The organism is Pontibacter fetidus, from assembly GCF_010119545.1.
Taxonomy (GTDB): Bacteria; Bacteroidota; Bacteroidia; order Cytophagales; family Hymenobacteraceae; genus Pontibacter; species Pontibacter fetidus.
The window spans coordinates 230,686-284,372 of sequence record NZ_JAAEAA010000001.1 but is presented as its reverse complement, the minus strand read 5'-3'; the positions used below and the strand labels follow the sequence as shown (position 1 = coordinate 284,372).

At 42.1% G+C, this 53,687-nt stretch carries 46 protein-coding genes and 2 tRNA genes (1 of these 48 running past the window's edge); 26 read left to right on the top strand and 22 right to left on the bottom strand.

Annotated elements, in window-relative coordinates; all coding sequences use genetic code 11:
* Nucleotides 1–58: 58 nt before the first annotated feature.
* The 12 genes from GWO68_RS01210 (at nt 59) to GWO68_RS01155 (ending at nt 13,936) form a co-directional block, all read left to right on the top strand.
* Complete coding sequence (locus GWO68_RS01210) at nt 59–1,102, top strand: CgeB family protein (protein ID WP_162344568.1); 1,044 nt, start codon at nt 59–61, stop codon at nt 1,100–1,102.
* Between the two features lie 18 nt (nt 1,103–1,120).
* Nucleotides 1,121–2,155, top strand: a complete 1,035-nt coding sequence (locus GWO68_RS01205) for a glycosyltransferase family 2 protein (RefSeq protein WP_162344567.1) — start codon at nt 1,121–1,123, stop codon at nt 2,153–2,155.
* Nucleotides 2,130–3,275 carry a glycosyltransferase family protein gene (locus GWO68_RS01200; protein ID WP_162344566.1) on the top strand — a complete coding sequence of 382 codons (1,146 nt, stop codon included), beginning with the start codon at nt 2,130–2,132 and terminating at the stop codon, nt 3,273–3,275. Before GWO68_RS01205 ends, GWO68_RS01200 begins: the two co-directional genes overlap by 26 nt.
* A 15-nt stretch (nt 3,276–3,290) precedes the next feature.
* Nucleotides 3,291–4,634 carry a hypothetical protein gene (locus GWO68_RS01195; protein ID WP_162344565.1) on the top strand — a complete coding sequence of 448 codons (1,344 nt, stop codon included), beginning with the start codon at nt 3,291–3,293 and terminating at the stop codon, nt 4,632–4,634.
* A 2-nt stretch (nt 4,635–4,636) separates the two neighbouring features.
* Nucleotides 4,637–5,758, top strand: coding sequence for a glycosyltransferase family 4 protein (locus tag GWO68_RS01190; RefSeq protein ID WP_162344564.1), 1,122 nt, complete (start codon nt 4,637–4,639; stop codon nt 5,756–5,758).
* Nucleotides 5,745–7,625 carry an asparagine synthase (glutamine-hydrolyzing) gene (asnB, locus tag GWO68_RS01185; protein WP_162344563.1) on the top strand — a complete coding sequence of 627 codons (1,881 nt, stop codon included), beginning with the start codon at nt 5,745–5,747 and terminating at the stop codon, nt 7,623–7,625. Before GWO68_RS01190 ends, asnB begins: the two co-directional genes overlap by 14 nt.
* Nucleotides 7,585–8,814 carry a glycosyltransferase family 4 protein gene (locus GWO68_RS01180; protein WP_162344562.1) on the top strand — a complete coding sequence of 410 codons (1,230 nt, stop codon included), beginning with the start codon at nt 7,585–7,587 and terminating at the stop codon, nt 8,812–8,814. The genes asnB and GWO68_RS01180 overlap by 41 nt, the downstream gene beginning before the upstream one ends.
* 76 nt (nt 8,815–8,890) lie before the next feature.
* The gene (locus GWO68_RS01175; RefSeq protein WP_162344561.1) at nt 8,891–10,615 is read left to right on the top strand and encodes a carbamoyltransferase family protein; all 1,725 of its coding nucleotides are present in this window, start codon (nt 8,891–8,893) and stop codon (nt 10,613–10,615) included.
* 18 nt (nt 10,616–10,633) lie between these two features.
* Nucleotides 10,634–11,083, top strand: coding sequence for a hypothetical protein (locus GWO68_RS01170; protein ID WP_162344560.1), 450 nt, complete (start codon nt 10,634–10,636; stop codon nt 11,081–11,083).
* Nucleotides 11,071–11,739 carry a hypothetical protein gene (locus GWO68_RS01165; RefSeq protein WP_162344559.1) on the top strand — a complete coding sequence of 223 codons (669 nt, stop codon included), beginning with the start codon at nt 11,071–11,073 and terminating at the stop codon, nt 11,737–11,739. The genes GWO68_RS01170 and GWO68_RS01165 overlap by 13 nt, the downstream gene beginning before the upstream one ends.
* 101 nt (nt 11,740–11,840) lie before the next feature.
* Nucleotides 11,841–13,190 (top strand): MBOAT family O-acyltransferase, encoded by a 1,350-nt coding sequence (locus GWO68_RS01160; protein WP_202923622.1) that lies wholly within the window; start codon nt 11,841–11,843, stop codon nt 13,188–13,190.
* Between the two features lie 2 nt (nt 13,191–13,192).
* A complete protein-coding gene (locus tag GWO68_RS01155; RefSeq protein ID WP_162344557.1) occupies nt 13,193–13,936 on the top strand; it encodes a glycosyltransferase family 2 protein in 744 nt (247 codons plus the stop codon).
* Nucleotides 13,937–14,048: 112 nt separating this feature from the next.
* On the opposite strand, the gene GWO68_RS01150 is transcribed toward GWO68_RS01155, so the two are convergent.
* Nucleotides 14,049–14,122, bottom strand: a tRNA-Asp gene (locus GWO68_RS01150).
* A 56-nt stretch (nt 14,123–14,178) separates the two neighbouring features.
* A tRNA-Asp gene (locus GWO68_RS01145) sits at nt 14,179–14,252 on the bottom strand.
* A gap of 223 nt (nt 14,253–14,475) precedes the next feature.
* Here GWO68_RS01145 and GWO68_RS01140 point away from each other — a divergent pair.
* The 6 genes from GWO68_RS01140 (at nt 14,476) to GWO68_RS01115 (ending at nt 19,076) form a co-directional block, all read left to right on the top strand.
* Complete coding sequence (locus GWO68_RS01140; RefSeq protein ID WP_162344556.1) at nt 14,476–15,426, top strand: acetyl-CoA carboxylase carboxyltransferase subunit alpha; 951 nt, start codon at nt 14,476–14,478, stop codon at nt 15,424–15,426.
* A 195-nt stretch (nt 15,427–15,621) separates the two neighbouring features.
* Nucleotides 15,622–16,464 (top strand): MBL fold metallo-hydrolase, encoded by an 843-nt coding sequence (locus GWO68_RS01135; RefSeq protein ID WP_162344555.1) that lies wholly within the window; start codon nt 15,622–15,624, stop codon nt 16,462–16,464.
* A 4-nt stretch (nt 16,465–16,468) separates the two neighbouring features.
* Complete coding sequence (locus GWO68_RS01130; RefSeq protein WP_162344554.1) at nt 16,469–17,236, top strand: patatin-like phospholipase family protein; 768 nt, start codon at nt 16,469–16,471, stop codon at nt 17,234–17,236.
* Nucleotides 17,237–17,421: 185 nt separating this feature from the next.
* The gene (locus tag GWO68_RS01125) at nt 17,422–18,048 is read left to right on the top strand and encodes an autotransporter domain-containing protein (RefSeq protein WP_162344553.1); all 627 of its coding nucleotides are present in this window, start codon (nt 17,422–17,424) and stop codon (nt 18,046–18,048) included.
* Nucleotides 18,049–18,141: 93 nt separating this feature from the next.
* Nucleotides 18,142–18,693, top strand: coding sequence for a 1-acyl-sn-glycerol-3-phosphate acyltransferase (locus tag GWO68_RS01120; protein WP_162344552.1), 552 nt, complete (start codon nt 18,142–18,144; stop codon nt 18,691–18,693).
* Between the two features lie 32 nt (nt 18,694–18,725).
* The gene (locus GWO68_RS01115; RefSeq protein ID WP_162344551.1) at nt 18,726–19,076 is read left to right on the top strand and encodes an MmcQ/YjbR family DNA-binding protein; all 351 of its coding nucleotides are present in this window, start codon (nt 18,726–18,728) and stop codon (nt 19,074–19,076) included.
* 76 nt (nt 19,077–19,152) lie between these two features.
* On the opposite strand, the gene smc is transcribed toward GWO68_RS01115, so the two are convergent.
* A complete protein-coding gene (gene smc, locus GWO68_RS01110; protein ID WP_162344550.1) occupies nt 19,153–22,674 on the bottom strand; it encodes a chromosome segregation protein SMC in 3,522 nt (1,173 codons plus the stop codon).
* 82 nt (nt 22,675–22,756) lie between these two features.
* Nucleotides 22,757–24,385 (bottom strand): ArnT family glycosyltransferase, encoded by a 1,629-nt coding sequence (locus GWO68_RS01105; RefSeq protein WP_162344549.1) that lies wholly within the window; start codon nt 24,383–24,385, stop codon nt 22,757–22,759.
* A gap of 59 nt (nt 24,386–24,444) precedes the next feature.
* Between GWO68_RS01105 and GWO68_RS01100 the strand changes: the two genes are divergently transcribed.
* The gene (locus tag GWO68_RS01100; RefSeq protein ID WP_162344548.1) at nt 24,445–24,939 is read left to right on the top strand and encodes a hypothetical protein; all 495 of its coding nucleotides are present in this window, start codon (nt 24,445–24,447) and stop codon (nt 24,937–24,939) included.
* 115 nt (nt 24,940–25,054) lie between these two features.
* On the opposite strand, the gene GWO68_RS01095 is transcribed toward GWO68_RS01100, so the two are convergent.
* The 3 genes from GWO68_RS01095 to pckA all read right to left on the bottom strand — a co-directional run bounded on the left by GWO68_RS01095 (nt 25,055) and on the right by pckA (nt 28,277).
* Nucleotides 25,055–25,726, bottom strand: a complete 672-nt coding sequence (locus GWO68_RS01095; protein WP_162344547.1) for a DUF4159 domain-containing protein — start codon at nt 25,724–25,726, stop codon at nt 25,055–25,057.
* Nucleotides 25,727–25,745: 19 nt separating this feature from the next.
* On the bottom strand, nt 25,746–26,465 hold the full coding sequence (locus GWO68_RS01090; protein ID WP_162344546.1) for a 16S rRNA (uracil(1498)-N(3))-methyltransferase: 720 nt from the start codon (nt 26,463–26,465) through the stop codon (nt 25,746–25,748).
* Nucleotides 26,466–26,660: 195 nt separating this feature from the next.
* Nucleotides 26,661–28,277 (bottom strand): phosphoenolpyruvate carboxykinase (ATP), encoded by a 1,617-nt coding sequence (pckA, locus tag GWO68_RS01085; RefSeq protein WP_162344545.1) that lies wholly within the window; start codon nt 28,275–28,277, stop codon nt 26,661–26,663.
* A 231-nt stretch (nt 28,278–28,508) separates the two neighbouring features.
* On the opposite strand from pckA, the gene GWO68_RS01080 reads away from it, so the two are divergent.
* Nucleotides 28,509–29,921 (top strand): peptide MFS transporter, encoded by a 1,413-nt coding sequence (locus GWO68_RS01080; RefSeq protein WP_162344544.1) that lies wholly within the window; start codon nt 28,509–28,511, stop codon nt 29,919–29,921.
* A gap of 187 nt (nt 29,922–30,108) precedes the next feature.
* Nucleotides 30,109–30,705: a hypothetical protein gene (locus tag GWO68_RS01075; protein ID WP_235941888.1), complete on the top strand. Its 597-nt coding sequence runs from the start codon at nt 30,109–30,111 to the stop codon at nt 30,703–30,705.
* A gap of 299 nt (nt 30,706–31,004) precedes the next feature.
* Here GWO68_RS01075 and groL read toward each other — a convergent pair whose 3' ends face one another.
* The 11 genes from groL to GWO68_RS01020 form a co-directional block, all read right to left on the bottom strand.
* Entirely contained in the window at nt 31,005–32,645 is a 1,641-nt protein-coding gene (gene groL, locus GWO68_RS01070; protein ID WP_162344543.1) for a chaperonin GroEL, read from the bottom strand.
* A gap of 41 nt (nt 32,646–32,686) precedes the next feature.
* Nucleotides 32,687–32,977 carry a co-chaperone GroES gene (gene groES / locus GWO68_RS01065; protein WP_199111582.1) on the bottom strand — a complete coding sequence of 97 codons (291 nt, stop codon included), beginning with the start codon at nt 32,975–32,977 and terminating at the stop codon, nt 32,687–32,689.
* Nucleotides 32,978–33,243: 266 nt separating this feature from the next.
* Nucleotides 33,244–33,636 carry a preprotein translocase subunit SecG gene (gene secG, locus GWO68_RS01060; protein WP_162344542.1) on the bottom strand — a complete coding sequence of 131 codons (393 nt, stop codon included), beginning with the start codon at nt 33,634–33,636 and terminating at the stop codon, nt 33,244–33,246.
* A 1-nt stretch (nt 33,637) separates the two neighbouring features.
* On the bottom strand, nt 33,638–34,945 hold the full coding sequence (locus GWO68_RS01055) for a tetratricopeptide repeat protein (RefSeq protein ID WP_162344541.1): 1,308 nt from the start codon (nt 34,943–34,945) through the stop codon (nt 33,638–33,640).
* 29 nt (nt 34,946–34,974) lie between these two features.
* Complete coding sequence (gene lptE, locus GWO68_RS01050) at nt 34,975–35,505, bottom strand: LPS assembly lipoprotein LptE (RefSeq protein ID WP_162344540.1); 531 nt, start codon at nt 35,503–35,505, stop codon at nt 34,975–34,977.
* On the bottom strand, nt 35,489–36,763 hold the full coding sequence (locus GWO68_RS01045; RefSeq protein ID WP_162344539.1) for a sigma-54 interaction domain-containing protein: 1,275 nt from the start codon (nt 36,761–36,763) through the stop codon (nt 35,489–35,491). The genes lptE and GWO68_RS01045 overlap by 17 nt, the downstream gene beginning before the upstream one ends.
* Before the next feature lie 91 nt (nt 36,764–36,854).
* A complete protein-coding gene (miaB, locus tag GWO68_RS01040) occupies nt 36,855–38,294 on the bottom strand; it encodes a tRNA (N6-isopentenyl adenosine(37)-C2)-methylthiotransferase MiaB (RefSeq protein WP_162344538.1) in 1,440 nt (479 codons plus the stop codon).
* Between the two features lie 175 nt (nt 38,295–38,469).
* The gene (locus GWO68_RS01035) at nt 38,470–39,762 is read right to left on the bottom strand and encodes an anthranilate synthase component I family protein (RefSeq protein ID WP_162344537.1); all 1,293 of its coding nucleotides are present in this window, start codon (nt 39,760–39,762) and stop codon (nt 38,470–38,472) included.
* 9 nt (nt 39,763–39,771) lie between these two features.
* The gene (locus GWO68_RS01030; RefSeq protein WP_162344536.1) at nt 39,772–41,250 is read right to left on the bottom strand and encodes a tetratricopeptide repeat protein; all 1,479 of its coding nucleotides are present in this window, start codon (nt 41,248–41,250) and stop codon (nt 39,772–39,774) included.
* 46 nt (nt 41,251–41,296) lie between these two features.
* Nucleotides 41,297–42,028 (bottom strand): zinc ribbon domain-containing protein, encoded by a 732-nt coding sequence (locus GWO68_RS01025; RefSeq protein WP_162344535.1) that lies wholly within the window; start codon nt 42,026–42,028, stop codon nt 41,297–41,299.
* A 3-nt stretch (nt 42,029–42,031) separates the two neighbouring features.
* Complete coding sequence (locus GWO68_RS01020; RefSeq protein ID WP_162344534.1) at nt 42,032–43,132, bottom strand: Nif3-like dinuclear metal center hexameric protein; 1,101 nt, start codon at nt 43,130–43,132, stop codon at nt 42,032–42,034.
* Nucleotides 43,133–43,209: 77 nt separating this feature from the next.
* On the opposite strand from GWO68_RS01020, the gene lpxK reads away from it, so the two are divergent.
* From lpxK to GWO68_RS01000, 4 genes are all read left to right on the top strand, one after another.
* A complete protein-coding gene (lpxK, locus tag GWO68_RS01015) occupies nt 43,210–44,253 on the top strand; it encodes a tetraacyldisaccharide 4'-kinase (RefSeq protein WP_162344533.1) in 1,044 nt (347 codons plus the stop codon).
* Between the two features lie 55 nt (nt 44,254–44,308).
* Nucleotides 44,309–46,339 carry a putative porin gene (locus GWO68_RS01010; protein ID WP_162344532.1) on the top strand — a complete coding sequence of 677 codons (2,031 nt, stop codon included), beginning with the start codon at nt 44,309–44,311 and terminating at the stop codon, nt 46,337–46,339.
* Nucleotides 46,340–46,457: 118 nt separating this feature from the next.
* Nucleotides 46,458–47,066, top strand: coding sequence for a tRNA-(ms[2]io[6]A)-hydroxylase (miaE, locus tag GWO68_RS01005; protein ID WP_162344531.1), 609 nt, complete (start codon nt 46,458–46,460; stop codon nt 47,064–47,066).
* Between the two features lie 45 nt (nt 47,067–47,111).
* Nucleotides 47,112–47,894 (top strand): 2OG-Fe(II) oxygenase, encoded by a 783-nt coding sequence (locus GWO68_RS01000; protein WP_162344530.1) that lies wholly within the window; start codon nt 47,112–47,114, stop codon nt 47,892–47,894.
* Between the two features lie 53 nt (nt 47,895–47,947).
* Here the strand turns inward: GWO68_RS01000 and GWO68_RS00995 are convergent, their stop codons facing one another.
* Complete coding sequence (locus tag GWO68_RS00995; protein ID WP_162344529.1) at nt 47,948–49,213, bottom strand: asparagine synthetase B; 1,266 nt, start codon at nt 49,211–49,213, stop codon at nt 47,948–47,950.
* Nucleotides 49,214–49,339: 126 nt separating this feature from the next.
* Between GWO68_RS00995 and GWO68_RS00990 the strand changes: the two genes are divergently transcribed.
* Nucleotides 49,340–50,584: an ABC transporter permease gene (locus GWO68_RS00990; RefSeq protein ID WP_162344528.1), complete on the top strand. Its 1,245-nt coding sequence runs from the start codon at nt 49,340–49,342 to the stop codon at nt 50,582–50,584.
* 267 nt (nt 50,585–50,851) lie between these two features.
* Here GWO68_RS00990 and GWO68_RS00985 read toward each other — a convergent pair whose 3' ends face one another.
* The 3 genes from GWO68_RS00985 to GWO68_RS17990 all read right to left on the bottom strand — a co-directional run.
* The gene (locus GWO68_RS00985) at nt 50,852–51,490 is read right to left on the bottom strand and encodes an OmpH family outer membrane protein (protein ID WP_162344527.1); all 639 of its coding nucleotides are present in this window, start codon (nt 51,488–51,490) and stop codon (nt 50,852–50,854) included.
* A 43-nt stretch (nt 51,491–51,533) separates the two neighbouring features.
* Nucleotides 51,534–52,853, bottom strand: coding sequence for a tRNA (N(6)-L-threonylcarbamoyladenosine(37)-C(2))-methylthiotransferase MtaB (gene mtaB, locus GWO68_RS00980; RefSeq protein WP_162344526.1), 1,320 nt, complete (start codon nt 52,851–52,853; stop codon nt 51,534–51,536).
* Between the two features lie 112 nt (nt 52,854–52,965).
* Nucleotides 52,966–53,687: the final stretch of an LTA synthase family protein gene (locus GWO68_RS17990; RefSeq protein WP_162344525.1), read on the bottom strand. The gene runs 1,117 nt beyond the window's last position; 722 of the gene's 1,839 nt are visible here — the last part of the coding sequence; its start codon lies beyond the right edge, outside the window — the gene reads right to left on this strand; its stop codon occupies nt 52,966–52,968.

Sequence of the window (53,687 nt, the reverse complement as noted above, 5' to 3'; positions counted from 1 at the left end):
GTTTATCACCATATACAATATTTTTGTCCACAATATCTATGATTAGCAAATTCACCTAATGAAGATTGATAAAATTCTTATAATTGGTTCTTTTGGACAAGGAGCGCTTGAAAACTTTTATAGCGAATCATTTAAATTATTGAGGATACAAGTTTTCAAATATGATATTCAGACCCCATTTAGAAGATATTTAGGAACTTCTATTTTAAATAAAGTAGCCTACAGGTTAGGATTTTCTAATAAGTTCCTTGATAATATAAATGAGGAGTTAATAGAATTTGCTGCAAAACTAAAACCGAATTTTATACTTGTGTTTAAGGGTATGGAAATTTATCCCGAAACTATAGATGCTCTGAAAACAAATACCAAACTAATCGCAAATTATAATCCAGATCATCCATTTGAATTTTATTCAAGAGGTAGTGGTAATCAAAACATTTTAAATAGTCTACCCAAATATCATATTCATTTTAGCTACTCAAAAAATATAACAGATAAGTTGAAGACTCAGCTAAATACCGATGCTTATACAATTCCATTTGGATATGATTCTTCTAAAAAAGCTAAAAGAGCCGAATCATATTTAAATGATGTTATATTTATAGGAGCTTATGACAATAGCAGGGCTAAAATTTTATCTAATTTTAACGAGATAGGAGTCAAAATATATGGTGATACAAAGTGGCATTCACGTTCTATACTTAATCCTAGAGTAAAAGAAATGTATCAAAACAAGCCCTTGTATGGACAGAGTTATATCGATGTAACCTATAATTCGTTAGCATCTATTAATTTACTTAGAAAACAAAACATTTTGGAAAAAACCCATAACATGAGAACATTTGAAGTTCCTGGTTATGGAGGGATTTTACTAACAAACAGAACAGACGAACATTTAAATTTTTTTGAAGAAAATAAAGAGGCTTTTTATTTTGAGTCTGTTGAGGAATTAAAGGATCAAATAATTTATTTGAAGAAGCTTTCAATTAGTGCAGTTGAAAAAATAAAAGCTGATGCTTACAAAAGATCAGTTAATTCAAATTATAGTTATCATGATAGAGCTAAGTCTTTAATCAGCATTGTTGATCAGTATTTAAGTTAAGTTTTTATTAAATAAACAATGAAAATATCACTTTGTATACCTCAGTATAATAGAATTCAATATCTTTTAAAAAATCTTGAAGTAATAGTACAACAGTCTTATTCTGACATAGAGGTAATTATAAGTGATGACTGTTCAACTGATGATACAGAAGAGCAAATCAAGAAATTACAATTTAATTATAAGTATCCTTTAATTTACAAGAAGAACAAAACCAACTTAGGGTATGATCGCAATTTAAGGCAGAGTCTTGAATTAGCTAGTGGCGATTATCTTTTTATATTAGGGAATGATGATACTTTAACAAAGACTACAGTAATTGAAGAATTAGCTCTCTTTTTAAGAAATTCTAATCATCCAGATGTAGGATTTTGTAATTATTCAGAATTTTCTAATCCAAAAAATATTACACAAAGAGCTTTAAGCACTGGTGTTGTAGGAAATGGTCTACATATAGCCCTTAAATTTTATAAGTCTTTTAGCTTTGTTGCTGGCATAATATTTAAAAGAGAAAAGTTTCTGGAAGTCAATACTGATAAACATGACAAAAGTATTTATGTTCAGATGTATATGGCAAGTTTGATAATAGCAAAGGGAGGGAGCCTTTTTACTATCAAAGAACCTTTAGTAAGTAAAGACATAATAATTGAAAATAAAATTGCTAATTCTTACCGAGATACTTTAGCGAGAAATATATATGAGTTCAAACCTGCTGATGGAGGATTGCCTTCTGTTGCTAACGTAATAGTTTCGTCTTTTGAAGATGCTGGGTTTAACAAAAAAGATGTCGCTTATAAAGTTCTTAAAGGAATTTACACAACAACTTATCCATTCTGGCTAATTGACTACAGAACAAATAATGCTTTAGTATCCTCACTTGGCTTAGCTGTTGGGCTTAGACCAAGCCAGGTTTCTACAGCAAAACTTCTTAAAAAGGATGATCTTTTGAAAATATATTTTCTATATTCAATTTTTACAACAGTTGGTTTGTTTACTCCAACCTTTATTTTTAAGAAGTTCAAATCTTATGTTTACAGAAAAATTAAATCATAAGAACCATCCCATAGCTATAATACATTACTCCCCACTTGAGAAATATCCACCTATTATAAACCTTCTTAATTACATTGAAGAGCGGGAAGAAAAACAGCTTCAATACAGTGTATGGACGACAAAGCAAGATGAAGATACTTTTCACCCCAGTAATATCAAGGTCATAAAATTACCTGGTATTGAACATCAAGATAATAAAATTAAGCGCATACTGAATTATTTGACATTTAACATTAAAGTTTTCTTCCAGTTAATTGGTTATAAGCCACAGAAGATACTTTATTACGAATCCATATCTGCCTTACCTGCTCTGCTTTATAAAACTATATGGAATAGAAATGTTGAGATTTTAGTGCATTATCACGAATACACTTCTCCTGAAGAATATCAGAGCGGAATGGTTATGACCAGGATAATACACAAATTGGAGCAGAAGATTTATAAATCTTATAAGTGGATATCACACACAAATCAAACGAGAGCTGATTTGTTTACAAAAGATAATATAGATAATAACATATCCAATATAAAAATCTTACCCAATTATCCTCCAAGAAGCTGGATAAAAAATAAAACAAACCTTAATGCGAAAGTTTCATCAAAGCCACTTAAACTAGTTTATGTTGGTGCGCTTTGTACTGAAACAATGTATACCAAAGAGTTATGCAATTGGGTTACACAACAATATGGTAATGTAACACTGGATTTCTGGAGTCAGAATATAAGTAATCAAGCTGAAGCATACTTTAAATCAAATACTTCTAACTGGATAAACCTGAGAGGAGGGATAAACTATCATCAGCTCCCTGCTATACTTTCAGATTATGATATTGGTGTTATATTATATAAAGGTCATATACCCAATTATGTGTATAATGCCCCGAATAAACTTTTTGAATATCTTGTATGCGGTCTAGATGTTATATTTCCAGTCGAATTGAAAGGCAGTTACCCATTTATTTGGGAACTCAGTAGACCAAGAGTTTTAAAAATTAATTTTAAAGAATTAAAAGATGTTAATGCAGATTATTTAATTTCTAAACGTTCTATTATTGAAGAAAGGGAAATAAAATTTATTGCAGAGGAAGTTTATAGCCAATTAGTTGATGAATTGAAATAGTTTGCTTCTTAAATAATGAAAAACAGTTATATATTAATTTTAGCTATTATTATCTTGTTTTACAGCTTATTATACGGATTTAATGAGCCTGATAATTTATGCATATTGATATCCATTCTTTCTTTATTAAATTTTTTAACTGAATTAGGTAAAACTATAGCTATACGCTCTTTAACACTTTTAATTGCTACTATCCAGTGGATTTTAGGTCCTTACCTGAGTTATAATTTTTTGGATTCCTTCGACTATTATTTCATGCCAGTACCGCAGAAAGATTATTTTGCGCTTGCTATCCCTGGTATTTTACTTTTTGCAATTGGTTTGTATACTATAAAGGACCATTATTTAAATGAGAATAGAATATTTCTTAATTTAAAGGCTTATCTCAAAGACAAGCACTCCTTAGGGCTTTACCTCATTTTTTTTGGCGTTATCTTAACATATATAGGTCCTTTATTCCCCACTGCTTTAGCTTTCTTTTTTTACCTATTAGCTAACTTGAAGTATATAGGTGCTTTTTACCTCTTATTTTCCGAACGTAGAGATAAATTTATTTATATAGGAGGAGTTCTAATTATTTTAGTTCTGGATGCCTTTGCATTTACTATGTTCCATGACTTATTGCTTTGGTTAGGTTTTCTTTTCCTCCTTTTTGCTTTAAGTTATAGGCCTTCTGTACTAACTAAATTCTTAATTGTGTGTATGGGTGGTTTACTGGCGTTTGGATTACAGGCTATAAAAGGTGATTATAGAAATGCTGTATGGGGTGGATTAGTAACTGAAGATATTACAAAGGTAGACGTATTAGAGTCATCTTTCTCTAAAAGGATTTCTGAACAGGGACTCTTTTCAGAAAGAAATAATAAGCACTTCATTTACAGAATAAATCAAGGGTGGATTGTGGGACATACAATGCTTCATACTCCAAGTAAAGAGCCATTTGCCAATGGTGAAACTATTACGAATGGTTTAGTGGCTACTTTGTTACCCCGATTTATTGCAGCAGATAAAGCTACATCAGGAGGAAGAGAGTATTTTGAAAAGTACACCGGCTTATTACTAGTGAAAGGGACAAGTATGGATTTAAGCCCTCTTGGGGAAGCATATGCAAACTTTGCAACAATTGGAGGTGCAATATTTATGTTTATTTTAGGTTTATTTTATGCTTTAGTACTATCATTAATATCAAAGTGGTCAATTGCGACACCGTCTCTTATACTCTGGATACCTCTAATCTTTCAGCAAGCTATTAAGGCAGAAAGCGATATTACAACAGGCCTGAACCATATTACAAAAGCCTCTTTAGTTGTCTTTCTGGTTTATTGGATTAGTAACAAAATATTTAATACAAAACTCTAATCTTGAAATTACTCTTTACATATCTTACAGCTTTTAAAGGTCATGGCGGCATCGAAAAATTTAATAAAGCACTATTAAAGGCTTTAGACCAAGTTAAACTAGAGTATGAGTATACGGCCATATCTGCCTATGATCAGAACTTTACAGGCGTTTATATTTCAGAAAAAAATATAATCATTTATTCAGGAAATAAACTTAAATACTTAATAGGGACTATACAAAAGGCTGCTACTGTAGATGTTCTACTTATTGGACACATTAATCTGGCTCCCATAGCCCTCCTTTCTAAGCTTATTAATCCTAAACTAAAGATTATACTCATTGCTCATGGCATTGATGTCTGGTATAAGCTACCATGGGTGAAGAGAAAATTATTAAGAATGGTTGACCTGATTCTATCAGTTAGTAGTTTTACAAAAGCTAAACTTGTTGAGGATCAAAAAGTAGATCAAAATAAAATTAAACTCTTTCCGAATACATTAGATCCTTACTTTCAATTTCCTGCAAAATTTGATAAGCCTTCTTATTTAGAACAACGTTATAATTTAGATGAGTCGGATAAAGTAATACTGTCTGTTTGCCGTTTATCTTCACAAGAGGGATATAAAGGCTATGATACAGTTATCAAATCTTTACCACAGGTGTTGAAAAGTGAACCAACTGTTAAATATGTTATTGTAGGCAAGTATGATCAAAAAGAGTATGATCGCATAATTTCATTATCAAAAAAAGCAGGAGTAGAGGATCAGGTTATATTGACAGGGTATATCCTGGAAGAAGAATTAACAGACCATTACTTGCTTGGTGATGTATTTGTAATGCCAAGCCGTGAAGAAGGTTTTGGGATAGTTTATATTGAAGCAATGGCTTGTGGGCTTGCTGTAATTGCGGGAAATGCCGATGGCAGCGTTGACGCTCTTGATCACGGTAACTTAGGAACGCTCGTAGATCCGACGAATACGAATGATATAGCAGTAGCAATAACTAAAGAATTGAAAAGTAACAGAACAACTGAACTAAAGAAAGTTCTGCAGTTTCGTGTAATTGATAAATTTGGCTTTGACTGCTTTAAGACAAGACTTCAGGCAATACTAAAGGAGATAAATCTACATGTGCGGCATTAATGGTATAATTGGAATTGATAACACTTCGGAAGCCAAAAAAGTAATAGAGGTAATGAACAGGGCTATTGCCCATCGTGGCCCAGATGATAGTGGTGTTTATGTCGAGTCCGGAATAGCACTGGGGCAGAATCGCTTATCTATTATAGATCTAACTTCAGCCGGGCATCAACCAATGTATAGTATGGATGGTAACCTGGTACTGGTTTTTAACGGCGAGATATATAATTATAAGGAGCTAAAACAAGAACTAAGAGAATATTCTTTTCAAACTCATACAGACTCTGAGGTTATACTTGCAGCTTACATGCGCTGGGGATATGAATGCGTACACCGCTTCAATGGCATGTTTGCTTTTGCAATCTGGGACATACGAAAGCAAGATCTTTTCATTGGACGCGACCGCTTAGGTGTAAAACCGCTGTACTATTACCGCCACAATGAACTATTTCTTTTCTCATCGGAGGTACGGGCACTGCTTAAAAGCAATTTTGTTCCCAAAAAACTGAACCACGAAGGATTAATAGATTATTTACGCTATCAAACAGTGCATGCTCCAGCTACCATTGTTAAAAATGTGCACATGCTTCTTCCTGGCCATACGATGTTGGTGAAGAGAGGACAGGTAGAAATCACAAGATACTGGAGCCCGGAGGAGAATGCAGTTAATGACGCTGGCAACAAAAGTTATGAAGAAATAAAGCAGGACATATTTAACCTGCTGCAAAAATCGGTGGAGCGCCGGTTGGTGGCTGATGTTCCGTTTGGTGCTTTCCTTTCCGGCGGCATTGACTCCAGTATTATAGTTGGTTTAATGAGCCAGGTTGCTTCGCAGCAGGTAAAAACATTCTCTGTAACATTTGAAGAGGAAGAGTTCAGCGAAGCAAAATATGCTGCCATAATTGCTAAGAAGTTTAAAACTGAACATCATGATATCCGACTAAAGCCTGATGATTTTCTTCAACTTATACCTACAGCATTAAATGCGATGGACCACCCTAGTGGAGATGGTCCTAATACATTTGTAGTGTCTAAAGTAACCAGGGAGGCTGGTATTACAATGGCATTATCCGGGCTGGGTGGTGACGAGGTTTTTGCCGGATACGATGTTTTTAAACGGATGTACGCCCTCCAGCACTATAAATGGCTGGCATCGTTGCCGCTGTTCTTAAGAAAAGCTGTTGGCCAGTCACTTACCAGGTTTAAACCGTCTGTTGCATCAGATAAAATCCAGCAGTTACTTTATCTGCCATCATGGTCGTTGCAGGATACTTATCCCATAACACGGCAGGTATTATCTGAAAGCTATATCAAAGAACTGACAGGCATGAGTATTTTACCCGAGAATCATGTACGTCTTGTAGTTAGAGAGAGCATGTCACAACAGTACAAGGCAGGAGTTAAGCTTCCGTTACTTAGCCAGGTCTCAGCAGCTGAAATGAGAACCTATATGCAAAACACCCTGCTACGCGATACAGACCAGATGAGTATGGCACATGCTCTGGAGGTAAGGGTACCTTTTCTGGATTATGAACTAGTGGAGTATGTGATGGGAGTATCTGATAAGTATAAATATCCGCACACACCCAAAAAGCTTCTGACTGATGCAGTGGGTGATCTGCTTCCTCCTGAGATTATTAACCGCCCCAAGATGGGCTTTACATTACCCTGGAAAGAATGGCTTAAAAACGAGTTATATTCCTTTTGTGAAACGAAATTACATAACATGGCAGCAAGAGATCTATTTGTAAAGGATGAAGTACTAACAATCTGGAGAAATTTCCTGAAGAGAGAACCTCAGGTTACATGGGCTAAAGTATGGTACCTGGTTGTATTGGAAAATTGGCTGGAAGAGAATGGAGTTGCATAAAAAAAAACGTATTCTCATTACAATTGATTGGTTCCTGCCGGGATATAAAGCAGGAGGGCCTATACAATCTTGTGCAAACCTCATAACGCATCTGAAAGATAAGTATGAATTCTGGGTAATTACCCGTGATACAGACTATTGCTCTGATGTACCTTATAAAGGTATAAGTTCAGATACCTGGACTAAGTTGGAAGATAATGTTCATGTATTTTACTTCTCGAGAAAAGGATTATCTCCGCTGCGTTTGTTCAAACTTGTTAAAGACACTTCAGCTGATGTATTATTTATAAATGGGATCTATTCTTTATACTTTTCACTGTTACCCTTACTGTTTGCAAAGGCTATAAATAAATCAAAAATTATACTTTCTGGTCGAGGTATGTTTGCTCCGGGGTCAATAAATGTAAAGAGCGGTAAAAAGCAAGCTTTCTTTTCTATTGCTAAAAAATTACAACTTTATAAAGGCGTAATATTCCATGCTACTAACCTGGCAGAGCAAAAGGATATTAAAGCCATATTAGGCGAAAAAAATGCAATTCTTATTGCGCCTAATTTGCCTAAACAAGTAAATGATGTAAAAAGCACGCGGCGTATAAAGGAGCCCGGCAAGCTTAAGCTGGTAAGCGTTGCCCGAATTTCGCCGGAGAAGAATACATTGTTTGCACTTGAGACCTTAAGCAAATACAGGGGAGAAGGGGAAATTACATTTGATATTTTTGGGCCGGTTTATAACGAGCAGTATTGGGAAAAGTGTAAGGAAATATACAAACTCATGCCCCGTAATGTGAAAGTAAATTACTACGGTAGTTTGGATAACAATATGGTAGCAGAAACGCTGCAAAATTACCATGCTTTATTTATGCCAACAAAAGGAGAAAATTTTGGACACATCATACTTGAGAGCTTAACAAGTGGATGCCCTGTTCTTATTAGCGATAAAACTCCTTGGCGCGGATTAAAGACCGCAGGAGTTGGATATGATCTATCTTTAACTGAAGTTGGGGATTTTCTGGAAGCTATTGATGATCTGGTACAGTTAAATGCGCAACATTTTAACCATATGTCTGTAAAAGCATTCGAATATGCGAAGAAATATATAAATGATCCTGCCGCTGTTGAAGCCAATTATAAATTATTTACCCGAGACTATCTCTCCACAGATTCTCTTCTTAAAAGTAAATATATTTAATTCTTTATCTAATTTTCTAGCTTTGTATTCCTATTCAGGGAGTTGAGCAACTTACACTTTACCCAAACTAAATACTATGTATATTCTAGGACTTAATGCTTACCATGGCGACTCATCTGCCAGCATCATGCACAATGGAGATGTGATTGCTGCTTCTGAGGAAGAACGTTTCAGAAGAATAAAACATTGGGCTGGCTTTCCCAGCGAAGCTGTTAAGTTCTGCTTAAAAGAAGCTGGTGTTTCTATTTCGGAGATAGATTATATTACCATTTCAAGAGATCCATCTGCCAACATTCATAAAAAACTGATACATGCTGCCAAAAATCTTGTAAGTGCTAAAACGCTTATTGACAGGCTGGCAAATACCAAAAAAGTTGCGAATGTTAAAGAGGAGCTTTCGCAGGCTTTAGGCGTACCTGTTATTGAAATAAAAGCTGAAATAAAAAACATAGAACACCACCGCAGCCACATGGCCAGTGCTTTTTTTGCATCTCCCTTTGATGAAGCTGCTATACTTTCCATTGATGGCTTTGGTGACTTTACATCAACAATGATTGGGGTAGGTCGCGGAAATAAAATTGAAGTTCTGGATTCAGTAATTTATCCCCACTCAGCAGGTGTTTTCTATACTGCCTTTACACAGTACCTGGGCTTTGATAAGTATGGTGATGAGTACAAAGTAATGGGGCTTGCACCTTATGGCATGCCTACCATGGTAGAAAAGCTACGGGATGTACTTAAATTTAAAGATAATGGCCTGTTTGAATTGAATATCAAATACTTTCGCCATGTTAAAGAAGGTGTACAAATGAGTTGGGAAGGTGGGGAGCCTAACATAGGACCAATCTTCTCAGATTACTTAGTTGATATGTTTGGGCCAGCAAGGCAGAAAACCGATGAGCTTACGCAATACCATAAAGACCTGGCTGCCTCAGTTCAACGCATTACAGAAGAGCTGATCTTTCATATTCTGAATCATTTACAAAAACGGACGGGTTTAAAAAATATTTGCATTGCAGGTGGAGTGGCTCAAAACTCAGTTGTAAACGGAAAAGTTCTGGCAAATACATCATTTGAGTCGCTGTATATTCCATCAGCCGGGCACGACGCAGGTACAGCACTTGGTTCTTCTTTATACTTGTACAACCACGTTCTAGGGCAGCCCCGACTGCAACCAATTTACCATGCCTCAACAGGCAGCCGATTTTGCAATGACGAAATTGAAGCCTATTTAATTGAGCAAAACATAAGCTATACCCGCTATTCCGATGAAGAACTGTACGAGCGTGTTACAAATCGCCTTTTAGATGCAGGTGTAGTAGGTTGGTTCCAGGGGAGAGCAGAATTTGGACCCCGCGCTTTAGGGCATCGTTCTATTATTGCCGATCCTCGCAGGTCTGATGCAAAAGATTTACTTAATGCAAAGATTAAGCGCCGAGAAAGCTTCCGTCCTTTTGCGCCTTCCATCATGAAAGAGTATGTGTCTGAGTATTTCGAAATTACAGATAATGTACCCTTTATGGAGAAGGTTTTTCCTATTCGAAAAGAAAAACATGCAGAAATTCCGGCTGTAACACACGTAGATGGCACAGGGCGCTTACAGACTGTTGATGCTGAAAATAATCCCCGGTATTATAATCTTATCAAAGCCTTTAATGCAAAAACAAATGTGCCTATACTTCTGAATACATCTTTTAACGAGAATGAGCCTATTGTAAATACACCAAAAGAAGCTTTAGACTGTTTTCTCAGAACCAAGATGGATATGTTAGTACTGGAAAATATTGTAATAGAGCGATAAATAAATTTGTTTTACAAAATGAAACATTTTAAGGTTTTGAGCCCACTTTTTTTAGGTGGGCTTATTGCTTATTTCCTGCTATTAAGGCTATATAACAAAGAGGAAAATTTTGAAGAGCTTGCACTTGGCGAACAAACAGTGTCCCACTTCGCCTATATTGACGGAGTGCCTATTCACATAATGGGTGTACGTAATTATGAATTGCTAAAAAAGAGGTGGGAACAAAGCAGCAAGGATAGCACTATACTTGTTTTAGGGAACTCACAAACTCATTCTGTAAATCAAATGAGTGATGGAGAAACAACATATCCAGCTTTATTACATGATGAATTAGCAAATACTAAGTATGAAGTACTCGCTTCTTCTCTTCCTAATGCAAATTTACAAGAGCTATATCTTGTTTTGGATTTTATGACCCGTGAACTTCCCGTAACACATGTTACAATTCCGGTATTTTGGATGATTTAAGGGAGGATGGTATTCGGGCTGATCTTATTAATGACATCAAAAAAACTGATCCTGATTTTAAAATTGAAGCTAATCATACTTTTGCCAACAAAATAAACAAACTTCTGGCTGAAGAGAAGGTTCAGGATCAACCTGCATCTAATTTAGAAATTGATCTAACACCACAGGAAAGGAGTGAGCAGTTTCTGAATGAATGGCTGGAGAAACAAACAGACATATGGCACAAGAGGAGTTCAGTTCGTGGGGATTTGTTTAACCGCCTATATAACTTCAGGAACTGGTTATTTGGTATTAACGCACAAACTAAACGGAAACTTATAAAAAATAGGTACGAGGCAAATATGTTCGCACTAGATGCTATACTAAAGTTTTGTAAAGCGCGAAACATTAAGCCTGTTATTTATATACCACCTATTCGGCATGATGTTGAAATTCCTTACGACCAAGTTGAATATACCAGTTTTAAAAGAAGGTTAAAAAATCTAGCAGCCTCTTATAATTTCAAAGTTCTGAATCTTGAAAATGCAATTCCGAATAGTTTTTGGGGGACAAAAGCTAGCACAACTGGCGGAGACGGTGGAGAACTCGATTTTATGCACTTTCAATATAAAGGGCACATCATTTTAGCTAAAAGACTAAAAGAACAGGTACTATGATATTCAACTCTGTTACTTACATCGTTTTTTTAATTTTGATAGTCTTGCTTTATTGGATATTACCATACAGGTTAAGACTCCTGATGCTATTCTTATCAAGTATGGCCTTCTATGGCTTTTGGCGACCAGAGTTTTTATCCGTTATGCTGCTATCGGCAGTAAATGACTATGCGCTTTCACTGCTGATATATAATACAGATAGTAAAAGTCGCAAAAAATTCCTTTTATACATTAGCCTAATAGTAAATTTAGGATTACTATTCTACTTTAAATACCTTCTATTTTTCATTGATAACTTTTCAGTCGTTTTAAATGTATTTGGTGTACCATTTGAATCACCGGCACTTAATATAATACTACCATTAGGTATAAGCTTTTATACTTTTCAGACGATCAGTTATACGGTTGATGTTTATAGAGGCTTTTTAAAACCAGAGAAAGACTTTATACTTTATGGTACTTTTGTAATGTTTTTCCCTCAGTTGGTAGCAGGGCCAATTTTAAGAGCGGTAGAGCTAATTGACCAATTGCGTGAAAGGCCTCCTTTTTACCTTAATGATATGTTGGAAGGTTGTAAGCGAATATTATATGGGCTTTTTCTAAAAGTAGTCTTAGCGGATAACATTGCTCCATTTGTAGATGAAGGTTTTGAAATGGCAATTTCATCTTTAGGAGCTTTAGATGTATTTACTTTATCATTCCTCCTCGGCTTTCAGATCTACTTTGACTTCTCGGCTTACTCCCATATCGCAATTGGCTCAGCCAAATTATTAGGGATTACTTTTCCTGAAAACTTTAACTTCCCTTATGCAGCTACATCCTTTAAGGATTTTTGGAAACGCTGGCATATCTCTTTATCAAGCTGGATCAGAGATTATCTTTACTTACCAATAATTGGAGCCAAAGTAATGGATAAATCGACAGGAGGTTTGGATGTTAGTCAGACGCAGATTAAGAAGTTCAACAAGGATTATGCCTTATTTATAACCTGGGCAATTATGGGCTTATGGCATGGATCTAGCTGGACATACGTGCTTTGGGGTATTTATCATGCATGTGTTATTTTCCTTGAAAGAAAACTTAAACCTTTAAGATTAAAGTATAGGTTTTATGACAAATGGTTAAGCTGGTTTATTGTACTTCCCGTTGCCATGTTAAGCTGGATACCATTCAGGGCTGATGATTTAACACAAACATTCCAGATGTTTGCAAAACTGTTGCAGCCTACCCAATATTTGTTCCTTGGGATGAGAGAAAATACTTATATAGTAACTGCACTAGTGTTACTACTGTTCTGTACTGCCTATTTCAGCCAAACATATTTGGCTGAAACACTGAATAGAAAACCTGTTTTAAAACATGCCATTTCTACAATACACTTTGCAGTACTGATAATTTTGGTATTTACTTTTCTTCGCCCAATTAATCAGTTTATTTATTTTCAATTTTAGCTTTGAAAATCTCCGTCATCACCGTCGTTTACAATAACCGCGAAACCATTGCCGATGCCATTGAATCGGTGCTGGGGCAGACTTACCACAATGTGGAATTTATAGTTGTTGATGGTCTTTCCACAGATGGCACGGTAGAGGTTATCCAGAACTATAAAAGCCGTATAAGCCGTTTTGTATCAGAAAGAGATGCCGGGCTTTATGATGCTATTAACAAAGGGATTAAGTTGGCTACCGGCGATGTGGTTGGTTTTCTACACTCTGATGATATTTTTTACGGTCCGGATAGTATTAGCCGGGTTGCTGCAGCCTTTTCAGCGCATGATACTGATTGTGTGTATGGTGACTTATTGTATGTGCAAAAGACAGACACAACTAAAGTAGTGCGTAATTGGGTATCGGGTAAGTATAACCGTATAAGCTTTCTGTTTGGATGGATGCCGCCCCACCCTACCTTTTATGTAAAGCGTGAAGTATATCAGCGACTTGGTTTATACAATACCAGTTTTAAAAGCGCTGCCGACTACGAATTGATGTTGCGCTACCTATACAAGCACCAGATCACTGCCAGCTATATTCCGGAAACTTTGGTTAAAATGCGCGTGGGAGGGAAGAGCAATTTAACGTTTAAAAACAGGATAAGAGCCAATCAGGAAGACCAGCAGGCCTGGCTTATTAATGGCTTGAAACCATACTTCTTTACAAGATTACTTAAACCTCTCCGAAAACTGGTTCAGTTTTTCTAAGCAATATTTTCTAATTGAAGATAATTATAGTTCTGGCCTAAGTATAGCATATTGTAATTTCGCAAAAAAAAAGAGCCCTAGAAAATAAATTCTAGGGCTCTTTTTATAACTGCGGTCCGGACGGGACTCGAACCCGCGACCTCCGCCGTGACAGGGCGGCATTCTAACCAACTGAACTACCGGACCAATAATGTGAATTAATAGAGCCGTTTGCTCTTGATGCGATGACCGCAGATAATCTGCGGTCCGGACGGGACTCGAACCCGCGACCTCCGCCGTGACAGGGCGGCATTCTAACCAACTGAACTACCGGACCAATTTGTTTTCCCTAACGCTGTTCGTTAAAGTGATACAAAAGTATAGTGTTAATTTTGATTGTGCAAGTGTTAAGCATATTTTTCACACTATATTTTAGCCATTAAAACATAATTTACTGTGAGCCACTACATTTATTTTTAGCTGCAAGTATATTTTTTATTCTTCCGTACCTGTAATAACATAAACTGTTAAATTTGTAGCTGAATATTAGCGAAGAAAATATGCTTTTAGATTTCGAACAGCCGATTGCCGCCTTGGAAGGCAAACTTCAGGAAATGAAAAAACTGGCTAATGAGAGCCAGGTTGATGTTTCGGAGGCAGTAAAAGCTCTGGAAGAGAAAATAAAGAATCTTAAAAAGGAAACCTACGCCAACCTAACCCGCTGGCAACGTGTGCAACTTTCGCGCCACCCGGACAGACCCTATACCCTGGACTATATAAATGGCATTACCGATAAGTTTGTAGAACTGCATGGCGACCGTACTGTTGGTGATGATAAAGCAATGGTAGGTGGGTTTGGCGAAGTAGAAGGCCGTAGCATTATGTTTATTGGCCAGCAGAAGGGACGTAACACCAAGCAGCGCCAACTACGCAATTTTGGTATGGCTAACCCGGAAGGGTATCGTAAGGCACTTCGCCTGATGAAGATGGCCGAAAAATTCGGGAAGCCTATCGTTACACTGATTGATACGCCTGGTGCATTCCCCGGTTTGGAAGCGGAAGAACGCGGACAAGGTGAGGCTATAGCCCGTAACCTGAAAGAAATGTTCATGTTAAAAGTACCGGTTATCTGTATCATAATAGGGGAAGGCGCATCGGGTGGAGCCTTGGGTATTGCCATCGGCGACCGGGTAATGATGCTGGAAAATACCTGGTATTCAGTTATCTCTCCGGAGTCATGCTCGTCTATACTTTGGCGCAGCTGGAACTATAAGGAGCAGGCTGCTGAGGCATTGAAGCTTACTGCTAAAGATATGCTACAGCATAAGCTTATAGATGGCATCATTAAAGAACCTCTTGGTGGTGCTCATACGGAACCAGACAAGATGATGAAAACCATGAAACGTGAAATCATTAAGTTACTGGATGAACTGGAAGCTTTAGGTACAGAGGATCGTATCATGCAGCGCATCGAGAAATTCTCTGATATGGGCGTTGTATTGGAAAGTTAGAAAATCTGGAAGTTATAAAGTTAGAAAGGTAATAAAGCATCACAGGCTTTGTTACCTTTTTTTGTTTTGATATATTAGCCATAGTTGGCATTTGCACACTTTTACTCTATAGAATGAAAAGTATGTAATTCAAACTTATCATTCGTTAGAATGCATCTCTTTCTAACTTACAAACTTTTTAACTTTCTAACTACTATGAAGCTCCACGTTATCGATACCGGATTTTTTAAACTGGATGGAGGTGCCATGTTTGGCGTTGTACCTAAAACTATCTGGCAACGCTCTAACCCGGCCGATGAGAATAATCTTTGTACCTGGGCGATGCGCTGTCTGCTGATAGAGGACGGAAATAAGTTAGTCTTGATTGATAACGGGATAGGTGATAAGCAGGACGCGCGGTTTTTCAGCCATTACTATTTACATGGCGATGCTACCTTAGTAAGTTCCCTGAAAAAAGCTGGCTTTGCGCCCGAAGATGTTACCGATATGTTCCTGACGCACCTGCACTTTGACCATTGCGGAGGGGGTGTAAGGTACAAAAACGGTTCTGATGCTTTAGAACTTGTTTTCCCGAACGCTACTTACTGGTCAAACGCCGATCACTGGAAATGGGCAACTGAGCCAAACCAACGGGAAAAAGCATCTTTCCTGAAGGAGAATATATTACCTATGCAGGAGAGTGGCCATCTTAAGTTTATTGATCCAACACAACCTTTTCCAGTTCAGCAATTTGATGTGCTGTTTATGGATGGGCATACAGATAAAATGATGTTGCCGGTCATCAACTATAAAGGGCATAAACTTGTTTACATGGCTGATCTGCTCCCATCTGTCGGGCATATACCGTTACCTTACGTAATGGGTTATGACACCAGGCCACTGCTAACGCTAAATGAAAAGGCTGCATTTTTAAACAAAGCAGCTGATGAGCAGTATATACTTTTCTTCGAACACGATGCTACAAACGAATGCTGTACTGTGGAGCATACTGAAAAAGGTGTTCGGTTAAAAGAGACTTTTAGCTTAAGCGAACTATAGATACGTGAAAATAGGATTGGCCCTATCTGGTGGGGGAGCCCGAGGCATTGCGCACCTAGGGGTACTAAAAGCATTTGATGAACTTGGAATTAAGGTTTCGATATTCTCAGGAGTTAGCTCGGGGGCAATAGCCAGCGTTTTTTATGCGGCCGGCTATAAACCCGACGAGATCCTGAAACTGATTAAGGAGCTTAGTGTATTTAAGATCATCCGCCCTGCGTTTGGCAAAATAGGCTTTCTGCATCTTGATGAAGTAGAAAAACTCTACGAAAATTATCTTGGCAAAAACGCCACATTCGAAGATCTTAAGATTCCTGTAGTTATTAGTGCGACAGAGATGAATGAAGGCGTAAGTGTATATTTTTCAACGGGTGAACTGATCAAACCACTTATTGCTTCATCGGCTGTTCCTATATTGTATCATCCTATTTCGTACCAGGGCAAGTTGCTTAATGATGGTGGATTGCTGAATAATATGCCTGTGGATTCCCTGCAGCAGAACTGTGATGTTAAAATTGGGGTGCATGTTAATCCGATTAACCACCAGGCCAAAATTACGACCCTGCGCAGTATGGTTGAGCGCACCGCTCACTTAGCCATCAATAACAACGTTAAAATGCGCCTGCACTTATGTGATTTTCTGATAGAACCGCCCGAACTTAAATATTTCAGGTTAATGAGCTTTCGGAAAGCCGACGAAATATTTGACATTGGCTACCAATACACCATGCATCTCGAGAAACATTTGCGTGAATTAATTTCCAAAGCATAAACTATAGCTGAAGTATAAACTATAGTTATAGCGCTTAAGAAGCCACGTTAAAGTTATGCTTAAATACAATTTAAAGTATAATTCTAACGATAACTTGTGTTTATGTAAGAAATTTACTTGATAAACTGCCATACTTTTTCGCTAATGCTCGTACATATGCTTATTCAAAACACCCTATATAGCATATGAAAAACCTTTTACTTCTATTCCTTTTAGTCCCTTTTATTGCGTTTGCCCAGGAAAACGAAAGTTTTATGTTTAAAGCTAAAGTAAAACATGGCTCTATACTTATCGGGGGCAACATCAGCGGCTTTGCTTATAAAACCACAGATAACCTTTTTACAGCTAATGGAGTGCAGGAAGATGGCCGAAAAATTCAGGCAAATCTGCAGTCTAAAAATGGTTATTTTATTATGAATGATTTTGCGGTTGGCTTAAACCTGAACCTCTTCCATGAGAGTACCAAAGTTACATCTGACCCAGAGCAGGAACCTTTTCGGGAAACTTATTTTATGGGTGGACCTTTTGTGCGTTACTACCTGGATAATGGTGTTTTTGGGGAGGCAGGTGCAAGTGTTGGGAAGCACAATTTCTCTGATGGTTTTCAGTCTAACCTGTTAGAGGGTACAGTAGGAGTGGGGTACGCCTTTTTCTTCAACGAAAAATTTTCGATAGAGCCGCTCTTACTATTCCGTTATTTCCGGCAAACTAAAGATGATCATACCTATTCCAGTTTTGGCCCAATGATAGGAGTAGGGTTCCAGTCTTATTTATTACGCAAACGGGCTAACGTTATTAAGATCGGCTTGTAAAAAAGCTTTATTGTGCGTATTTATACACTTTAATTCTAATCTACTAGGCAGGCTCAACTATAGCATTGCCTAACAGGATGTATAGACACCCACATGATCGCAAAACTTTTATCTAAACTTATTTTCAAGGTTTCCGGCTGGAAACTGAACGGTACACTTACGCCTGAAAACCGCCGATGTGTAATGATTGCTGCTCCGCACACCAGTAACTGGGACTTTATATATGCCCGCGCAGCTTTTTATCTGATGGATGCCCCGATCCGTTATACCATTAAAAAAGAATTTATGCGTTTCCCGTTTGGTGGCTTACTACGCTCAATGGGCGCTCTACCTATAGATAGATCAAAGAATACGAAAATGGTAGATGCCATGATCCGTATTTTTAAAGAAACACCTGGTGATATGTGTGTGATGGTTACACCGGAAGGCACTCGCAAATATCAACCCCGCTGGAGACGCGGCTTTTATTATGTAGCTGAAGGTGCTGGCGTACCCATCGTTTTGGGCTACTTAGACTATGCCAAGAAAGAAGCAGGCATTGGACCAACTATTTACCCCACTGGCGATATTGAAGCAGACCTGGAAAAAATCATGGCTTTTTACCGCACAAAAACAGCCAAGTTTCCGGAGAACGGAGTGAGATAAGTTAGAAAGTTCAGTAGTTTAGAAGTTAGAAAGTGAATATAGAAGCATTACGAGAATTATGCCTTGGCCTGCCAGGCGTAACAGAGGACATTAAGTGGGGCGCTGACCTTTGCTTCCTGGTAGGAGAGAAGATGTTCTGCGTTACCAGTATAGATCCGCCTCATTCGGTTTCATTTAAGGTTACGGACGAGGAGTTTGATGAAATGGTAACCAGGCCAACTATAGTTCCGGCTCCGTATATGGCCCGCAACAAATGGGTGAATGTGCAGGAGTGGAGCGGCCTTACTGATGTGGAGTGGGAAACTTATGTTAAGCTGAGTTATAGTTTGGTTAAAGCGAAACTGCCCAAAAAAATACAGAAAGAGATTGATGCTATAGTTTAAGAACTATAGTTGATGAAATTAAAAAAGGCTCCCGAACTATAGTTCAGGAGCCTTTCTCTTTATAGGAAAACTATAGTTAGGCAATTTGTCTTAAATCAACCGGGATAACTCTCGAGATACCAGCTTCGATCATCGTAATACCATACATCACATCGGTAGAGGCCATGGTTCGTTTGTTGTGTGTTACAACTATAAACTGCGACTCGTTTGAGAAATTGCGGATGATGTTGTTGAACTTGTCAATGTTGGCATCATCCAGCGGGGCATCCACCTCATCAAAAATACAAAACGGCGCCGGTTTCAGCAGGTAGATCGCAAACAGCAACGAAATAGCGGTAAGCGTTTTCTCACCACCCGACAGCTGGTTTATAGTTAACGGACGCTTGCCTTTTGGCTGTGCCATGATCTCGATCTTAGAATCCAACGGGTTGCTTGGGTCCGTTATTACCAGGTCGCAGTTATCTTCATCGGTAAATAGGCTGCGGAACACGCGTATAAAGTTGCCCTTTATCTCGTTGAACGACTCAAGGAATTTCTCTTTCGCTACGGTATCGATCTCGTTTATAGTTTCGATCAGGGTGTTTTTAGCATTTACAAGGTCGTTGCGCTGCGTTGTAATGAAGTTATTACGCTCTTCGATCTCTACGTAAGCCTCGGCGGCCATCGCGTTCACAGGGCCCATCTTATCAATTGTACTGCGTATTCCGGAAATATAGTTGCTCAGCTCATCGGTCGGCATTTCTATAGTTTCGTCGGCAGGTAACTGCAGGTCTGTCGTTTCGATATTGAACTCTACCGCAAGCCTTTCCTGTACCGATACCAGTTTGATCTTGGTGTCGTTCAGGGCCTGCTGCATGCGCATCAACAGTTCATCCGCGTTCTGACGCTTACGTTGCAGTTCACGGATCATTTTGTCCTTCTCATCCAGCTCACCACGCAGACTGAAGTATTTCTTTTCAATTTCTTCCAACTCATAACCAAATTCACGACGGGCCTCCATCATCTGCTCAACTATAGCTTCGTTTTCCTCTATAAAAGTGTTGGCTATAGTTATCTCTTCTTCCGCTTTGGTCATTTCCTGCTTCAGGTTCTCGATGCGCTCCTGGTTTGTTTCAACCGTTTTCTGCTTGTAGCTTATTTCCTGCTGTAAACTGGAGAAACGGTTTTTAAGCTGATGAAACTGGATATTCTCTTGGTTATACATGCCGTTTATCACAGCAATCTGTTCCTGCTGTCGATTCAGCTGTGAGGTATATACAGCCAGTTCTTCTTCCAGGCGCTTCAGTTCCTGCTGGTCTGTTTCCGCAACCGGCGACATTTCCAGGAATAGTTTGCTCAGTTCCTCCTTGCGTTGCAGCAGATCTTCTTTTTTCTGGGTATAGTTGTGGCGGTTTTGCTGGTGCTGCTCGTATTTGATGCGGATCGTTAGCAGTTCCTGCTGTTGTTTGGCTGTTTCGCGCTCCAGTTCCTTAATACGCTCTTTCTGCGACTCGCCTTTATAGTTTAGCAAGATCTGTTGCTGGGCATTTACACGGCTCTGCAGCATATCTGTCTGTTTGATCAAATCTTCTACTTCCTTTGCCAGCTTTTCCAGGTTCTGCTTACGGCCTAAACGGTTTCCATCCAGCACACCCACAGAACCTCCGGATAAACTCAACGGTTTTTTAATAGCTGAGCCATCCTTCAGAAGTATCGTTTTATAGTCGGTGTCATACAGATCCACTTCGTCGCTGATGTACACATTGTTCAGCATGTACTTCAGCAGTTCGCTATACTTCTTGTCTGCTTTTACTACTTCGTAAGCAGCTTTCAGGTCACCTTCGGAGTATGTGCCGGTTGGCTCCAGTTCCTCTATCTCTGAAAGGATAATAAAGTTCGCACGGCCCTTATTATGGCTCTTCAGCAGCTCTACGGCATCCAGGGCATCCTGTAGGTCGTCCACTACAAAAAAGTTCATGTAGGGCTCCAGGTAGCTTTCTATCAGGCCTTTGTAAATTGGCTCGCAAACAATGATATCCGAAAGGAGTGGGGCAGGCTTCTGCCAGTCGCCGGACTGGGCCAGAAACTTAATGGCTTCCGGAAACCCTTCCATGTTCTCGACCAGCGATTTGGTCAGGTTGTACTGGTTTTGTTTTGAATCGCGGGAACGGTTCAGGTCGACAAGCTGCTCTTTAAGCGCCTCAATTTCCTGTTCGGTCTTCTCGATGTTCTGTAGCAGCGTTTCTTCTTTGGCCTGCAGGCTTACCAGTTCAGTGGTTGTATTTTCAAGCTGTTCCTGGGCTTCCTGTAGTTGTTCGGCCAGAAGCTGGGCGTCTTCATCAGCCGTAAGCTGCTGTTGTTCCATGCGCTCCAGGTCGGTAACTATAGCTTGTATCTGCACATTGCTTATTTCCAGTTGTTTGTGGTGCTGGAAAACGGCATTTTGCTTATCGCGGTGCTGTAGGCTCAAATCCTGGAAAGAATCCTGTAGAGTTTGTTTCTGCTCGTTGGCTTCCTGCAGTTGCTCCTTTAATGCCTGTACCTGTTCCTCGGCGGTGCCAAATTGTTCCTGCACACTCTTCAGTTCGTCGCGTAGTTGCCCGATACTTTCCTGTATGTGCTCCACGTTTGAGGAGTCCTGGCTTATCTGCTGGCGTAGCTGCGTAATGCGTTCTTTCAGGAAGGTGCTGCGTTCGGCTTTCAGTTTTATATCATTCTCCAGCTGGCGCAGCTTTGCCGTCTGTACCTGCATGGTTTTCTGCATTTCGCCGAGCTGTTCCTGTGTGCGGTTCAGTTCTTCTTTCTGGTCGGCAATGGCATCTTCAGCTTCTGTTACAGCACCAACATAATCCTCTTTCAGGGCTGTTTCGCGCTGCACGTCCTGCTCCAGACGATCCATAGTTTGCTGGTACTGGCTTATGTTGCGACGGGCAAACTCGAGGCTGTGTTTCTTATAGTCTTCCTTCAACTGGAAATACTTAATCGCCTGTTTTGCCTGGCGTTCCAGCGTTTTCATGTTCTTGCCAATCTCAAACAACACGTCTTCTACGCGCTCCAGGTCGGCATCGGTTTCTTCCAGCTTTTTAAGTGTCTGCTTTTTACGAACACGAAATTTAGAGATACCGGCAGCTTCTTCGAACAACAGTCGGCGCGAGTTTTCCTTATCGTTCAGGATCTCATCCACCATCTTCAGTTCGATGATCGCATAGCTATCCGAGCCAATACCTGTGTCCAGGAAAAGTTCGTTGATATCCTTCAATCGGCATGGCACACCATTCAACAGGTATTCGCTGTCGCCGGAGCGGTGGTAGCGGCGGGTAACCGTAACCTGCGAATATTCGGTTGGCAATACGCCCCGGTTGTTATCGAACGTGATGGATACTTCGGCCATCTGTACCGGCTTGCGGGTTTTGGAGCCGTTAAAAATTACGTTCTCCATTTTGTCGGAGCGCAGGTTACGGGTTTTCTGTTCACCCAGCACCCATCGGATGGCATCTACCACGTTAGACTTGCCGCAACCGTTTGGCCCAACAATCCCTGTTATGCCTTCGTCGAAGTTGATGACCACGCGGTCGCCAAAACTCTTGAAGCCTTTGATCTCTAATCTTGATACTTGCATTCGCTAAAAGCCGAAAATTTTGTATTCCAATCTCAAAAATAAGACTATAATTTAAATATCCTGTCTTACAAAATCAGAGATATTATAGTTCGTAGAGTTGCAAAGGGTGTTTCTCCCAAATTAACTTTCCTTTTTTTGCCATTTCTATCAGTTTCGTATAACCTGATTTTTGATGAAAAGAAGTAGTTGTGTTAAGGTTACGATTGATAAGTAATAGTTTACCTGCAACTAAATCAGTAGTATCTGTCTCAGAATAGGGAGTTAAGGTTAGCTTTTGAACGGGTTTATATTTCAGAAAATAAGTACTGCCATGGAAAAGGTAATCAGGAAGTATGGCAACAATTAGCCCTTCTGTTTTAACTCTTTCCGTCACTACCTTCATTACTTCCTGATGTTCCGGATAATATAATGTTTTGTCTTTTAGCGCAAAGTAAGCGGGCCTTATCAATAGTGCTATTAAAATTGCAGCCATTGCAACGCGAAGCAGATACTCTTTGTAATGCGGTTTTAGATACAAAATGGCCGTATGTAGTGCAAAGTAAAACGCCAGTAAGCCATACACCAGGCTTAGTTTATCTTGCAAATAGATAGCAACAACTAAGAATGCTAAACTATAGCTAGCTGTAAATCTGAGATTAAAAAGTTTGTCCTGAAAACCATAACTAGCAGCAATTGCCAAAGGCGGAAGTAACAAGTTAAACATTCTGGCGTCAAGCTGTACAGGATTGTATATCCTAAGTGATGTTGATGAGAAGCTTAAAATAAGGTAAGCAGTTATAAATAGCCAAAACCAGTATTGCTTCTCTAGAAAAGAATCCTTTTTGAGCGTGTTATTTCCACCCAATGCAAATATCAGCAGTATTAAGGATCCTGTACCCGTAAGTGCACCCAATGGTCCCCAAACCAATCGGTTTAGATAACTTTTACCAGAATTTGTGACATAATTATCGTACCCATTGTTTGCTCTTTCCATTTCGTTGATACGGTAAAAGGCATCACCAGTCTCAATGTAATACCAAGCAAAATAACCAACTATAAGGACTACACTTATAAGGATACTGTACACCCAAAAACTACGTCTAGGCCTTTCACTATCAACTAAATCCTTTACACAGTAAAAGATAAAATATGGAAGCACTATAATAGCAGTTTCCTTTGCTAGGCCGGCGATAAACAGAAAGCTTACAAACAAAAGCGCTTTTACAAAAACATTGGAGTTCAGATTTTGCTTGCCCTTGCGTAACTGGTTATACACTATAGCCGCTGCCAATACAAAAAATGCAACTATGTTATCAGGATACAGGATGTTGATGAAGTAGATAAAATAAAAATTAAGGCCAATTAAGACTGCAGCAAAGGCTGAGTTTAAATTTTCTTGATCAGCAAATTTGTAAACAAGATAGATGCAGGCAATAGTGCACAACAGTGGCCAGAGAGAATAGCTTATTTGGTTTATGCCAAAAAGATAGTAAAATACTGCAGTCGGAATAAAAACGGCAGGGCGATGTATGAAGGTATGCCCATTTTGAGTGATATCGAAGGTGCCTTTAAGAATTCTACTGGCAAAATCACTATAAGATAAATCATCAGAATAGTAAATTCCTTCATGAGCCAGGAAAAAATATAGGATAGCAAATAACAGAACGAACCCAGTAATAAATTTAGAAGTAATGCAATCTTTAATTACTGTCGTAATTTTGGTTAAAGCCATAAGACAAAGATGCAGGATTTATACTATAAAATTGCTATATTTGGTAATACGACGAGCTAATGGAAGATTTTAAGGTTATATTTTACATATTGCTGGCAGTTGGGTATTTCCTGTTTAATTTCTTCCGAAAGAATTTTAAAGAGGATAAGAGCCAGCCCAAGAAGTTCAGGGATGAAAATGAACCGCCTGTGCAGCGCCCAGCACAAAGGCCACCTGTGCCGGTTACGTCTTTCGAGGATATTTTGCGTGAGCTACAGCCAAAAGTAGAACAGGCAAGAACTCAAACCAGGGAAGTTGTTTATGAGCAGCCAGCAAAGTCGGTATATACTTCTGAAGTGGCAAATGTAAGTGCTTATGAGCACAGAGCTCCGGAAGCCATTTCGTTAGAGCAGCGCATGCCAAGACGGCCACCAAATGAGCGTAAAGCCAGTTTTGAGCCCTATACTATAAAACCTACCACCACACTCCGTAAGTTTGACCCGTCTGTTCTTCGTAATCCAGCTACAGCACGTGACGCATTTGTTCTCTCAGAAATATTTAATAGGAAGTATTAGACTATTGATTTAAGGGATTTACCTGATTATTAGTAATTATAAAATCAGTTAAACATTCCAATCACCATTTAGCTGCGGTTCAGACCTGACCCAGACAGACAAAATTCTAACAAACTTACTGTAAACCGCTGCCTTGTGTGAAGGCGAAGGTGATAATGTTGGCCCCCATTTTTAAGGCATCCTGACGTTTATTTTCCGGGTCGTTGTGTACTTCAGCATCTTCCCAGCCATTGCCTAAATCGGTCTCGTAACTATAGAAGCAGACCAGCCGCCCTTCGTGAATGATACCAAAGCCCTGTGGCGGCTTGTTGTCGTGCTCATGTATTTTTGGCAGCCCGTTTTTGAACGTGAATTTCTGCCTGTAAATAGGGTGATCGAAAGGCAGTTCTACAAATTCGTACTCCGGAAACACTTTTTTCATTTCTTTCCGGATATACTTGTCCAGGCCATAGTTATCGTCGATGTGCAGGAAACCGCCACTTAGTAAGTAGTTGCGCAGGTTCTGTGCTTCTGCGTCATAAAAAACTACATTGCCATGGCCGGTCATGTGCACAAATGGATAACTGAAAAGCTCTGGGCTGCCAACTTCCACTACATCTTCATCCGGCTTAATATTCATGTTCAGGTTCTGGTTACAGAACTTTATAAGGTTAGGCAGGGAGGTTTTATTGGCGTACCAGTCGCCACCGCCGTTATACTTAAGTTTGGCAATTTTTAAACTATAGCGCTGTGCCATGGCAGGCATGGTAAGTAAAACTATAAACAGCAGGAGTAGGGTTCGTTTCATAAACTATAGTTGTGGTCTGTCAGTCTAACGCTGTATAGATCTCGTGTAGTACCTGTACCGTATGGCAGGCCACAAGGGCTGCAGTCTCGGTACGTAAACGGCTTTCACCAAGTGTAACCGGGCGAATACCTGCTGCATAGGCAGCCTTAATTTCCTGAGGCGAGAAGTCGCCTTCCGGGCCTATCATAATACAATGTGGTTTATTTACCTGAAAGTAATCCTTAATAGATTTGGTGGCATCATCCTCTAAATGAGCTATAAATGTATCCTCAGGTACTGTTTGTTTTATAAACTTCTGAAAAGGAGTAAGGTCATGCAGCAGGGGCAGGTACCCTTTCTGGGATTGTTTCATAGCGCTGATAGCAATTTTTTCCAGGCGGTCCAGGCGAAGTTGTTTACGTTCGGAATGTTCGCATAAAAGAAAGGTTATTTCACTTACCCCGATCTCTACTGCTTTCTCTACAAACCACTCCATGCGGTCCATATTTTTAGTTGGGGCAACGGCTATGTGCGAAATATAAGGCAACTTGCCATACTCTATTTGCTTATCTATTACCTGTAGCTGGCATTTTTTCTGATTCGCATCCTGTATGATGGCTGTATATAGCCCGCCCATACCATCTACCAGGTAAACCGTGTCGCCCTGCTGCAGGCGCAATACCCGTGTGCAATGCTTCGATTCTTCTTCGTTTAAAGTATAGAATTCTGACTGTATATCCGGCGTATAGAAAAGGTGCACTTTGCTAACTGTTAAAATATTGATGATTAAATGGTTGGCCAGCTATAGTTTACGTATTTGTTTAGCCTGCTACCTATAGTTTAAATCTAAACATAGTAACTATACGAAACTATAAAATTTATTCTGTTACTGGTATAAAAATATAAAAGCCCCGCTACATAAGGCAACGGGGCTTTTAATAATTATAGTTTGTGTTTAGTTAGTAGCAACCTCTACTTGCGGCGCACCAGCTAAAATATCATCGTTAGCATACTCCGCATACTTGCTGAAGTTCTTAACGAATTTAGATGCCAGGTCGCTTGCTTTTGCATCGTACTCTTCCTTGTTCGCCCATGTGTTACGTGGGTTCAGGATCTCAGCAGGTACGTTAGGGCAGCTATCCGGCATTTCTACACCAAAAATAGGGTGTTTCGTGAATGATACATCGTTCAGTTCGCCATTTAACGCAGCCGTGATCATGGCACGGGTATAAGGCAGCTTCATGCGTGAGCCAACGCCGTAAGGTCCACCTGTCCAGCCGGTGTTTACCAGCCACACATTAACGTTGTTCTCTTCCATTTTCTTACCTAGCATTTCGGCATACTTGGTAGGGTGTAGCGGAAGGAACGCAGCGCCAAAGCAAGCAGAGAACGTAGTCTGAGGCTCAGTGATACCAACTTCAGTACCAGCAACTTTAGCAGTGTAGCCAGAAATAAAGTGGTACATGGCCTGGCTGGCATTCAGTTTAGAGATCGGAGGCAATACGCCAAATGCATCAGCCGTAAGGAAGAAGATATTTTTAGGGATATCTGCTCTTGATGGCTCTACAGCATTGTCGATGTGGTTGATAGGGTAGGCGGTACGTGTATTCTCTGTTACAGAGCTGTTAGTATAGTCTACCGTTCTTGTGCCATCGTAGAAGCGCGTGTTCTCAACTATAGCCCCGAAGCGGATAGCATCCCAGATCTGTGGTTCTTTTTCTCTTGTCAGGTCGATAACCTTTGCATAGCAACCACCTTCAAAGTTAAACACGGAGTCAGTTGCCCAGCCATGCTCATCGTCACCGATCAGGCCACGGTTAGGGTCAGCAGATAGCGTAGTTTTACCAGTTCCTGATAAGCCAAAGAAAATAGCCGTGTCACCATCTTTGCCAACGTTGGCAGAGCAGTGCATCGATAATGTATTCTTTTCGTGCGGAAGGATATAGTTCAGCACACCGAAGATGCCTTTCTTCATCTCGCCTGCATAACCAGTACCACCGATCAAAATCATGTTTTTGGTGAAGTTGATGATTGCGAAGTTTGACTGACGCGTGCCATCTACTTCAGGGTCTGCCTGGAATTCAGGGGCGCAGATGATGGTAAATTCAGGGGTGTGGTTGGCTAATTCTTCTTGCGTAAGGCGCAGGAACATGTTGTTGCAGAAAAGGTTCTGCCATGCCTGGGTGTTAACTATACGAAGGTTTAAGCGGTAATCAGGGTGCGCGCCTGCGTAGGCATCGCGTACATAAAGCTTTTTATCTTTCAGAAAATCAACCATTTTGGCTTGCAACTGGTCAAATTTCTCCGGATCAAAAGCGATATTGATATCACCCCACCAAACAGAGTCTTCTGTTTTTGCGTCTTTTACTACGAAACGGTCTTTAGGGGAACGACCGGTAAATTTACCTGTATCGCACATCAATGCACCGGCATCGGTCAGGTACCCTTCGCCATTTTTGATGGCTTCTTCCACCAGCTCAGCCGGGCTCAGGTTCCAAAGCACTTCTTTCGCCTCTTTAATTCCTAAGCTGTCTAAACCTACTGCATTAGATTTATGTCCAGATTCTTTCATTTGAAATTTATTGGGTTTATTAAAATAAGGTGATGTTTAATAACTAATTGCAAGACAAAAATATGAAAAATAATATATCTAAATAAGGGTACGTGTATTTAAATCGTACGGATATCAAACTTCTACTATATAACGTAAAATATTTGTCAGTTTGTGTCTAAACCTATATATTTACCTTCTTTGTATGCCGAAAAATGATATCAATAACTAACAATCAACTAACCTAAATCTATGTCTGTTAACCTACAACACCCTGATGCTGCGGTGGATAAAGAGAATCTAAAGCATCCGAAAGGGCTGTACCTGTTATTCTTTACAGAGTTATGGGAGCGCTTCAGCTATTACGGAATGCGTGGCCTTTTAATGCTATACCTTACGAAAACTGCCTTAGAAGGTGGTTTAGGCTATAGTGTGGCTGACGCTGCTTTAATTTACGGATACTTTACCGGCTTCGTATATTTTACGCCTATTATTGGCGGTTGGTTGGCTGATAAATTCCTTGGTCACCGCCGTGCTATCCTGATTGGTGGGGTACTGATGGCACTTGGCCAGTTCAGTTTATTCTCGACACCTTATATAGGAGTGGAGATGACCTACCTTGGGCTGTTACTGTTAATCATCGGTAATGGTTTCTTTAAACCGAATATTTCTTCAATAGTTGGTAACCTGTACGCACAAGGCGATCCGCGTCGAGACTCAGCGTTCACAATCTTTTACATGGGTATTAACATCGGTGCATTTTTCGCGCCGTTAGTTTGCGGTTACCTGGCCGAGGATTATTTTGCTACCAAAGCAGTAGTAAATGGTGTGGAGACGGTAACTAACTATGGTTTCCAGTATGGTTTCCTGGCTGCCGGTATCGGTATGGTTATCGGCCAGATCGTATTTAACACACTTGGCCCTAAATTGCTTGGTGATCTGGGCCTTAAGCCTGTTAAAGCTGAGACAAATTCTTCCGGTGAAGCTGTAAAGAAAGACAAACTTACAAAAGAAGAGATCGACCGCGTATCAGTTATCTTTATCATCTCTGTATTTGTGATCTTCTTCTGGGCTGGTTTTGAGCAGGCTGGTAGCTCCCTTACTGTTTACACTGACAAGTACATTGATCGTGAAGTTTTCGGTTACCTTATACCAACTTCCTGGTTCCAGTCTGTTAACCCGTTATTTATAGTTGCTTTTGCTCCGTTAACGGCCCAGGTTTGGTTATACTTAGCTAAACGTGGCAAAGACCTTAGTATTCCAACCAAAATGGGTCTGGGTATGATCCTGCTGGGTGTTGGTTTCTTCTTTATGGTTGGTGCTGTTATGCAGCGCGGCGGCGTTGAAGATGAAACTGTAAAGGCAAGCATTTTGTGGTTGCTGGCAACATACTTCTTCCATACCATTGGTGAGCTTTGCCTTTCTCCGATCGGCCTATCTATGGTAACGCGCCTGGCGCCAGTTACGCTGGTATCGATGCTGATGGGTGTGTGGTTCCTGGCTCCGTTCGTGGCCCAGATTGCAGGTGGTTACATTGCTTCTTATGTAGAAGAACTTGGTGCCTTAACCATTTTCTCTGCTATAGGCGGTTTTGTTATCCTGGCTGGTTTGATACTAATAGCACTTACCCGCAAACTGATGTACATGATGCACGGCCGCGGCTAAGCTTTATTAACAAATATTTTTAAAAAAGGCCCTGTTATTTTTAACAGGGCCTTTTTTATGTTATAAAATTTATATTTTTGTGATGACACATTATTGGCCTGTAGTTGCTTAACGATCAGGTGTTTATATATGTATTTGCTTATACTTTAAAAATTATCTTATAGCCAAAACTTTACACTTTTAGCCCATGTTTTCTTTATCCCGAAAGTGGCAGCTATGGGCTGTGCTTTCAGTTATTGCCCTGTCTGGCTGCCAGACTGCTACGGTTACGCCTGCTCCTGTACCAGAAGAAATTAAGCCTGTAGTTTATACTATAAAAAAAGGACAGCACGACTCAAACGCTCCGTTCCAGATCCGAAATGTAAGCTCGCTTAAGTTTGAAGCTACCTTTAATGCTTCCGCTATGTATGAAACAGCTGTAAAGGAAAACCAGGCCGACATTAATAAACTATACGGCGTAGCCGATTGTCATACAGACCACCATACGAACAGTGTGCGTTTTGGCTGGCGCTGGTTTAATGATCAGCTGGAGATCCATGCCTATACTTACCGGAACAAGGAAAGGCAATCGAAACTGCTAGGAGTGGTGGAGCTAAACAAAACCTATACTTACGAGATCGTACTGGCAGATAACAAGTATATCTTTAAACTGAACGGAGAGACGGTTGAACTGCCTCGTAACTGTAACGGAAAAGGAGAGGGTTACCAACTTTACCCATACTTCGGCGGGGATGAAGTAGCCCCACATGATGTAACTATAGCTATTCGGGAGTTAGAAAGTTAGAATGTTTGGAAGTTTGAAAGTTAGAAAGGTGTGAAGACCTCACAGCGTCTTACAGACCTGTGAGTGTCTTTCTTGAGAAAGACTATATAGAATCTTATCATCCATCCAAAACCTGTAGTTTCATTCTAACTCTAATCAAACATACCTGATCCTAAAATCACTTAATCTTAAAAATCATAGTTCAGGCTAATCCTGTATATCTTTTCAAATCCAGTAAATCCTGATTCAGACAAAAACAAAAAAGCCCTTGCAACTTTGGCTGCAAGGGCTTCTAAATTTATACTATGGGAATGTTCGGATTACATCATGCCGCCCATACCGCCCATGCCACCTGGCATGCCGCCGCCCATAGGAGCACCTTCTTCAGCTGGCTCTTCAGATACTACACATTCTGTAGTAAGAAGTAAACCAGAGATAGAAGCAGCGTTCTCTAAAGCAAGACGTGTAACCTTAGTTGGATCGATGATACCAGCTGCGAACATGTTCTCATACTTGTCATCACGGGCGTTGTAACCGTAGTCAGCTTTACCTTCGCGTACCGCCTGAACAACTACAGAACCTTCGCCACCTGCGTTAGAAACTATTGTTCTAAGTGGAGCCTCCAGTGCAGTTTTGATGATTTGAACACCAGTCTGCTCGTCAGCATTGTAAACGTCTACGTTATCAAGCGCTGCGATAGCACGGATAAGCGCAACACCACCACCAGCTACGATACCTTCTTCAACGGCAGCACGAGTAGCGTGCAATGCATCGTCAACGCGGTCTTTCTTCTCTTTCATCTCAACCTCCGTAGAAGCACCGATGTAAAGGATGGCAACACCACCAGAAAGCTTCGCTAAACGCTCCTGAAGTTTTTCTCTGTCGTAGTCAGACGTAGTAGATTCCATCTGAGACTTGATCTGGTTAACACGCGCTACGATATCATCTTTCTGTCCACCACCATTAACGATAGTAGTGTTGTCTTTGTCGATGATCACTTTCTCAGCCTTACCAAGATACTCCAAGGTAGCATTCTCTAACTTGTAACCGCGCTCTTCAGAGATAACAGTACCACCAGTCAGGATAGCTATATCTTCCAGCATAGCTTTTCTTCTATCGCCAAAGCCAGGAGCTTTAACAGCAGCAATTTTAAGCGAGCCACGCAGTTTGTTTACTACCAGGGTAGCAAGTGCTTCGCCGTCTACATCTTCTGCTACTATAACAAGGCCTTTACCAGTCTGAACAACCTGCTCTAATACCGGCAGAAGCTCCTTCATAGTAGAAACTTTCTTGTCATAGATCAGGATGAACGGGTTATCAAAGTCAGCTTCCATTTTCTCCGCGTTTGTAACGAAGTATGGAGACAGGTAACCACGGTCAAACTGCATACCTTCTACAGTTTTAACTTCTGTTTCAGTACCTTTTGCTTCTTCAACAGTAATTACACCGTCTTTACCAACTTTATCCATTGCATCAGCAATCATTTTACCGATCTCAGCATCGTTGTTGGCAGAGATTGTACCTACCTGAGCAATTTCAGATGAGTTCTCGATCTTTTTAGACTGCGCGCGCAGGTTCTCAACTACTACGTCAACCGCTTTGTCGATACCGCGTTTCAGGTCCATTGGGTTAGCACCAGCTGCTACGTTCTTGATACCGGCAGTGTAAATAGCCTGAGCCAGTACAGTTGCAGTAGTAGTACCATCACCAGCCTGGTCAGCAGTTTTAGAAGCAACTTCTTTTACTAACTGCGCACCCATGTTCTCGATAGCGTCTTTCAGTTCGATCTCTTTTGCAACCGAAACACCATCCTTGGTAATAGTAGGTGCACCAAATTTCTTGTCAATGATTACGTTACGGCCTTTAGGACCCAAAGTAACTTTTACAGCATTCGCCAGTTTGTCTACACCGGCTTTAATTTTGCCACGTGCGTCGGCATCAAATGTGATGTTCTTAGCCATAGTTATATATGATCTGTTTTAGTTTAACGGATTAGATTAGATTAAAGAACTGCCAGGATATCTGACTCGCGCATGATTAGGTAATCACCGCCATCAATTGAGATCTCAGTACCGGCATACTTGCCATACAACACCTGGTCGCCTACTTTAACTTGTGGCTGCATTAAGGTACCTTGCTCAGATACTTTGCCTTCGCCAACGGCTACTACCTCACCACGTTGTGGTTTTTCTTTAGCAGTGTCCGGAATGATGATACCAGACTTCGTTTTTTCTTCTGCTGCAGCAGGAGCTACAATTACTCTGTCTGCTAATGGTTTAATGCTGATTGACATAGTTTGTTATTGTTATTAGTTTTTATAGTTGAAATTAAACTGTGAAACTATAGCTTACTTATCATTTCCTGTGCCAAGCCGCTTATAACTATAGTTTAAGCCAATTTTACAGGCTTACAACCTGCCACATCTGACAATTTTGTCATTTTCTGACAGACACAGGAACTAATTTGGTGAAACGCTACAGGTAAGTGGCAGACATCGGAAATAAAAAAGCCAACCTTATGCAGGTTGGCTTACTTATAATGTAGGAATATAGTTTCCTGTTATTTCTTAGTTGCTGTATCAACCATGGCCGGAATATCGGCAGCATCTGGTATGGCAGCAGTTGTATCTGTTGTTGAACCTGGCAATGTAGCAGGAGCAGCACCCGGAACCTGCGACTGACGTGCACGCTCTTCGTTAATGCTTCTGGCACCAGTAGTTTCGTTTGAAGAACCTACCATGGTATGTGTAGCCAGTGTTAAAACTACCAGGGCAATTGCAAAACCCCAGGTCAATTTTTCAAGAAGGTCACCAGTACGTTTTACACCCATTAACTGGCTGGTGCTGCCGCCAAACTGGCTTGATAGCCCGCCTCCTTTAGGATTTTGTGCTAGCACAACCAAAATAAGCAACACGCAAATGAAAACGATAATACTGATAAGGGCGATGTACATCTTAGTTTATGTTTTGTAATTTTTCTATCTGTTCAGCAAAGTAACTCTTTTTTTCCGGATTTTTCAAAATGAGTTGCTCATATATTTTAATGGCTTTTTTAACTTTCCCTTGCTTTAAGAAGATATTAGCCAGATTTTCGGAGGCCATGCCTTTCTTTATCTTAGAGCTTTTAAGCGAAAGGTCTTCCTGCGGCTCTTCTTTCAGCTTAAAGTTTGCCATGGTTTTCAGCCTTGGGTTCAGTTTCAGGAACTGGTCTATAATATCGAGTTGCTCACTTAATATATTGGCCGTAGGCTGAATGGCTTTCTCCAGTTCGTGGGTCTTGTTATACTCCAGTATCAGTTCCGGATGGAAGGCGTAAGGCTTTGGTCGGGTGTAATCGTTCTTTAGCTGCAGCACTTCGCCCATTCTGCTGGAGCCCATCCAGTAACCCAAAGCATCTTCGGCGTACATGCGGTCGATCTCGCTGAAGTTATAGTTTACTTCGGCGTCCTCCGGGTTCGTTTCAGCCACAACCTCCGCTTTCTCAAATTCTGGAAGTGCAGCCGCCGGTGAAGTAGGCTCAACAACTATAGTTTCAGCTTGGGCTATAGTTTCAGGTTCTTGTTCAAGTTCTAATAAGGCGGCTTCGGTTTCACTAACTATAGTTACGCTGGCTGGCATTTCAACTGTCTCGGCTTGCGCAGTAACATCTGGCGCTTGCGAAAGCAGGTCAGTAAATGAGGAGTTAAGGCTGCTAATAGTTAACAGGTCGCTCAGTTCATCATCCGAAGTAGCAATCTGTTGTTTAGTAACTATAGTTGCAATAGTGTCAGCGTCGTGTTCTATCTGCTCTTCATCAGAGATACTTTCTACTTCATCAACCGCAGGTTCATTACCTATTGTTTCTGTTGCATCTGCTATAGTTGGCACTTCAATCGCAGCAGGAGTAGTAACTGTAGTTTCAGGTGATTCCTCTGCGGCTATAGTTTCCTCAACAATAATATCAGGCTGCGCTATCGTTGCTACTTCATTTTCCGGAACTATAGTTTGTGGAGCTTCTACTGCAGTTTCATCAAACTCGGGCGCAGGTGCCGGCGATGTATAAATTACCCGTTTCAGCAGTTGCCTGTCGGTTGCATAAGAGGCTGCGCGGCGCAAACGCTGGGTAGAGAGCATACTTCCCTTGTCGTAAGCAGATTTAGCCAGGAGCAAATGGGCCGTCTGGCAGTAGGGGAAGGCAAGTGCTACCTTTTCTAGTTCTGCTGTTTGCTGGTCCGTAATGCTCGACGCTTTCTGTATCAGTTCAAGAAAAGCTGATTTATTCATGGTATGCGCTATACTTAAAGGGCTTGTACTTACCAGTTTGCAACTGTTTTGTTAAACACATCCGTTACCAGGCGCTCTGTAAGCTGGTCAATAAATGCTGGCGATAACTGTGTTACATCCTGATCTTCCGGGAAATCCTGGGAAATGGAGAATAACTGGTCGAAGCTTTCATCCGGGTTCTTAGTATTGGTGAAGCGCACCTGTACGCCCAATGTAAGGCGGTTTAAGGCAGCACGGTCTATTTCCCCATCGCGTTGTATGGCAGCCGGCGAAACAGTAAAGCTCACAATCTGGCCCTCCAGTTGCAGGTCGCCTTCCTGTTGCAAAAGGGTAAGGTTGGTGTTACGGCGGTAATAATTCTTGAAATTGTTGGTAACCAGCTGTGTTAAGTTAGCCGGGCCTTCACCGGTCGGGTTCTCAAAGTTCTGGATAGAAATAGTTTTGATATCCGGGGAAATAGTAGTGCCGGTAAAAGAATAAACACCGCAGCCGCTAACTATAAAAAGCAGCGAAAGCAGGGCCAACATATAATTTTTAAGTAAGCTATTCTTCAATTTCATACTGTTTCAGTTTTCTGTACAGTGTTCGTTCGGATATGCCAAGATCCTGGGCAGCGTATTTGCGCTTGTTGTTGTGCTTTTTAAGCGCTTTCACGATCAGTTCCTTTTCCTTATCTTCTAAAGATAGGCTTTCTTCGGCATTTTCGTGTTGGATGTCTTCTATTTTTTGATCTTCGTACTCATGCGGCTGTGCCTGCTTCATAGGCAGGTAAAAGCCATCCATCTGCTCTTGCGAAGGGTACGGACGCGCGGCTTCGTAATGACCACCGATGTTTTCGAAAAGATGGCTGTGCTCTTTTAACAGGTCGGTTTCAACGGGCTGCTGTGTCAGCATTTCAAAAACCAGCTTTTTCAGGTCCGATACGTCGCGGCGCATATCAAACAGCACTTTGTAAAGTATATCACGTTCCGAGAATGGCTGGTCGGCTGCCTTTTCGCTTTGCAGCAAAGCAGGCACATGGCTGGCCTGCTCACGCGGCAAATAACGTTTCATTGTCTCGGCATCAATCTCGCGCTCGTACTCCAAAACTGATATCTGCTCTACAATATTTTTAAGCTGGCGTATGTTACCCGGAAATCGGAAATCAAGCAATACATGAATTGCCTCCGGTGTTAGCGTTATCGGTTTTACCCGATACTTCTCCGAAAAATCGCTGGCAAACTTCCGGAACAGCAAATAAATATCTTCACCGCGCTCGCGCAAAGCCGGCACTGTAATCGGAACAGTATTTAATCTATAGTATAGGTCTTCTCTAAAACGGCCTTTTTCTACCGCATTAAGCAGATTTACGTTGGTAGCAGCCACCACGCGCACATCTGTTTTCTGTACTTTAGACGAGCCTACTTTTATAAACTCACCGTTTTCCAGTACGCGCAGCAGGCGGGCCTGCGTCCCAAGAGGCATTTCACCTATCTCATCCAGGAAAATAGTGCCACCATCCGTAACTTCAAAATAACCTTTGCGTGTATCGTGCGCACCCGTAAAAGACCCTTTTTCGTGACCGAAAAGTTCAGAATCTATAGTTCCTTCGGGTATGGCGCCACAGTTAATAGCTATAAACTGACCATGTTTGCGCGGGCTCAGCTGATGAATGATCTTAGAGAAAGATTCTTTACCGCTACCGCTTTCGCCTGTTATCAGCACCGTCATTTCGGTAGGAGCTACCTGCGCGGCTATTTGTATAGCATGGTTCAGCAATGGCGAGTTACCAATGATCCCAAATCGCTGTTTTATACTTTGAATATCGATGTTGCGCATTTTTTTAGATTTGAAGATTAGATGAGTTGGAAATTTGAAGATGAATCATGTGAAGACTTTTTCAAATCTCCACATCTCCAAATCTCCAAATCTAATCCACCGCTTCCCCGAACAGGGTACCTACGCTGCAGTCGTGTACCAGCACGTTCACGTAGTCGCCTTTTTTGTAATGTTTCTTGTAGAAGATCACTACTTTATTCTGGTCGTTGCGGCCACTCAGTTGGTCTTCTGATTTCTTGGATGGTCCTTCTACTAACACCTTATGCACCTTACCAATATCGCGCTTGTTGCGGGCCAGGGATGTTTCGCGTTGTTTGTTAATGATCTCGTCTAGGCGGCGTTTCTTCACTTCCAGCGGAATATCGTCTTCCAGTTTGCGGGCTGCTAGTGTACCCGGACGCTCTGAATAAAAGAACATGTACGAGTAGTCATACTGTACATAATCCATCAGGCTCAAGGTGTCCTGGTGCTCTTCTTCGGTCTCGGTACAGAAACCAGCGATCATATCAGAAGAAATACCGCAGTCTTCGCCCAGAATTGCACGAATGGCATCTACACGGTTTATATACCAGTCGCGGTCGTAGGTACGGTTCATCAGTTCCAGCACGCGCGAGTTACCGCTTTGTGCTGGCAGGTGTATGTATTTACAGATGTTGTCGTACTTCTTCATAGTATAAAGCACTTCATCGGTAATATCTTTCGGGTGCGAAGTAGAGAAGCGAACACGCAAGTCAGGAGACAATAAGGCCACCATTTCCAACAATTGTGCGAAGTTCACTGATTCTGTTCCATCTTCCGAAGCCCATTTATAGGAGTCCACGTTCTGGCCCAGCAGCGTTACTTCTTTATAACCTTGTGCAACCAGGGCTTCTGCTTCGCGAACTATAGAATGTGCATCGCGTGAACGCTCACGGCCACGGGTAAACGGTACCACGCAGAACGAGCACATGTTATCACAACCACGCATGATCGATATAAAGGCACTTACTCCGTTGCTGTTCAAACGGATAGGGTTAATGTCGGCATACGTTTCCTCACGTGAAAGCAGTACGTTCACCGCTTTCTGACCACCATCCACTTCATTAATCAGGTTTGGCAGGTCGCGGTAGGCATCTGGGCCAACTACCAGGTCTACGATCTTTTCTTCTTCCAGCAACGACTTCTTCAGGCGCTCAGCCATACAACCCAGAATACCAACCATCATTGCCGGTTTCTTCTTCTTGAAATGGTTGATCTGGCCTAAGCGGTTACGCACGGTCTGTTCGGCTTTCTCCCGGATAGAGCAGGTATTCAGGAACACAAGATCAGCCTGCGCAATATCGGCAGTGGTATCAAAACCCTGCTCAAACATAATCGACGACACGATCTCGCTATCCGAGAAGTTCATGGCGCAACCATAGCTTTCGATGTAAAGTTTGCGGGAGCGGCCCGTGTTATTTTCTTTCGTAACGTGCGTATCACAGGAAGGCGCAGCAGTTGCCTGCTCCGGTGTGCGATTATCTATAAAGTCAAGATCAAGGATTGGATTCATGCTAAAAACTCTTTGAGCTACAAATATACTACATTCCGTTTTAAAACCGTGACAGAATGGCAGGGAGAATTAATTAATAATGATTAAGGAGTAATGATTAGTTAAGGTCCTGAGCTTCATTAGCCAAAGCAAGAAACTTCGCAACCTGCGTTCATTAATCATTCTTCATTACTCATTACTCTTTACTCATTAAAACATTCATCATCGCCTGGGCTTTTAACAAACATTCTTCGTATTCGCGTTCAGGATCGGAGTCGTAAGTGATGGCACTGCCAACCATAAAGTTCAGGTATTGTTTGCTGGCATTATATTGTATACTCCTGATAACGACGTTAAAATCGCAGTCCTGGGTGGGTGTAATGTAACCGAAGGCACCTGAGTAAAGACCGCGTTTAGTTGTTTCCAGTTCTTCAATTAACTTCATGGCGCTAATCTTGGGTGCACCCGTCATGCTACCCATCGGGAAAGCTCCCAGCAATACATCAACCAGGTCTTTGTCCGGTTTTATAGTTCCGGTTATAGTAGAGATCATCTGCCATACCTGCCTAAACCCATAGGTGCCGAACATTTCCTCTACTTTAACGGTGCCCGTAGCGCAGGAGCGGCTCAGGTCGTTGCGCACCAGGTCCACGATCATCATGTTCTCAGCCAGTTCTTTTTCGTCGTTGCGAAGTTGCAGGCGTAGTTGCTCGTCCTCCTTAGCGGTTGCGCCACGCTTTATAGTTCCTTTTATGGGCTGAGAAACTATAGTTGATCCCTCTTTTTTCAGGAAACGCTCTGGCGATGCGCACAGCAGGTAATTATCGTTGAACTTCAGGTACCCCGAAAATGGTGTTGGAGAAGCTTCAGACAAGGCCAGGTATAGTGGCAACGGTTCTATGGTTACGTCTTCGGCAAAAAACTCCATGCAGTAATTTAACTCATACACGTCGCCCTCCTGTATGTGCTGCCTTACTTTTTCTACCTGTGCTACATATTGATTCTTAGATACCCGTTGCTGCATTGCTAAGCCCTTCGGTTTTGCTGCCGTTGCCGCCTGAGTAGCCAGTATAGTTTCCAGTATGTCCTCAGTATAATCATCTGAGTATTCTATAGTTATACTTACTTCATTAAAGTATAAAATGATTTCCGGAACAAAGAAAACTATAGAAGGGAAGCCCAGGCCGTCATGGTTGTAGCTATCCAGTTTCTCGATATAGTTTTTCAGGTCATATGCCAGGTAACCACACAGCATTTGTTCGCTTTTCAACTGTTGGCGCAGGCTTTGAAACGGGTTTTCAGAATTAAAATCCAGAGAGGCCGCGCCCGAAACAGCCAGAACATGCTTAAACCCCTGATGCGGATAGGGTATGGCATGATCGTAGTAATAAGCTGCAAGCGGAAACGTATTGGCCCATGCAAGCGCCTGTAAGCGTAATTGTTCCGGGGAAATGGGAAGTTCAGTATAGTTTATGTCGAGAGTTGGCATGGGTGGTAACTATGGAAGTGTGGATAGTGCCAGCTTTGCTTTTGCCTGGATGCTATTTTTATAGGCATGGTTGCTATAGTTAAGCGCTTTTTGGTACCAGCCCCTGGCCAGATCGTATTTCTTTTGTTGCTGATAAAGATAACCTAACTGGAGTGCTGCATGCGCTGAGAAGTACAAAGGCTCATCCTGGCAGGTAGTTATAGTTGCCTCGTAGTATTTTATAGCCTGCGCCGTTTGCTGCAAACCATGATAGATGCGCGCCTTGCGGTAATAATACTCTGCACGCACCGGCAGCGGAGTGTCTTTGGTTAGCTCCAGCTTATTTACTTCCAGTAGAGCCTGTTCATAAAAGCCCCCATCAGAGTGCAGGCGTGCTAAAAGAAGGTATTTATTTGGCAGCTCGCTGCGGCTAAAAATGTTTAGAGCATACTTATCTTCTTCTGTAAGGTCGGCACCAACCTGGGTAACCTGCTGGTAATGCCATTTAGCCTGCGTCGGATGATTGCTGAGCCAATAAGCCAGGTACAATTTATAGTTAGCCGCTTTCAGGTAATGCTCGCCTTTGTGTTGCTCCAGAAAAGTTCGGTTCTCTTTTATAGATGCCTCGTAGTTGCCCCGGTAAAGGTACAGGTCTGCTGCCATATGGTGCAGGTACGGAAAAGAACTATAGGTAGTGCCGGTCGGTCTTTTAATATAATACTGCAGGGCCGTATCCGCTAATTTTGCCTTTTTATGTAAAACGATGGCAACAAAACTATAGAGCAGGTTATCGGGTTGCTGTTTGACGAGGGCCGATATTTGTGGAAGCGTGGAAGCAGCATTGTCTTCATCCAGTAGTTGCAGTAACAGGGCATGCAATAGCCTGGCTTCGTTCTGGAAGATAGTTGGCTCCTGAGAAGCTCTTTTTAAATTGGCCAAACCTGCGGCCGTATTCCCGCCCAGCCCTATAATGTTCAGAAACCACTTGTATTCGTTGGGTACAGATCCTAGAAGCACCTGCATGACACCCAGGGTTTTGCGGTTCGGTATAAAATCGGGGTACTGTGTTTCGTTTGCTTTAAACTGCAGATAGGCTTTCCTGAAATCCCAGGCGGCGGAAACGCGGTTGCCAAATAACAGTTCGCTCATAGCCAGCTGTGCCCTTATTTCCGCTTTTGCATAGTTTACCCAAACAGACTTCTCTTTCCATTTATCCAGCCTTCCCAGTCGGGCTTCCTGCCGGTTAATCAGCTTTTCAACTTCCGCTTTATCCTGCTTTGTACAGACTTCCATAAAATCGGTATAGTTAGAGAAAAGCAGCGTTACCGCATTTTCAGGGTCCTGTTTTGCTTCTTTCTGTAGTATGGCCCTTCCGGTTACTATCTTCAGCTTCAGGGTTTCGGAGTATGCTTTGGATAGGGGAGCGGTTAAATTAGAAACAGCGTAGCAGGGCAGGTACAGGCAAACTATAGCCGGCAGCAACAAAAAAAAAGGATGGTATTGAGCCATCCTTTTAATTATAGTATGTGTGCGATTAACGCGCAATGTTTCTCAATTAGAATACACGCTGCTCTACACCAGCCAGAATACGGCCACAGTGCTCGCAAACGATAACTTTCTTCTGAGCGGCAATGTCAGCCTGGCGTTGTGGCGGAACAGTGTTAAAGCAACCACCACATGCATCACGCTTCACCTGTACTACTGCAAGGCCGTTACGCACGTTTTTGCGGATACGGTTGTAAGCAGAAAGCAGGCGCTCTTCAATGTCATGCGAAGCAGTTTCGCGCTCAGTTGATAGTTTGTTTTCTTCTTCCTCGCTTTCAGAAACGATCTGGTCCAGCTCGTGCTTCTTGTTGTCAAGGTCTTTACGACGCTCTTCCAGGCGGTGCTTTGTACCTTCGATTTCAGCGATTTTCTGTTCGATCTGGTAATGTGCTTCTCTGATCTTTTTCTCTGAAACCTGAATTTCCAGTTTCTGCAGTTCTATCTCTTTTGTGATAGCATCGTACTCGCGGTTGTTACGCACGTTCTGCTGCTGGTCTTCATACTTACGGATAAGTGACTCTGAGTCTTTGATGGCTTGCTTGCGCTGTGCGATGGCATCGTTCAGGGCTGCAACTTCGTCATCAAACTTACGAACACGAACCTCATAGCCTTCAATCTCATCTTCAAGGTCCTGAACCTCTTCGGGTAAATCACCCCTTACGCGTCTAATTTCATCAAGCTGCGAATCGATGCTCTGAAGCTTTAGTAATGCTTCCAATTTGCTGGCTACCGTACTTTCCATGTATTAATAGGTGTATCTGATAGGGTTTGTGTTTATTTCTGATAAATAGACTGCAAAATTAGGAAAGTTTTTTGATATAGTATCATAAAAAATCTCCTTTGTATATACTTCGCTTTCGTAATGGCCAATATCGGCGATCATTAGCTGGCCTTCGGCATCAAAAAACTCGTGATATTTAACGTCGCCGGTCACAAAAGCATCAGCACCAGCGCGTATGGCATCTTTTATCAGGAAACTGCCGGAACCACCGCACACAGCTACTTTTTTTATAGTTTTTGATCCTACAGAAGTATAGCGCAGGCCCTGCAGTTTCATTTTAGCTTTCAGATAGCCCAGGAATTTTTCTTCCGTTAATTCATCTTTCAGTTCGCCGATCATGCCAATGCCTACTTCCTGGTTTGGGTTCTCCAGTATAGTCAGGTAATGGGCTACTTCTTCGTAAGGGTGTACTTTTAATAATGCATCCATTATCCTGTGCTGCTTAAAGGCCGGGAAAACAACTTCAATCCGGTTCTCCTGTACCTGTTCCGGTTTACCTCTCTCACCTATAGTTGGGTCAGCGTTTTCGGATGGTGTAAAGCGGCCTGTTCCCTGTACCTGGAAACTGCAGTCGCTGTATTCGCCAATCTGTCCGGCGCCGGCTTCATGCACTGCTTTCAAAACGCTTTCGGTATCATCAACAGGCACAAAAAAAGCAAGCTGCATTAAGGTGTGTGGTTTTTTTGATAAGACCTTTACCTTCTGTAGCTCCAGTTTTTCAGCAATTTTGGCATTTACACCATTGTGTACACTATCCAGGTTGGTGTGGGAGGCGTAAATGGCAATGTTGTTTTGAATGGCTTTAACTATAGTTCGCTCTACATAATTTTTACCGGTAAGCGATTTAATGCCTTTAAATATAACCGGATGATGCGCCACTACCAGGTTGCAGCCTTTAACTATAGCTTCCTCCAGTACGGCCTCAGTGCAATCGAGGCAAATTAAAACGCCGGTTACGTCATCTGTCAGGTTACCGGTTTGCAGGCCGGCATTGTCGTAACTTTCCTGGTATGCGAGCGGGGCATATTGCTCTAAAACCCGCACTATATCTTTTAGCTGTGGCATCGTTTATAGGTATAATTTAGACTGCCTTGGTCAGGTGGTTAAAATTAATTTTAAATTTGCTTCCGATACAAACATACATGGATAAACTGAAACTGTTGCTCTGGCCTTTTGCTGCGTTATACGGAGGTATTACGTCAATCCGTAATAAAGCCTATGATAACAGGTTGCTGTCATCGCGTAAATTTAATTTACCGGTAATAGCGGTAGGTAATTTAACGGTAGGCGGCACTGGCAAAACTCCTCATGTAGAGTATTTGTTGCGGTTGCTGCATACTTATAAAGTGGCAACGCTGAGCCGTGGCTATAAACGAACTACCAAAGGTTTTGTACTCGCCGCCGGCAATGCCACTGCTGCAACTATAGGCGACGAGCCTTACCAGTATCATACAGACTTTCCGGAAGTAAGCGTTAGTGTTTGTGAGCAAAGAGTAGAAGGAGTGGAGCAGCTGCTTAAACTCAACCCACCACCGGAAATTATAGTTTTGGATGACGCCATGCAGCACCGGGCCATACAACCCTCCCTAAATTTGCTTATTACAGACTATAACCGGTTGTTTTATAAAGACCATATGTTGCCGGCTGGGTTACTGCGCGAGCCAAAATCGGGAGCCGAGCGCGCAGATGCTATAATTGTAAGCAAGTGCGCCGCTACCATGCAGGCTTCCGAAATGCAAATTATAATTAAGCAGATACAGAAGTATAGCCGCCACGATGCACCTATATTTTTTACTGGTTTACGGTACGGGCAGTTTGTAGCTATTGGTACGCCGAAACCGCTAAGTAAACATGTAATTTTACTTACAGGTATAGCTAATGCCAAACCGCTTAAATCTTACCTGAAAGCGCACCAATTCCGGATAGTGAAGCACCTGGAATACCCGGACCATTATGCGTATACCACACAGGACATGCAACAACTGCAAACCGTATTAAAGGATGAAAAAGAAGATGCCATTATCCTGACTACCCGGAAAGATGCTGTAAAACTGATGGATGGCACCCTGCAAAACTATAGCCGTTCGCTACCGATTTTTTACATACCAATTGAAGTGTATTTCCTGAAAGACGGTGATGCGTTTAATAACTTGATACTGGAGCACGTACATAGCTTTACCAGATAATACCATTTCCTGCTTTTGCAGCTGTTTGTTGTGATAAAAACACTAATTTTGAACTGTGAGAATTAAAAGCATTCCGATACTTCTGTTTCTACTGGCGCTGCTCGTAACTACGGCTTCGTTTGGCCAGGTACGTGACAGGCAACAACTGCCCTCGCGCTCTAAACCAGGGCAGGCAAGACCACAAACCAACCAACAGCAACAACCCAACCGCAACCAGCAGCAACAACAACAGGATACCACGCGGGCAAAAAGGCCGGGAAGCATACTGGATGATACAACCAAAGCCCTGTATGGCCCCAAAACCACGCTGCAACTATATGAAAACGATGTGCTGGAAGGCCGCCACCGGGAGCAGCGCATCGATACAACCATCCAGAATATACAAAACCAGCGCTACTGGTTCCAGGACACGGCTTTCTACCAGCACCTGGGCAATATTGGTACTGCATCGCAACCCCTGCTTTATAAACTGCCGACGCGCATTGGTGTGAGGCTGGGCAAAAATGCCTTCGACCGCTATGCTTACAATCCTGATAACATAAATTATTTCGATACACGGTCGCCTTATTCGCATTTATACTATGTGCAGGGCCAGCGGGGCGAACAGATCTTTGAAGCCATTTATGCCCGTAACATTACCAAACGCTTCAATTTTGGTGTTGCTTACCAGATCATAGGGGCCGACAAGCAGATCGGGTCTACTAATTTGCGGGATGACGGTCTGATAGATAACCAGGCAGTAAAGGCGTTTACTCATTACCGTTCTGAGAAAGACAGGTATAACCTGTTTGCCAACTATACCCACTTAAACCACGAGCAGATTGAGACAGGTGGTGTAAAACCCGGTGAAGGCGACACCCCGGATAGCCTTTTCAGGTATGAGAACGACCTGGTTTATTTGAGCCAGGCAGCAACCACTGAAATGCGGCATAATTACCACTTGCTGCACATGCTTAAAATTGCCGGCGAAAATCTGAAAGCCTATCACCGTTTCGACTGGCGAAGCCAGAATACTACCTACGAAGACAATGACCTGCCTGTAGATGAAAACGGTGCCCTGGACTTTTACCCACGCGCCATCTATAGCAACGCCCGCACCAAAGACAAAACCGAGTACCACGAATTTGAGAATGAATTTGGACTGACCGGAAATACCAAAATTTCTTACTACAAGGCATACATCAAACAGCGCAACGGAAAGTTAAACTATAGCGCCATCGAAACCATTAACCCGGACACGACTGCTGTAGGCCGTATTGTTTCAGGGGCTGTTACAGAAAACCAGGTATTTGTAGGTGGCCAGGTGCGCCTGAACTACCTTGATAAGTACCTGCTTTTCGGGGAGGGGGAATACCAACTCGTAGATAACTATAGATTACATGCGGCCGCACGATTTAAAGGCCTGGAGTTGTCGCAGACACGCATTCGTCAGTCACCAACGCTGGTGGAGCAAAGCTACCTCAGCAACCATTTTGAATGGAATAATGACTTTAAGACAACCATAACCGACCAGAGCCGGGCTACGTTACGTTTGCAATTCTCAGATCGTTTACACCTGCGTTTAAGTGGTGCATATACCAACATCAGCAGGCTTATAGTATATGGTTTTGATGCCGAGCCAATGCAGATCAGCGCCAATCAGCAATTACTGGAAGCACAGTTTGTAAACCATCTCCGCTTCGGAGGCTTCCATTTCGAGAACTTCATAAACTATACTAATACCGACAAAGCTACAGCCATATGTGTGCCGGAGTGGCTGGTAAACTCTAAACTATACTATCAGGGGCACATCTTTAAAAAGGCGCTTTATGGACAGTTGGGCGTAGAAATGTATTTGCCGAAAGGGTATTATGCCGATGCTTACATGCCTGTAACGCAGCAGTTTTACCTGCAAAACGACCTGCTTACTAAAACGTACCCGGTGTTTGATGTTTTCCTGACGGCAGATATTAAAACCGTGAATGTTTTCGTAAAAATGGCCCATGCCAACTACGACCTGTGGGAGCCTGGCTACTTCGAGACGCCTGGTTACCCGGGGCTGCGCCGGAGCTTTACCTTTGGTGTTAAATGGATGTTCTTTGATTGATTTCTTTAATTGTTAAATGGTTAAATTGCTTTATTGTTCAATCTGATAAATGACAATGATTAAGTGAAGTAACCCTTTTAACAATTTAACCATCCAACAATTTATCAATTAAATTTAAATGTCTGAACTACAACCAACTAAAACTATACTTCGCCTGCATTTGCCAACCGACCCGCGTTGGGTAAACATTGCTGAAAAGAACATTGAAGACATATTAGTTGACCACGCTTACTGCGAACAAAAAGCAGCTACTTCGGCTATTTCGCTTATAGTTAAGTATCCCGACAAAACCCGACTGGTAGATGAGTTAACTGACCTGGTAGCCGAAGAATGGAGCCATTTTGAAGGGGTGCTGGAGCAGCTAAAAAAGCGTGGCTTCGGGCTGGGCCGAAACAGACCCGACGAATATGTAGTAGAATTGGCCAAGCACATCCGGAAAGGTAACAAACGTGAGCGCCAGTTAATGGACCATCTGTTGGTAAATGCCCTGATCGAAGCCCGCAGCTGTGAGCGCTTTAAACTCCTCTGGAAAAACATACAGGACGAAGAACTACAAAAGTTTTATTACGAACTCATGGTGTCGGAAGCAGGCCATTATGTAAGTTTTATAAAACTGGCCAAAGAATACATGCCAGCCGAAGAGGTAGATGCCCGCCTAAACGAACTACTGCAAATAGAAGCCGACATTATCCGCAACCTGGAGCCACGCCCTGACAGGATGCATTAAGCAAGTATAACTGCAACCAAGTTTATACTTTACAATCGCAGCGTTATGCAATTCATCAACCTGAACTCGCTTCAAGACCGGCTTATAGTTCTCAGAAATAGTTACCAGGAGCAAAAGCCATTCAGGTTTGTGGTGATTGATGACTTTTTACAACATGACGCAGCCGAACAACTATACAAGTTTTACCCACCTATAGCAGTCGGAAACTGGGACAGCACCACCTACATTGATCAGAAGAACAAGTACCAGAAAACGAAATTTGAGCAGGACGATATCTTCAGCCAGGTTTTCGGGGAGTTAAATTCCGGGATGTTTCTAAACTGGCTGCAACAGCTAACCGGCATAGCCGAGCCCTTGGTTGCCGATGATTCGCTGTTTGGCGGAGGATTGCATCAGTCTACAAACGGCGCATTTCTGAATGTGCATGTGGATTATAATGTGCACCCGGTTAAGAATTACCACCGAAGGCTGAATGTGTTAGTATACCTGAATAAAGAATGGAAAGCTGAGTTCGAAGGCCGCCTGGAACTATGGGACCTTACAGAAGGAAAAAGCATTCAGATTGCTAACATTGCACCAACTTTTAACAGATGTGTGATTTTTGAAACGAACGAAATTTCCTACCACGGCCACCCCCGCAAACTTAACGTACCTGCCGGTATCACCAGAAAATCACTGGCCACTTACTATTACACAGCCACCAGACCTCAAACTGAAACAGCGCCGGCACACAATACCATTTTTGTAAACACGGAGGGTTTGGCGGGGCAGGTAAAGCGTCTGCAGTCGGGGTTGAAAGCGGCTTTGGAACGGATCAATAAGCGCTAAAACTATAGTTACTACCTATAGATTGCTAACACAACCTCCTTGCGCGGGTAGCATCACGTTTTCTGCTTTTTCTTTTTGGCAGCCGGGAAAAGGATATTGTTCAGGATAAGCCGGTAGCCCGGTGAATTTGGATGCAAGGCCAGGTCAGTGGGATCTTCGCCTACCAAATGCTGATAGTCTTCGGGGTCGTGGCCTCCATAAAAGGTCCAGGTGCCTTTGGCGTAGGTGCCGTGCATGTAGCGTATCTCACCCAGTTCCTTGTTCTCACCCATAATAACTACCTCCGGTTTTATCAGACCCTTCCGGAAAGCTGTTGTCTGGCCCATAAAACCCTTTATCGTTTTGGTGTGGTTCTGGCTCAGCATTGTCGGTATCGGGTCCCATTTAGCTGAAAAAGTAAACAGCTGGAAATAATCGTTGGCTTCCGAAACCGGGCGCTCCTGTGGCTGCATGTCAATATCAGAGTACTCGTATTCTAAAGGGTTGCGCACCAGTTTAAAATCACGGAAAGCGAAGGTTTTGCTATAGTCCAGTTTCTGTTGTGCGTTCGGATCGGCACCATCGCCATCATACATGGCTTCAATAAAATCTATGCCTTCGGCGGCAAGAGCTATATCATAGGTATCGGTGGCAGAACACATGGCAAATAAAAAGCCTCCTCCGGCACAGAATTCCTTTATTTTGTTTACTACCGCCAGCTTTAACTGCGATACTTTCTTAAAGCCATGTTTGGCAGCAGCTTCTTCTGCTTCGCGTTGCTGTTCCTGGTACCAGGGATAATGGCGGTAGGTGGCATAAAACTTACCATACTGGCCAGTAAAATCTTCGTGGTGCAGGTGTATCCAATCGTATTTTGGCAGGTCGCCGCGCATAATTTCTTCATCATAAACCACATCATACGGTATCTCGGCATAGGTAAGTACCAGGGTAACGGCATCATCCCAGGGCATTTTAGATTTAGGGGAGTATACGGCTACTTTTGGCACCTTTTCCAGCTTCATGATGTCCATGTTGGCTTCCGGGTCGGCTATCTGGCTAAGGATGTTGCTGTACTGGGCATCTGAAATAACCTGGTACGAAATGCCACGCACGATCAGTTCATTCTCCAGTTGCGAGTTGTGGGTGAAGGCAAAACTACCACCGCGATAATTCAGCAGCCAGTCTACCGGTACGTTTTTGGAGAGCACCCAGTAAGCAGCCCCGTATGATTTCAGGTGATCTTTCTGGTCCTCATCCATCGGGATAAGTACGGTGCTGGCGTAAGCCGATAACTGCAGCAGCAAGGTGCAGAGCAAAAGTAAGATCGTCCTTAAAAACATCGGGTTTGCCGTTAAAATCTAACTAAAAGTATAAATTACAAATCTTTATTAAAGAAAAGAAGCTAACTTAGTTTCAGCGTTTTGTTACTATAACGATAAAAGCCGCCTGAGCGCACACTTACAACTATGAACTTCATCGAAAATATACGGGAGGGCCTTCGTGCAATCCAGAGTAACCTGCTCCGAACTATACTTACCGGCCTTATTATTTCGATAGGTATCATGTCGCTGGTTGGTATACTTACGGCTGTGGATGGCATTAAGCACTCGCTGGACCAAACTTTTTCGAGCCTGGGCGCCAACGCTTTTGATATTGAACGCAAAGGCATGAACAACCGCGGCAACCAGGGGGGCAGAGCGCAAAAAGTATACCCTGAAATTACTTACGAGCAAGCCACGCAGTACAAAGAACTGTTATCTGACAAAGCCACTGTGAGCTTATCGGCATACGTGTCGGGGGCAACTGTTGTTAAAAGCGAAACCGATAAAACTAACCCTAACATTAATGTAATTGCCGGTGATGAAAACTACCTGCAAAGCCAGAGCCTTAACCTGGCACAGGGTAGGGGGTTCTCTAACTATGAACTGGAGTTTGGCGCCAACGTGGCCATTATTGGCAGCGAAATAAAGAAAAACCTTTTCCCGAAAACTAACCCGATCGGGGAGGGTATTACTTTTTTGGGCAGGCGCTTTAAAGTCGTAGGCATGCTGGAAGAAAAAGGCAGCAGCATGGGGGGCAATGCCGGCGACCGCACGGTTATTGTTCCGCTCGAAACAGGCCGACAAATACCGAGAACCGGTAATGCTATACTTAACTACGATATTAAAACAAGTATACCGAGACCGGATGAACTGGACTATGTAATGGGCGAAGCCACCGGTATTATGCGCAGCGTGCGCCAGGATGCTTTAGGCAAAGAAGAATCTTTCGAGATCAGGCGAAGTGACTCCCTGCTGGAAAGCCTGAACGAGATATCTGGATATCTGAAGATCGGAGGATTTGTGATCGGGTTTATAACGCTGCTTGGTGCTTCGGTTGGCCTGATGAACATTATGATGGTATCTGTAAATGAGCGTACCCGGGAAATTGGTGTCAGAAAAGCATTGGGTGCAACGGCTTACCAGATCCGTCAGCAGTTTTTGATAGAATCTATCGTTATCTGCCTGCTGGGTGGTTTTGTGGGCGTAATGCTGGGCATACTGATGGGAAATGGCATTGCCGCCCTTATCGGCGATGGCGGTTTTATAGTGCCGTGGCTGTGGGTTATAGTTGGCCTTACTATTTGTGTAGTAGTTGGCGTTATTTCCGGTTCTTACCCAGCGTACAAAGCATCTAAATTAGACCCGATAGAAGCACTTCGTTACGAATAAACTATAGTTTGTGAAGTTAATGAGTTTAGGAGTTGAAAAAGTTAAGTTGACTTGACTGCTTTCTAATTTTTAATAACTACTACTGCGCTTACACTTGCTACTGGCTATTAACAGATAGTTTGGATCCTTAATGGTTTAATGGTGAAATATCAACTATAGTTTAAGCTGAAATCAGAGGTTAACATCTTATACCAAACTATAAACCTTAATTACTGGACAATAAAAAAGGCGGGAGTTACCCGCCTTTTTGCTTATAGTTGCTGAAGCTTACTTCTTTTTTTCTTCGGTTTTAGCTTCTGTTTTCGGAGCATCTTTTTCTTTTGCGTATGCTTCGTTCAGGCCTTTCAGTACATCCTGAGTAATATCAAGCGATTCATCGCTGTAAAGTATAGCGCTGTTGCCGCGTGAATAAGAAAGCACCATTTTATAGCCTTTTTCTTTGCTATAGTCTTTCAGGTAAGCTTCTACTTTGTCGTAAATCTTTTTCTGCTCTTCGGCTTCTTCGCTCATCAGGCGGTTGCTCTCAGACTGGTTCAGGTTGGCAAGTTCCTGCTGCTTACGTGCAAGGCGCTGCTCTGTAACAGCACGCTGCTCATTCGATAAACCAGCGGCAGTTTGCTGGTATTGGCCAACTTCTCTCTCAAAAGCAGTTGCTTTACCTTTCAGGTCAGTTTCTGCTTTCTTTGCTTTGCCTTCCAGGCGGGTTTTTACATCTTTAAACAGGTCGTAGTTAGCTAAAAGCGTATCAGCATTTACAAACACTACATCGCCTATAGTAGCCGACTCATTCGATTCAACAGCAGATGTAGAAGAAACAGGAGCATCTTTCTTGTCAGTTCCTTGCTGGCAGGCAGCAAGCGACACAGAGGCTAACGTTACGCCAAGGGCAAGCTTCGTTAATTTCACGGGTTAGTTAATTTAGTTAAAAAGGTTGTTTGGGTAAATATAGTTAATGTTTTAAAACTTCAGTATAAGTTTCTTCGGCTTCCATCAGTCCGGCAGCATTTATACCTGTCAGGCGCACGTGTTTCATTTCGTTTACCAGCACCGGGTCATATTTGGCAGCAACACGCACATAGTTCTCAGTCCAGCCTTCCATAATGCCATCTTTCACATCATCCTCAAACAGCACTGTAAACTCTTTGCCTATGTTTTGCTCATAGAAATACCGCTTTTTCTTTTCAGACAAAATGCGCAGCATATCAGCGCGGCGGTTGCGCTCTTTAATACTAACTTTGCCTGGCATTTCTGGTGCAAGTGTGTTCTCGCGCTCTGAGTACGGGAATACGTGCAGGTAACTCACATCCAAGCCATTAATAAAATTATAGGTCTCGATAAAGTCTTCTTCCGTTTCGCCCGGGAAACCAACTATAACATCCACACCAATGCAGCAATGTGGCATTAGTGCTTTAATTTTGGACACGCGGTCGGCGTATAGTTCGCGCTGGTAACGGCGGCGCATCAGTTTCAAAATCTTGTTTGAGCCAGATTGCAGCGGAATATGGAAGTGCGGCATAAAGCGGTTACTCTGCGCTACAAACTCCATGATCTCGTCTTTCAGCAGGTTTGGCTCTATAGATGATATCCGGAAACGCTCGATGTTCTCCACCTTATCCAGTTCTTTTACCAGGTCGAAAAAGGTCTCAACACGTTCGCCATCCTGCAAACCAAAGTCACCGGTATTTACACCCGTCAGCACAATCTCTTTCACCCCTGATTCTGCAATCTCATTAGCCGAACGGACCACGTTTTCTATCGTATCGGAGCGGCTGTTGCCACGTGCAAGTGGTATAGTACAGAAAGAGCAGGAATAATCGCAGCCGTCCTGCACTTTCAGGAACGTGCGGGTGCGGTCGCCGAACGAGTAGGAATTATGGAACGTATTGGCTTCCGAAATCGGGCTGGCGTAAACTTCAGCCTTTTCTTTTTTCGTAAAACCATCCAATATATCTACCAACTGAAATTTCTCGGCAGCGCCCAATACGGCATCCACACCCGGAATTTCGGCAATTTCTTTAGGCTTCAGCTGGGCGTAGCACCCAAGTATAGTTATAAACGCATTTGGCGAATGCTTCTGCGCTTCCTTTACAATTTTCCTGCATTTTTTGTCCGCGTTATCGGTTACAGAGCAGGTGTTGATCACGTAAATATCAGGCGTATCGGTAAATTCAACCTTCTCAAAGCCACGCTCCTGGAAAATACGGCCAATTGTGCTGGTCTCGGAATAGTTGAGTTTACAACCTAATGTATAAAAAGCTACCTTCTTCATAATAAGCTGCAAAGGTACAAAAATTAGTTTTGAATGTTTAAATGAGTGCCTGTGTGAATGAGGAAGTGATACAAATCATTTTTCTCTCTAATTCAGCCATCAGTCGAGCAGGTTATTTTTCCAGAAAATCAGCAAACGAATATTGCAGGTAAGCTTTGCCTGCTTGTAGTTGACTTTCTGAAACGGCCTCGTCTCTCGAGATCACTTTTTTTGCTGTATTATCAAAGGTAACCACACCTGCCGGAGTTATATAGCCAAATCCATCCTGGAACACATAAAAAGCAAACGGTTTTTTGGTTGGGGCAAGTAGGTTGCGGCTCCAGACATATTCGGTATGCGGCAGGCCTACCTGCGAAAGTATAGTTGCTGCAATATCAGTTTGGGAACCTAACGCATCTATAGTTACACCATGCTTTGAAATAGCGCCACCAGTAAGTATAAAAGGTATATGGAACTTGCTGGGCGCATGGTTCTCATCTTTATTCGGGTACGGATGCCCGTGGTCAGCTACTAAAACCACCAGCGTATTTTGCCACCAGGACTCTTTTTTAGCCGCAGCTATAAAGTTACCTAATGCCCAGTCGGTATAGTTTACGCTGTTTCTATACTTGCTTACATCATCTGTTACCGGAAACTTAGGCTTAGTAGGAATCTCGAAAGGTTCGTGGCTGCTTAAGGTATAAACTGTACTGAAAAATGGCTCTTTCTCGTTTTTGAGATCTTTTAGTACGCGCTCAAATAATACATGGTCGTGGGCACCCCATTTGCTGTTGTAGCTCTCTTCCGGAAAAGCGTATTTGTCGATCAGCTTATCGTAACCGCCATTTAGAAAGT

Coding starts and splice junctions, on each gene's coding strand:
- GWO68_RS01210 (WP_162344568.1), top strand. CDS start 59: ATGAAGATTGATAAAATTCTTATAATTGGTTCTTTTGGACAAGGAGCG.
- GWO68_RS01205 (WP_162344567.1), top strand. CDS start 1,121: ATGAAAATATCACTTTGTATACCTCAGTATAATAGAATTCAATATCTT.
- GWO68_RS01200 (WP_162344566.1), top strand. CDS start 2,130: ATGTTTACAGAAAAATTAAATCATAAGAACCATCCCATAGCTATAATA.
- GWO68_RS01195 (WP_162344565.1), top strand. CDS start 3,291: ATGAAAAACAGTTATATATTAATTTTAGCTATTATTATCTTGTTTTAC.
- asnB (WP_162344563.1), top strand. CDS start 5,745: ATGTGCGGCATTAATGGTATAATTGGAATTGATAACACTTCGGAAGCC.
- GWO68_RS01175 (WP_162344561.1), top strand. CDS start 8,891: ATGTATATTCTAGGACTTAATGCTTACCATGGCGACTCATCTGCCAGC.
- GWO68_RS01170 (WP_162344560.1), top strand. CDS start 10,634: ATGAAACATTTTAAGGTTTTGAGCCCACTTTTTTTAGGTGGGCTTATT.
- GWO68_RS01160 (WP_202923622.1), top strand. CDS start 11,841: ATGGCCTTCTATGGCTTTTGGCGACCAGAGTTTTTATCCGTTATGCTG.
- GWO68_RS01140 (WP_162344556.1), top strand. CDS start 14,476: ATGCTTTTAGATTTCGAACAGCCGATTGCCGCCTTGGAAGGCAAACTT.
- GWO68_RS01135 (WP_162344555.1), top strand. CDS start 15,622: ATGAAGCTCCACGTTATCGATACCGGATTTTTTAAACTGGATGGAGGT.
- GWO68_RS01125 (WP_162344553.1), top strand. CDS start 17,422: ATGAAAAACCTTTTACTTCTATTCCTTTTAGTCCCTTTTATTGCGTTT.
- GWO68_RS01120 (WP_162344552.1), top strand. CDS start 18,142: ATGATCGCAAAACTTTTATCTAAACTTATTTTCAAGGTTTCCGGCTGG.
- smc (WP_162344550.1), bottom strand. CDS start 22,674: ATGCAAGTATCAAGATTAGAGATCAAAGGCTTCAAGAGTTTTGGCGAC.
- GWO68_RS01105 (WP_162344549.1), bottom strand. CDS start 24,385: ATGGCTTTAACCAAAATTACGACAGTAATTAAAGATTGCATTACTTCT.
- GWO68_RS01100 (WP_162344548.1), top strand. CDS start 24,445: ATGGAAGATTTTAAGGTTATATTTTACATATTGCTGGCAGTTGGGTAT.
- GWO68_RS01095 (WP_162344547.1), bottom strand. CDS start 25,726: ATGAAACGAACCCTACTCCTGCTGTTTATAGTTTTACTTACCATGCCT.
- pckA (WP_162344545.1), bottom strand. CDS start 28,277: ATGAAAGAATCTGGACATAAATCTAATGCAGTAGGTTTAGACAGCTTA.
- GWO68_RS01080 (WP_162344544.1), top strand. CDS start 28,509: ATGTCTGTTAACCTACAACACCCTGATGCTGCGGTGGATAAAGAGAAT.
- GWO68_RS01075 (WP_235941888.1), top strand. CDS start 30,109: ATGTTTTCTTTATCCCGAAAGTGGCAGCTATGGGCTGTGCTTTCAGTT.
- groL (WP_162344543.1), bottom strand. CDS start 32,645: ATGGCTAAGAACATCACATTTGATGCCGACGCACGTGGCAAAATTAAA.
- groES (WP_199111582.1), bottom strand. CDS start 32,977: ATGTCAATCAGCATTAAACCATTAGCAGACAGAGTAATTGTAGCTCCT.
- secG (WP_162344542.1), bottom strand. CDS start 33,636: ATGTACATCGCCCTTATCAGTATTATCGTTTTCATTTGCGTGTTGCTT.
- GWO68_RS01055 (WP_162344541.1), bottom strand. CDS start 34,945: ATGAATAAATCAGCTTTTCTTGAACTGATACAGAAAGCGTCGAGCATT.
- lptE (WP_162344540.1), bottom strand. CDS start 35,505: ATGAAATTGAAGAATAGCTTACTTAAAAATTATATGTTGGCCCTGCTT.
- GWO68_RS01045 (WP_162344539.1), bottom strand. CDS start 36,763: ATGCGCAACATCGATATTCAAAGTATAAAACAGCGATTTGGGATCATT.
- miaB (WP_162344538.1), bottom strand. CDS start 38,294: ATGAATCCAATCCTTGATCTTGACTTTATAGATAATCGCACACCGGAG.
- GWO68_RS01035 (WP_162344537.1), bottom strand. CDS start 39,762: ATGCCAACTCTCGACATAAACTATACTGAACTTCCCATTTCCCCGGAA.
- GWO68_RS01030 (WP_162344536.1), bottom strand. CDS start 41,250: ATGGCTCAATACCATCCTTTTTTTTTGTTGCTGCCGGCTATAGTTTGC.
- GWO68_RS01025 (WP_162344535.1), bottom strand. CDS start 42,028: ATGGAAAGTACGGTAGCCAGCAAATTGGAAGCATTACTAAAGCTTCAG.
- GWO68_RS01020 (WP_162344534.1), bottom strand. CDS start 43,132: ATGCCACAGCTAAAAGATATAGTGCGGGTTTTAGAGCAATATGCCCCG.
- lpxK (WP_162344533.1), top strand. CDS start 43,210: ATGGATAAACTGAAACTGTTGCTCTGGCCTTTTGCTGCGTTATACGGA.
- miaE (WP_162344531.1), top strand. CDS start 46,458: ATGTCTGAACTACAACCAACTAAAACTATACTTCGCCTGCATTTGCCA.
- GWO68_RS01000 (WP_162344530.1), top strand. CDS start 47,112: ATGCAATTCATCAACCTGAACTCGCTTCAAGACCGGCTTATAGTTCTC.
- GWO68_RS00995 (WP_162344529.1), bottom strand. CDS start 49,213: ATGTTTTTAAGGACGATCTTACTTTTGCTCTGCACCTTGCTGCTGCAG.
- GWO68_RS00990 (WP_162344528.1), top strand. CDS start 49,340: ATGAACTTCATCGAAAATATACGGGAGGGCCTTCGTGCAATCCAGAGT.
- mtaB (WP_162344526.1), bottom strand. CDS start 52,853: ATGAAGAAGGTAGCTTTTTATACATTAGGTTGTAAACTCAACTATTCC.